Annotated in this window: 51 protein-coding genes and 1 pseudogene (1 of these 52 only partly in view); 20 read left to right on the forward strand and 32 right to left on the reverse strand. The window is 62.3% G+C overall.

Annotated elements, in window-relative coordinates; translation table 11 throughout:
* The 9 genes in view from NKH28_RS10115 to NKH28_RS10155 are tightly spaced (at most 1 nt apart) and all read left to right on the forward strand, a layout consistent with a single transcriptional unit that may run on beyond the window.
* A protein-coding gene (locus NKH28_RS10115; RefSeq protein ID WP_352978751.1) for a methanol/ethanol family PQQ-dependent dehydrogenase crosses the window boundary here: on the forward strand, positions 1-1,420 show its 3' portion. Its footprint begins 374 nt before the window's first position; 1,420 of the gene's 1,794 nt are visible here — the last part of the coding sequence; its start codon lies off the left edge, out of view; it ends in the stop codon at positions 1,418-1,420.
* Positions 1,401-2,264 carry a substrate-binding domain-containing protein gene (locus NKH28_RS10120; RefSeq protein ID WP_352978712.1) on the forward strand — a complete coding sequence of 288 codons (864 nt, stop codon included), beginning with the start codon at positions 1,401-1,403 and terminating at the stop codon, positions 2,262-2,264. The genes NKH28_RS10115 and NKH28_RS10120 overlap by 20 nt, the downstream gene beginning before the upstream one ends.
* Position 2,265: 1 nt before the next feature.
* The gene (locus NKH28_RS10125; RefSeq protein WP_352978714.1) at positions 2,266-2,799 is read left to right on the forward strand and encodes a c-type cytochrome; all 534 of its coding nucleotides are present in this window, start codon (positions 2,266-2,268) and stop codon (positions 2,797-2,799) included.
* Positions 2,796-3,812 (forward strand): cytochrome c oxidase subunit II, encoded by a 1,017-nt coding sequence (gene coxB, locus NKH28_RS10130; RefSeq protein WP_352971119.1) that lies wholly within the window; start codon positions 2,796-2,798, stop codon positions 3,810-3,812. Before NKH28_RS10125 ends, coxB begins: the two co-directional genes overlap by 4 nt.
* The gene (gene ctaD, locus NKH28_RS10135; protein ID WP_352978715.1) at positions 3,809-5,785 is read left to right on the forward strand and encodes a cytochrome c oxidase subunit I; all 1,977 of its coding nucleotides are present in this window, start codon (positions 3,809-3,811) and stop codon (positions 5,783-5,785) included. The genes coxB and ctaD overlap by 4 nt, the downstream gene beginning before the upstream one ends.
* Positions 5,782-6,387: a cytochrome c oxidase subunit 3 gene (locus NKH28_RS10140; RefSeq protein ID WP_352971123.1), complete on the forward strand. Its 606-nt coding sequence runs from the start codon at positions 5,782-5,784 to the stop codon at positions 6,385-6,387. Before ctaD ends, NKH28_RS10140 begins: the two co-directional genes overlap by 4 nt.
* 1 nt (position 6,388) lies before the next feature.
* Positions 6,389-6,730 carry a hypothetical protein gene (locus NKH28_RS10145; RefSeq protein ID WP_352971125.1) on the forward strand — a complete coding sequence of 114 codons (342 nt, stop codon included), beginning with the start codon at positions 6,389-6,391 and terminating at the stop codon, positions 6,728-6,730.
* Positions 6,727-7,611: a cytochrome c oxidase assembly protein gene (locus NKH28_RS10150; protein WP_352971128.1), complete on the forward strand. Its 885-nt coding sequence runs from the start codon at positions 6,727-6,729 to the stop codon at positions 7,609-7,611. The genes NKH28_RS10145 and NKH28_RS10150 overlap by 4 nt, the downstream gene beginning before the upstream one ends.
* Positions 7,592-8,161 (forward strand): c-type cytochrome, encoded by a 570-nt coding sequence (locus NKH28_RS10155; protein ID WP_352768260.1) that lies wholly within the window; start codon positions 7,592-7,594, stop codon positions 8,159-8,161. Before NKH28_RS10150 ends, NKH28_RS10155 begins: the two co-directional genes overlap by 20 nt.
* 39 nt (positions 8,162-8,200) lie before the next feature.
* Here the strand turns inward: NKH28_RS10155 and NKH28_RS10160 are convergent, their stop codons facing one another.
* Genes NKH28_RS10160 through NKH28_RS10185 form a run of 6 tightly spaced genes read right to left on the reverse strand, consistent with a single transcriptional unit; the run spans position 8,201 to position 12,532 of the window.
* Positions 8,201-8,674, reverse strand: a complete 474-nt coding sequence (locus NKH28_RS10160) for a DUF2269 family protein (RefSeq protein WP_352978717.1) — start codon at positions 8,672-8,674, stop codon at positions 8,201-8,203.
* Complete coding sequence (locus NKH28_RS10165; protein WP_352473425.1) at positions 8,674-9,960, reverse strand: SDR family oxidoreductase; 1,287 nt, start codon at positions 9,958-9,960, stop codon at positions 8,674-8,676. Before NKH28_RS10165 ends, NKH28_RS10160 begins: the two co-directional genes overlap by 1 nt.
* A 34-nt stretch (positions 9,961-9,994) precedes the next feature.
* Positions 9,995-10,333 (reverse strand): hypothetical protein, encoded by a 339-nt coding sequence (locus NKH28_RS10170; RefSeq protein WP_352473427.1) that lies wholly within the window; start codon positions 10,331-10,333, stop codon positions 9,995-9,997.
* Positions 10,333-10,695, reverse strand: coding sequence for a hypothetical protein (locus NKH28_RS10175; RefSeq protein WP_352473428.1), 363 nt, complete (start codon positions 10,693-10,695; stop codon positions 10,333-10,335). Before NKH28_RS10175 ends, NKH28_RS10170 begins: the two co-directional genes overlap by 1 nt.
* Positions 10,695-11,915, reverse strand: coding sequence for an NRAMP family divalent metal transporter (locus tag NKH28_RS10180; protein ID WP_352473429.1), 1,221 nt, complete (start codon positions 11,913-11,915; stop codon positions 10,695-10,697). Before NKH28_RS10180 ends, NKH28_RS10175 begins: the two co-directional genes overlap by 1 nt.
* A complete protein-coding gene (locus NKH28_RS10185) occupies positions 11,912-12,532 on the reverse strand; it encodes a hypothetical protein (protein WP_352978720.1) in 621 nt (206 codons plus the stop codon). The genes NKH28_RS10180 and NKH28_RS10185 overlap by 4 nt, the downstream gene beginning before the upstream one ends.
* Between NKH28_RS10185 and NKH28_RS10190 the strand changes: the two genes are divergently transcribed.
* The 3 genes from NKH28_RS10190 to NKH28_RS10200 are packed head-to-tail and all read left to right on the forward strand — an operon-like array spanning position 12,531 to position 13,077.
* Positions 12,531-12,746 carry a DUF2934 domain-containing protein gene (locus tag NKH28_RS10190; protein WP_023676165.1) on the forward strand — a complete coding sequence of 72 codons (216 nt, stop codon included), beginning with the start codon at positions 12,531-12,533 and terminating at the stop codon, positions 12,744-12,746. The two genes, NKH28_RS10185 and NKH28_RS10190, sit on opposite strands and share 2 nt — an antisense overlap.
* A 5-nt stretch (positions 12,747-12,751) precedes the next feature.
* Positions 12,752-12,880 (forward strand): hypothetical protein, encoded by a 129-nt coding sequence (locus NKH28_RS10195; protein WP_280952094.1) that lies wholly within the window; start codon positions 12,752-12,754, stop codon positions 12,878-12,880.
* 8 nt (positions 12,881-12,888) lie between these two features.
* Entirely contained in the window at positions 12,889-13,077 is a 189-nt protein-coding gene (locus NKH28_RS10200; protein WP_352473431.1) for a hypothetical protein, read from the forward strand.
* Here the strand turns inward: NKH28_RS10200 and NKH28_RS10205 are convergent.
* The 6 genes from NKH28_RS10205 to NKH28_RS10230 all read right to left on the reverse strand — a co-directional run bounded on the left by NKH28_RS10205 (position 13,063) and on the right by NKH28_RS10230 (position 18,810).
* Positions 13,063-13,824 (reverse strand): GntR family transcriptional regulator, encoded by a 762-nt coding sequence (locus NKH28_RS10205; RefSeq protein WP_352473432.1) that lies wholly within the window; start codon positions 13,822-13,824, stop codon positions 13,063-13,065. The genes NKH28_RS10200 and NKH28_RS10205 overlap by 15 nt on opposite strands.
* A 70-nt stretch (positions 13,825-13,894) precedes the next feature.
* On the reverse strand, positions 13,895-14,677 hold the full coding sequence (locus NKH28_RS10210; protein WP_352451506.1) for an SDR family NAD(P)-dependent oxidoreductase: 783 nt from the start codon (positions 14,675-14,677) through the stop codon (positions 13,895-13,897).
* 99 nt (positions 14,678-14,776) lie between these two features.
* Entirely contained in the window at positions 14,777-15,691 is a 915-nt protein-coding gene (locus NKH28_RS10215) for a PfkB family carbohydrate kinase (RefSeq protein WP_352473433.1), read from the reverse strand.
* The gene (uxuA, locus tag NKH28_RS10220) at positions 15,688-16,887 is read right to left on the reverse strand and encodes a mannonate dehydratase (RefSeq protein WP_352473434.1); all 1,200 of its coding nucleotides are present in this window, start codon (positions 16,885-16,887) and stop codon (positions 15,688-15,690) included. Before uxuA ends, NKH28_RS10215 begins: the two co-directional genes overlap by 4 nt.
* Positions 16,888-17,041: 154 nt before the next feature.
* Positions 17,042-17,701 carry a ThuA domain-containing protein gene (locus NKH28_RS10225; protein WP_352473436.1) on the reverse strand — a complete coding sequence of 220 codons (660 nt, stop codon included), beginning with the start codon at positions 17,699-17,701 and terminating at the stop codon, positions 17,042-17,044.
* Positions 17,702-17,712: 11 nt separating this feature from the next.
* Entirely contained in the window at positions 17,713-18,810 is a 1,098-nt protein-coding gene (locus NKH28_RS10230) for a Gfo/Idh/MocA family protein (RefSeq protein WP_352473437.1), read from the reverse strand.
* A 266-nt stretch (positions 18,811-19,076) separates the two neighbouring features.
* On the opposite strand from NKH28_RS10230, the gene NKH28_RS10235 reads away from it, so the two are divergent.
* On the forward strand, positions 19,077-19,985 hold the full coding sequence (locus NKH28_RS10235) for a dihydrodipicolinate synthase family protein (protein ID WP_352978723.1): 909 nt from the start codon (positions 19,077-19,079) through the stop codon (positions 19,983-19,985).
* On the opposite strand, the gene NKH28_RS10240 is transcribed toward NKH28_RS10235, so the two are convergent.
* The 6 genes from NKH28_RS10240 to NKH28_RS10265 all read right to left on the reverse strand — a co-directional run bounded on the left by NKH28_RS10240 (position 19,986) and on the right by NKH28_RS10265 (position 22,463).
* Entirely contained in the window at positions 19,986-20,366 is a 381-nt protein-coding gene (locus NKH28_RS10240; RefSeq protein WP_352612052.1) for a DUF1801 domain-containing protein, read from the reverse strand. It abuts the gene before it with no gap.
* Positions 20,367-20,475: 109 nt separating this feature from the next.
* Positions 20,476-20,946: a DUF1801 domain-containing protein gene (locus NKH28_RS10245; protein WP_352978725.1), complete on the reverse strand. Its 471-nt coding sequence runs from the start codon at positions 20,944-20,946 to the stop codon at positions 20,476-20,478.
* Between the two features lie 4 nt (positions 20,947-20,950).
* Entirely contained in the window at positions 20,951-21,181 is a 231-nt protein-coding gene (locus NKH28_RS10250; RefSeq protein WP_352612050.1) for a hypothetical protein, read from the reverse strand.
* An 87-nt stretch (positions 21,182-21,268) separates the two neighbouring features.
* On the reverse strand, positions 21,269-21,661 hold the full coding sequence (locus tag NKH28_RS10255) for a VOC family protein (RefSeq protein ID WP_352978727.1): 393 nt from the start codon (positions 21,659-21,661) through the stop codon (positions 21,269-21,271).
* Between the two features lie 71 nt (positions 21,662-21,732).
* Positions 21,733-22,143 carry an SRPBCC family protein gene (locus tag NKH28_RS10260; RefSeq protein WP_352473443.1) on the reverse strand — a complete coding sequence of 137 codons (411 nt, stop codon included), beginning with the start codon at positions 22,141-22,143 and terminating at the stop codon, positions 21,733-21,735.
* Entirely contained in the window at positions 22,140-22,463 is a 324-nt protein-coding gene (locus tag NKH28_RS10265) for an ArsR/SmtB family transcription factor (protein ID WP_352978729.1), read from the reverse strand. The genes NKH28_RS10260 and NKH28_RS10265 overlap by 4 nt, the downstream gene beginning before the upstream one ends.
* A 194-nt stretch (positions 22,464-22,657) precedes the next feature.
* Between NKH28_RS10265 and NKH28_RS10270 the strand changes: the two genes are divergently transcribed.
* The 4 genes from NKH28_RS10270 to NKH28_RS10285 all read left to right on the forward strand — a co-directional run bounded on the left by NKH28_RS10270 (position 22,658) and on the right by NKH28_RS10285 (position 24,060).
* Positions 22,658-22,900 (forward strand): type II toxin-antitoxin system Phd/YefM family antitoxin, encoded by a 243-nt coding sequence (locus tag NKH28_RS10270; protein ID WP_352502143.1) that lies wholly within the window; start codon positions 22,658-22,660, stop codon positions 22,898-22,900.
* Entirely contained in the window at positions 22,897-23,325 is a 429-nt protein-coding gene (locus NKH28_RS10275; protein ID WP_352612047.1) for a type II toxin-antitoxin system VapC family toxin, read from the forward strand. Before NKH28_RS10270 ends, NKH28_RS10275 begins: the two co-directional genes overlap by 4 nt.
* A 107-nt stretch (positions 23,326-23,432) precedes the next feature.
* A complete protein-coding gene (locus NKH28_RS10280; protein ID WP_352978731.1) occupies positions 23,433-23,663 on the forward strand; it encodes an AbrB/MazE/SpoVT family DNA-binding domain-containing protein in 231 nt (76 codons plus the stop codon).
* Complete coding sequence (locus NKH28_RS10285; RefSeq protein ID WP_352502141.1) at positions 23,653-24,060, forward strand: PIN domain-containing protein; 408 nt, start codon at positions 23,653-23,655, stop codon at positions 24,058-24,060. Before NKH28_RS10280 ends, NKH28_RS10285 begins: the two co-directional genes overlap by 11 nt.
* Before the next feature lie 87 nt (positions 24,061-24,147).
* On the opposite strand, the gene NKH28_RS10290 is transcribed toward NKH28_RS10285, so the two are convergent.
* The 9 genes from NKH28_RS10290 to NKH28_RS10330 all read right to left on the reverse strand — a co-directional run bounded on the left by NKH28_RS10290 (position 24,148) and on the right by NKH28_RS10330 (position 32,990).
* Positions 24,148-25,404, reverse strand: coding sequence for an RNA polymerase sigma factor (locus tag NKH28_RS10290; RefSeq protein WP_352473445.1), 1,257 nt, complete (start codon positions 25,402-25,404; stop codon positions 24,148-24,150).
* Between the two features lie 86 nt (positions 25,405-25,490).
* Positions 25,491-25,892, reverse strand: a complete 402-nt coding sequence (locus tag NKH28_RS10295; RefSeq protein WP_051406115.1) for a YciI family protein — start codon at positions 25,890-25,892, stop codon at positions 25,491-25,493.
* A 204-nt stretch (positions 25,893-26,096) separates the two neighbouring features.
* On the reverse strand, positions 26,097-26,879 hold the full coding sequence (locus NKH28_RS10300) for an ABC transporter ATP-binding protein (RefSeq protein WP_352451005.1): 783 nt from the start codon (positions 26,877-26,879) through the stop codon (positions 26,097-26,099).
* A 10-nt stretch (positions 26,880-26,889) separates the two neighbouring features.
* A complete protein-coding gene (locus tag NKH28_RS10305) occupies positions 26,890-27,687 on the reverse strand; it encodes an ABC transporter permease (protein ID WP_502906617.1) in 798 nt (265 codons plus the stop codon).
* Positions 27,688-27,784: 97 nt separating this feature from the next.
* On the reverse strand, positions 27,785-28,786 hold the full coding sequence (locus NKH28_RS10310) for an ABC transporter substrate-binding protein (RefSeq protein ID WP_502893732.1): 1,002 nt from the start codon (positions 28,784-28,786) through the stop codon (positions 27,785-27,787).
* 226 nt (positions 28,787-29,012) lie between these two features.
* On the reverse strand, positions 29,013-29,744 hold the full coding sequence (hutC, locus tag NKH28_RS10315; protein WP_352502138.1) for a histidine utilization transcriptional repressor HutC: 732 nt from the start codon (positions 29,742-29,744) through the stop codon (positions 29,013-29,015).
* 31 nt (positions 29,745-29,775) lie between these two features.
* The gene (locus tag NKH28_RS10320; RefSeq protein WP_352542053.1) at positions 29,776-30,798 is read right to left on the reverse strand and encodes a zinc-dependent alcohol dehydrogenase; all 1,023 of its coding nucleotides are present in this window, start codon (positions 30,796-30,798) and stop codon (positions 29,776-29,778) included.
* 15 nt (positions 30,799-30,813) lie between these two features.
* The gene (gene hisD / locus NKH28_RS10325) at positions 30,814-32,136 is read right to left on the reverse strand and encodes a histidinol dehydrogenase (RefSeq protein ID WP_352542044.1); all 1,323 of its coding nucleotides are present in this window, start codon (positions 32,134-32,136) and stop codon (positions 30,814-30,816) included.
* A gap of 80 nt (positions 32,137-32,216) precedes the next feature.
* On the reverse strand, positions 32,217-32,990 hold the full coding sequence (locus NKH28_RS10330) for an SDR family NAD(P)-dependent oxidoreductase (protein WP_352451001.1): 774 nt from the start codon (positions 32,988-32,990) through the stop codon (positions 32,217-32,219).
* Between the two features lie 198 nt (positions 32,991-33,188).
* On the opposite strand from NKH28_RS10330, the gene NKH28_RS10335 reads away from it, so the two are divergent.
* Positions 33,189-35,255 (forward strand): N,N-dimethylformamidase beta subunit family domain-containing protein, encoded by a 2,067-nt coding sequence (locus NKH28_RS10335; RefSeq protein WP_352542045.1) that lies wholly within the window; start codon positions 33,189-33,191, stop codon positions 35,253-35,255.
* A complete protein-coding gene (locus NKH28_RS10340) occupies positions 35,255-35,596 on the forward strand; it encodes a dihydrofolate reductase family protein (protein ID WP_352680904.1) in 342 nt (113 codons plus the stop codon). Before NKH28_RS10335 ends, NKH28_RS10340 begins: the two co-directional genes overlap by 1 nt.
* A 1,064-nt stretch (positions 35,597-36,660) precedes the next feature.
* Here the strand turns inward: NKH28_RS10340 and NKH28_RS10345 are convergent.
* Both NKH28_RS10345 and NKH28_RS10350 read right to left on the reverse strand, forming a co-directional pair.
* Complete coding sequence (locus NKH28_RS10345; RefSeq protein ID WP_352542046.1) at positions 36,661-37,554, reverse strand: NAD(P)/FAD-dependent oxidoreductase; 894 nt, start codon at positions 37,552-37,554, stop codon at positions 36,661-36,663.
* On the reverse strand, positions 37,547-37,765 hold the full coding sequence (locus tag NKH28_RS10350) for a hypothetical protein (protein WP_352772010.1): 219 nt from the start codon (positions 37,763-37,765) through the stop codon (positions 37,547-37,549). The genes NKH28_RS10345 and NKH28_RS10350 overlap by 8 nt, the downstream gene beginning before the upstream one ends.
* Positions 37,766-37,842: 77 nt before the next feature.
* Between NKH28_RS10350 and NKH28_RS10355 the strand changes: the two genes are divergently transcribed.
* Complete coding sequence (locus tag NKH28_RS10355; RefSeq protein ID WP_352542048.1) at positions 37,843-38,493, forward strand: TetR/AcrR family transcriptional regulator; 651 nt, start codon at positions 37,843-37,845, stop codon at positions 38,491-38,493.
* 649 nt (positions 38,494-39,142) lie between these two features.
* On the opposite strand, the pseudogene NKH28_RS34445 reads toward NKH28_RS10355, so the two are convergent.
* The 3 genes and pseudogenes from NKH28_RS34445 to NKH28_RS10375 all read right to left on the reverse strand — a co-directional run.
* A pseudogene (locus tag NKH28_RS34445) lies at positions 39,143-39,307 on the reverse strand (GMP synthase (glutamine-hydrolyzing)); the annotation flags it as partial.
* A gap of 96 nt (positions 39,308-39,403) precedes the next feature.
* The gene (locus tag NKH28_RS10370; RefSeq protein WP_352971165.1) at positions 39,404-40,039 is read right to left on the reverse strand and encodes an NAD(P)H-dependent oxidoreductase; all 636 of its coding nucleotides are present in this window, start codon (positions 40,037-40,039) and stop codon (positions 39,404-39,406) included.
* A gap of 475 nt (positions 40,040-40,514) precedes the next feature.
* The coding region (locus NKH28_RS10375) for a transposase (protein ID WP_352978735.1) at positions 40,515-40,831 on the reverse strand (317 nt) is incomplete at its 5' end.

The following is a 40,831-nucleotide window of genomic DNA, read 5'->3' on the forward strand; positions in this document are numbered from 1 at the left end:
GCAGGGAGTTGCCTGTTGCGACGTGGTCAACCGCGGTGCAGCCTTCTTCGAAGGGCGCATCTATTTCAACACGCTCGATGGCCATGCCATCGCCGTCGATGCGGCCACCGGCAAACCGGTCTGGAACACCCATATCGGCAACATCAATATCGGCGAGACCATCACCATGGCGCCGCTGGTGGTGAAGGGCAAAGTTCTGGTCGGCAATTCCGGCGGCGAAATGGGCGTACGCGGCTGGATCAAGGCGCTCGACGCCAGCGACGGGCACGTCGTCTGGACGGCCTACAATACCGGCCCGGACGCCGAGGTGCTGATCGGCCCCGATTTCAAGCCGCATTACGACATGGACAAGGGCAAGGATCTCGGCGTGACGTCGTGGCCGCCCGACGCCTGGAAGATCGGCGGCGGCAATGTGTGGGGCTGGATCTCCTATGACCCGGACCTAAACCTGATCTTCCATGGCACCGGAAATCCCGGTCCGTGGAATCCGGATCTGCGGCCCGGCGACAACAAATGGACCGCCGGAATCTTTGCCCGCGATCCCGACACCGGCGCAGCCAAATGGTTCTATCAATGGACCCCGCACGATTTGCACGACTACGACGGCATCAACGAACAGGTGCTGCTCGACATGACCTGGCAGGGCAAGCCCCGCAAGGTGCTGGTCCGACCGGAACGCAACGGCTACGTCTATCTGTTGGATCGCACCACAGGCGAGGTCCTGTCGGCAGTCCCCTTCGGGCCCGTCAATTCCAGCACGGGCGTCGACCTCAAGACCGGCCGGCTGATTGTAAATCCGGACAAGAAGACCGGCACCGGCAAGGTTGTGCGCGACATCTGCCCGACCGCATCGGGCCTCAAGGACTGGCAGCCTTCGGCATTCTCGCCCAAGACCGGTCTGCTCTACATCCCGCACAACAATCTCTGCATGGACGAAGAGGGCGTCGAAGTGAATTACATCGCCGGCACGCCCTATGTCGGCATGAACGTGCGCATGATCCCCGGGCCGGGCGGCAATCGCGGTGCTTTCACCGCCTGGGATGTCGCCGCCGCCAAGCCGGCGTGGAGCCTGAAGGAGAACTTTCCGGTGTGGAGCGGCGCCGTCGCCACCGCCGGCAACGTCGTGTTCTATGGCACTATGGAAGGCTGGTTCAAGGCGGTCAGCGCCAGGACCGGCGAACTGCTGTGGCAGTTCAAGACGTCGTCCGGCATCATCGGCCAGCCGATCACCTATCGCGGCCCGGATGGGCACCAATATGTCGCGATTCTTTCGGGCGTCGGCGGCTGGGCCGGCGCGATCATATCCGGCGATCTCGATCCGCGCGACGCCACCGCCGCGCTCGGCTTCGTCAACGTCATGAAGGATCTGAAGGATGTAACCACGCCGGGAGGTACGCTGTATGTGTTCCGGCTCCCTTGAGACGACCGGCCGAGTTGCGCGCGCACGGAGAAAATCTTCCCGGCGGTTTGGCGCCGCGGTCGGCGCACTGGCGCTCTCGCTCGTCGCCGCCGTTGCCGATGCGCGCGAATTGAGGATCTGCGCCGATCCCAACAACATGCCGTTCTCCAATGCCGCCAGGCAGGGCTTTGAAAACAAGATCGCCGAACTCGTCGCGACGGAGCTTGGCGCGACTGTTTCCTACACATGGTGGGCACAGCGCCGTGGCTTCGTCCGCAACACGCTGAAGGCCGGGCTATGCGATCTGGTGCCCGGCGCGCCCGCTAATCTCGAGATGCTGCGCACCACCGCGCCCTACTACCGGTCTTCCTATGTGTTCGTGACACGCAAGGATGCGCCGGAAATCACGTCCTTCAACGATCCTCGCCTGCGCGATCTGCACATCGGCGTCCAGCTGATCGGCGACGATGGCGCCAACTCGCCCCCCGTCCAGGCGCTTGGCCGTCGTGGCATCGTCGGCCATCTCATCGGTTTCCCCGTCTATGGAGACTATTCGGCGCCGAACCCGCCAGCGCGCATCATTGAGGCGGTCGCGAATGGCGACATCGATATGGCCGTCGTCTGGGGGCCGTTGGCCGGCTACTTTGCATCCAGGCAGAAGGTGGCGCTGCGGATCACGCCGGTTTCGCCGCGCGTGGACGGCCCGCAACTGCCGATGATCTACGACATCTCGATGGGCGTGCGCCGTGGCGACGATACGCTGCGCAACGAGGTGAACGCCGCCCTGACCAGACACCGCGCCGAGATCGACGCGATCCTGGCGACCTACCAGGTGCCCCGCCTCGATCCTGTCGGAGCGCCTTGAAATGAAGCGCGGTCTTCCCTTGCTGGTGTTCGCGATCCTCGCGGTTGCCGGGTGCCAGCGTGAGGAACGCGACACGCGTCCACAATCGGCGCTCGGCTCGGGCGATCAACCGGCAGCCGTGACTGCCCTCGAGCCGGGCGGCCAACGGCCGACCTCGTCCGACAGCAAGGCCGGCGTGTTCGAGGCCAACGCCTTCCACCTCAGCGAGGGCAAGCGTCTGTTCAACTGGTTCAACTGTTCCGGCTGCCATGCCAATGGCGGCGGCGGCATGGGCCCGGCGCTCATGGACCAGAAGTGGCTCTATGGCAGCTCGATCGAAAGCATCCACGCCACGATCAGGGACGGCCGGCCCAACGGCATGCCGAGCTTCCGCGACACGATCCCGGATGACCAGATCTGGGAGCTTGCCGCCTTCGTCCGGGCGCTTAGCGGCAACGCACCGTCCTCCGCCGCGCCGGGCCGCGACGACGACATGATGCCCCATCCATCCGAGAATCGCCTGCCGGACGCCACGACGCTGGGGAAGTCGCCGTGAGCCGCGGTGTCTGGACGGTGTGCGGGTGCACGGCCTGCATCCTGGTCCTCGCAGGATGCAGCGGCTGGCAATCCGCGCTCGACCCAAAGGGCCCGGCCGCGAACGAGCTCGCATGGCTGATCTGGTTCTTTACAGCACTCTGCACGGTGGTCTGGCTTCTGGTGATGGCCGTGCTGATCGTGCCATTGACCCGGCGCCCGCTGCCGGTCGGCGATCCGCTTGTCCTCGACGCTGCCGCCGAGCGCAGCAAGATGCGAATTGTCGTCGCCGCACTCGCCGCTACCGCCCTGATCCTGGTCGGCCTGACGCTGCTGAGCTACTTCGCTAACCGGACGCTCGCCGCCATTGGCTCGGATGCGGCGCTGACGATCCGGGTGACCGGGCATCAATGGTGGTGGGAGGTGCGCTACGAAAACGATCAGCCAAAGCGCATCCTGACGACCGCCAATGAAATCCACATTCCAGCGGGCGAGCCGGTGCGGCTTGTAGTGACCTCGACCGACGTCATCCATTCCTTCTGGGTGCCGAACCTCTCGGGCAAGCTGGACCTCATTCCAGGCCACGAGAACGTTCTCGATCTGAAGGCTGACAAGCCCGGCGTCTATCGCGGCCAGTGCGCCGAGTTCTGCGGCGCGCAGCATGCCAATATGAGCACCTTCATCATCGCCGAACCTCGGCCCGTCTTCGATGCCTGGCTGAACGATCAGCTGCGGCCGGCGGCCGCCCCCGTGTCGGCCGAGGCCAAAACCGGCCACGACCTGTTCCTCAAACGGCCCTGCGTGATGTGCCACAAGATCGGCGGCACCATCGCCGGCGGCACGGTCGCCCCAAACCTCACGCATATCGCAAGCCGGCAAACGCTCGCTGCCGGCACGCTGACAATGAGCCGCGGCAATCTCGCAGCCTGGATAGCCAATCCGCAGGGGATCAAGCCAGGCGCCCACATGCCGGTGGTGCGACTGGACGGGGACGAACTGAATGCGATCGTCGCCTATCTCGAGGGCCTGAAATGAGCAGCGCCGACGTGGCCCGTGAGCGTCGGCTCGCCGGCGAGCGAGCAGCGGCCGGCAAAGGAGACCTGGCCCCCGAGCGCGACGGTCCTCGCGACACCGGCCTCGACGACTCCAGCCTTGACCGCTGGCTGGCGCGGACATGGCAGACGGCGCCGGGCATCATCGGTGCGCTCTCGAGCGTCGACCACAAGATTGTCGCGCGGCGCTACCTGATTACCGCTTTCGCCTTCCTGTGCTTCGGTGGCCTCAGCGCCGTTGCCATGCGCATCCAACTGTCGGGGCCGGAGCGCGGGCTGATCGGGCCGGACCGCTACAACCAGCTGTTCACCATGCATGGCGTGACGATGATGTTCCTGTTTGCGGTGCCGATCGTTCAGGCGACCGGCATCTATCTCGTGCCGCTGATGGTCGGCACCCGCAACATCGCCTTTCCGCGCCTCAATGCATTCAGCTTCTGGATTTATCTCTCCGGTGGCCTCTTCGCCTGGGTGTCGTTTGCACTTGACATGGCGCCCGACGTCGGCTGGTTCTCCTACGTGCCGCTGTCCGGTCCTGAATTCGGGCCAGGCAAGCGTTCCGACGTGTGGGCGCAGATGATCACCTATACCGAAGTGTCGTCGTTGGCGGTCGCGGTTGCCACCATCGTCACCGTGCTGAAGCAGCGTGCGCCGGGCATGTCGCTGGACAAGATTCCGCTCTATGTCTGGGCGATGCTGGTCACCTCCTTCGTCATCGTGTTCGCCATGCCGGCGGTCATGATCACGTCGACGTTCCTGATCCTCGACCGGCTGGTCGGCACCCATATCTTCAATCCCGCCGAGGGCGGCGACGTATTGCTGTTCCAGCACCTGTTCTGGTTCTTCGGCCACCCCGAAGTCTACATCATATTCCTGCCGGCTACCGGCATGGTGTCCTCGATCATCGCCGCTTTCGCCCGGCGTCCGGTATTCGGCTATCTGGGCATGGTACTGGCCTTGATCGCAGTCGGCTTTCTGTCGTTCGGCCTGTGGGTTCACCACATGTTCGCAACCGGTCTGCCCAAGCTCGGCGCGAGCTTCTTCACCGCCTCGAGCATGCTGATCGCCATCCCGAACGGGCTGCAGATCTTCTGCTGGCTGGCGACATTGTGGGACGGACGCCCGATAATCAGGACGCCGCTGCTGTTCATGTTCGGCTTCTTCTTCACGTTCGTCGCGGGCGGCCTGACTGGGGTGATGCTGGCGTCGGTGCCATTGGACCTGCAAGTGCACGACACCTATTTCGTGGTCGCGCATTTCCATTACGTGCTGATCGGCGGGTCGGTGTTCCCGCTGCTCGGCGCGACCTATTTCTGGTTCCCCAAGATCACCGGCCGGATGATGAGCGAACGTCTCGGACGCTGGCACTTCTGGCTTGCCTTCCTGGGCTTCAATGCGGCGTTCTTTCCGATGCACATTGTCGGCCTGTGGGGCATGCCGCGGCGGGTCTACACCTATCCGGTGGAACTCGGCTGGGGCAACATCAACCTGTTCATCACAGCCGGCGCGGTCATCCTGTTCCTAAGCTTCGTTCTGTTCACTATAAACCTGGTGTACAGCGCCTCGAGGGGCGCCCCGGCCGGGGACAATCCCTGGAATGCCGGCACGCTGGAATGGGCGACGAGCTCTCCACCGCCGAGCTATAATTTCGCTCGGATCCCGGTGGTTACCCACGCCGAGCTGCTCTGGGCCGAACGTGACACGCTGCCTGTCGCGACCGGGCTTCGCGTCGACGCGCGCGAACTTGTCATTTCGACCGTGGCAGAGGCGCATCCAGATGTGCGCGAGAAGTCGGCGACGCCGTCGATCTGGCCATTGTTCGCCGCGCTCGCCGTCGGCGCCACCTTTCTCTATTCGATCTTCAGCCCGTGGGCGGTGGTCTGGGGAGCCGGGCCGATCGCCATCACTTTGATCGGTTGGTTCTGGCCGAAAGGCGATCCGGAGGATGAGGAATGAAACAGCATCCTGTCGCCGATCTTTCCAAACTCCCGACCTTCGGGATCGGACCGCGCAGCCCGACCTGGTGGGGCACTCTCGCCTTCATGGCGCTGGAGGGCACCGGCTTCGCGCTCGCCGCAGGCACCTATCTTTACCTCGCCTATCTGTCGCCCAAATGGCCATTGGGCGTGCCGCCGCCCAACCATTGGCCGGGCACCATCGTCACGCTGTTGCTGCTCGCCAGCGTGGTGCCCAATCACATACTGAACAGCTACGCCGAAGCCTGTGCCATGGTGCCCGTGCGCATCGGCCTGATCGTCATGTCGCTGCTCGGTATCGCACCGCTTGTCGTGCGTTGGTTCGAATTTCCGGCCCTCAACATTTATTGGGATACCAATGCGTACGGCTCGATGCTGTGGGTCCTGCTCGGCCTTCACACAACGCACCTGATTACCGACGTCGGCGACACGCTGGTGCTGACGGTCCTGATGTTCACGCGCCATGGCTATAGCGGCCGGCGTTTCGGGGACGTTGGCGACAACGTCTTCTACTGGGATTTCGTGGTCGCGACCTGGATTCCGATCTATCTGTTGATCTACTGGATGCCGAGGCTTGACTGAGATGCGTGCGCTTCGCTTGGGCACATCATGGGGCGGGCTGTTGTCCGGGCCTTTGGCCTGGGCGGTGTCGACGCAACTGAATTATGCGTTCGTGGAGTGGCAGTGCGCCCACGGCATTCCCGTCATACCGGTCATTGCGCTGGTGCTGACAGTGCTGGCCTTGCTCGGCGGCGTGCTTTCGTGGCGGGCGCGACAGCAAGGTGGCGCCGCCTTTAAACCGGATCGTACGCGCGGCACCGAGGATTTCGTCGCCAATATCGGCATTCTCAGCGCGGTGCTGTTTGCGCTGGTAATCGTCATGCAAGGCGCGGCTTCGCTCATTGTTGACGGCTGCCTACGATGAGCTTCGACGCGCTCTTCTCGACCTCGATCTGCTACGGTGCCGGCGCCCCGCGGGCCGGCTTGACGCTGGCGTTGCCGATCACGCTGCCGCTAACCATGGTCGCACTGCTTTACGCGGCAGGCGCCTTTCGGCTGTGGCGGCGGAGTGCCCGCAGCCGCCCGTTGCGGTTGCGGCAAGCCCTGCTGTTTGCGACCGGCTGGGCCATTTTGGCGGCAGCACTGGTCAGCCCGCTCCACGAATTCGGTGAGCGCGTTTTCACCGCCCACATGATCGAGCACGAGCTGTTGATGGCGGTGGCGGCACCCCTGCTGGTCGCCTCCCGTCCAGCGGCGGCGATGATGTGGGCATTGCCGATCAAGCTGCGGCTGGCATTTGGCGCAGCCGGGCAGGCGAAGGTGCTTCGAGCCGTTTGGGCCGCTGTCAGCCGTCCTCTAGCCGCGACCTTCCTGCACGGCGTCGCGATATGGGCGTGGCACGTTCCGGCGCTGTTCGAGGCGGCGCTTGCACAGGGTGTCCTGCATTATGCGCAACATGCCAGCTTCTTCGGTACGGGGCTGCTGTTCTGGTGGGTGCTGCTGCCGCGTTCAGGCGGCGAACAAGCCTACGGCAGCGCAGTGATGCACCTCTTTTTCACCTCGCTGCACACCGGCCTGCTCGGGGTGCTGCTGCTGGTCTCGCCAAGGCTGTGGTACCCGGTAAACGCAGCCGGCGCGGAATTGTGGGGCCTTAGCCCGCTCGAGGACCAGCAGCTCGCCGGCTTGGTGATGTGGGTTCCGGCCGGCCTGATTTATGGCGGAGCCGCGTTGCTGCTGGCCGGTCTGTGGATTCGCTCAAGTGGACAGAGAAGATGGGAGGCGTCGCATGCGCTCCAGGCTGTCTAAGCTGGTCATTGGTGCCGGGACGGCAATTGCCGTGCTGGCCGCAGCTTGGGCGGCGCTGACGTTGTGGCCGGAGCGCCTCACCAGGGTCGCGCATAAGACGGACAATGCCCCTGGCAGCATCGGCGTGCGCGCAACATCGCGCTTCACTCCGTCCGGACCCATCCTCGGCGCCGCGGCAATTGTCGTGCTTGTTGCAGCCCTGGCCGGGATCGCGTTGTACTTCGAGCAAAGCCGTCGAGTGGAGCAGAAGGCCGACAATGCAACCGGCGGTGTTGGCGCCCGCGCCATACCAATCATCATGGCCAATGGCTGTGCCGGATGCCACACGATCACCGGCGTTCCCAGCGCACAAGGGTTGGTTGGTCCACGCCTCGACGCCAGCTTGGCCACCCGGATCTATATCGGCGGCGTATTGTCCAACAACCCGCGAAATATGGTCCGTTGGATACGCGCCGCAAGGGAGGTCAATCCGCACACGGCAATGCCTTCGACCAGAATTTCCGAGCAGGAGGCGCGGGATATTGCGGCCTATCTCTATTCGCTGAAATGAATGTCATCGCTCATCCCGGCAGCTGCACGCGGCCTGTCTTCACCAGTCGATCGCAGGCCGCGCGATCATCAGCCAGAAAATCCCGAGTACGGCAGCGAAGGCGGGGAAGCCGAAGGCGAACCACAGCCAGAAGAGCCGATGATAGCGCGGCGGCAACGGCGCGCCTGCAGCGGCGGCTTGCGATGCCAGCTTGCGCATCTCCATTTGCATCCAGACGACCGGGAGCCAGAACATTCCGGTGAAGATATAGAGCGCGATCGAAAGTACGATCCAGCCCTCCGACAGCGAGTAGCCGGCCTGCCAGGCGAGCGCGGCTCCGGTCAAAGGTTGCGCGACCACGGCCGTCGCGGTGAAAAGGAAGTCGGCGACGACGACGACACGCGCCACCGCCGCAACCGTCGCGGCATTGCCGGTCCTGTGGGCGAGCAACATGAAGAAAGCGATACCGGCGCCGGTACCAAGCAGCACGGATGCGCCGATGACATGCAGAAATTTCAGCAGGAAATAGAGCATCAACGCTCCTCCAGCACTGCCAAGGCCACAAAGTGCAGCACCAGGATCGGCAACACCTTGAGGAACGGCCCAAGCGGGTCGTTCCACAGCTCGGGGCTCAGAAAGCTTCCGACGACCAGGTAGAAGAGCGAGAGCGCGATGCCGCCATAGAGGCCTTTTCGCGCCGCCGGCCGCCAGGCTAGGAGCGCGCCGACGGCGATGTCGGCAAGAGCACCGGCTATCACGATCGGCGGCGACAAGATGCCCGCCCCCGTGCCTTGCATCAGATCGACGCCGCTGCGGTAGCCGGTGGTCAGCGACACAATTCCCGTCACGATCCACAAGAAGGGCAGGACGACGAAGATCGCAGGCTTGATGAAATACAGCCGGGCAAACCATTTTTCCTGCACCGTTGCCGGATTGAGCGCGAGGAAGCCCGCCAGGGTTTGCGGGCGTATGCCGGTCGTGGCGGTCCAGTCCGAGGGATCTCCAACCGCTCCTCGGGCAATCTCTCTGGCCGCGTTGGTGCGCATCGGTGGACGCCAGCCGAACATCGCGGCAAGGTCGCCGAGGCGGTAGAGAAGCCTTGCAACAGCCGCCGGCAAGACAAACCTGGCTGCAGGAGCCCAGCCGAGCCATCGGCGATAGCTGCCGACGACCTCGTCCATGCTCAGCTGTTCGGGACCGACAAGTTCCAGCACGATGCGAGACGGACTGGCGGGATCGAGAAGGAAGACGACGGTTGAGACCACGTCGTCGAGCTGCACCACTTGGAGCGGGCCGGTGCCGGGCATGGACGGCAGCACCGGCAGCGAGGCGAGACCCCTAAACAATGCGCTGGCCCCAAACACCGGCCGGCCGAGCACCACGGACGGGCGCAGGATCACCCAATCCAGATCAAGCGCCATAAGCGCTTGGTCGCCAGCCAGCTTCGTCGCCGAGAATGCCGAAGGCTGCGCCCGATCGACGCCGATTGCCGAGAAGTGGATCACCCGGGCAACCCCTGCCCGCGCACAGGCGAGGAAGAGTGCTGCCGCCGCCTCGCGATGGACTTCGCGCGTCTTTTCACGAGGGCTATCCTGCAGAACGCCGGCACAATTGACGACGGCGTCTATGCCCCTGAGATGCGGTAGCCAGTCTTCGGGCTGCAGCGCCACCGCCATGTCCAGCACCAGCAATTGATAATTGCCGGTCCGGTTTGCGCCGGGGCTGCGGACCAATCCGATCACCTCATGTCCTTCGGAAAGAAGGCGTGCCACGACGGAGGCACCGATTAGGCCGGTGGCGCCGGTAACCAGGACTTTCACTGGACCCCATTCTCCGACGGCGGGAAAGTATCGTTCATTCCGGTTTATCGCCCTCGATACTCCCCTTCATACCGGAAAGTTCTTCCGTCGTGCATAACAACCGCGGCCGCGCCGGATCGGAGATGTCGAGCTTGTCCCAAGGGATGCGGTACATGCTGTCGCGACTGCGCAGTCGAAAGACATTGAGGACCGCAATGCCGATGGCCGAAGCGGACAGACGCTCGAAGGCCGCGTAGATGCCGACATGGTACTCGGCAATCACCAGGTCGTCGCCATCCGATTCTGCGCGTATCTCCTCGATATGACCGATGCTTTTGCCGCGCTGCGAAAGCACATTCCTGCCAGCCAATTGCTCGAGATTGATAGTAGCCATCATCCAGCTCCCGGGATACGCCCAATGACATGATCGCGCAGCCAGTCCTGCCAGTCGAAAATCGCCGTTTCGCGGACGTCGATATCGAACTCGATGTCGACGCCGATGTCGCGCACCTTGTTCCAGGCGATGCGGTGCGGCTCGGCATGGCGCTTGCCGCCGAGCCTTGCCGCAAGCCGCGCCATCCAGCGCCCGGGCCGCTGGCCAAGCCGGCGCGCCAGCGTGATCGAGCCGAGCTCGACCGCAATGATTTTTGGCGGCTTGCCTGGCCTGAGTTCGGCCACCAGCCCGTCAACCTTGCCGATCTTGACCTGCTCGCGGTCGACCACTTGCTTGTCCAGGATGTCACGCAGCAAATCCATCACGTGCCTCCGAACATCTGCAAAGGAATGGTCACGATCGCGAGCAAGAAACCGAGCGCGATGATGAAGATAACCGCGGCATTCGCGATGATGCCATTGCGGTGCTCGCCGATATAACGCTCGTCGTTCAGCAGGAAGAGGAACGGCACCACGGTTAGCGGCAGGCTGGCGGCCGTCAGCGCCATGGAGAAGATGGTGAGCTTCAGCGGATCGAGACCCAGTGCGATCGGAATGGCGGCGAGAAACAGCGAGACCGTATACACGGTGCTGAAACCCGGGTCGTCGCGCGGTTTCAGGTTCTCGCCCCAGGTCCAGCCGAAACCCTGCGCCACAAGGTAGGCTTGCTGCAGGCCGATTTCGAGCGCGGCGCCGAAGCAGGCAATGCCTAGTGACGCAACGAACAGGACGAACCCCCAGAAACCGAAGATCTGAATCAGCATCAGCGGCAGTTGGTGGTAGTCGTCGACCTGCACTATGCCGTGTGCTGCCAGAACGAGCGCCGCCACAATCAGCACACCCATAGCGATTGTGCCGCCAAAACTCATGCCCAGGCCGGCAATCGCCCGATTGGCTCCGAGATAGCTCTTGTCCCACTCGTCCTCGATCGCTCCCGACGAATAGAACATGAACAGATAGGGCGAGATCGACGCACCAAGAATGCTGACTGCCATGAACCAGTAGTTGGCCGCGTCGTGATCCGGCAGTGTTGGCACGGCCCCGGCCGCGACCTGCCCCCAATCGGGCTTCAGCATGACGGCGCCAACCACGAAGCACAGCGTGACCAGCCCGAGGATCGCGACGCCTTTTTCGATGAATCCGAACGTGCCTTTCCAAAGGAACAGCCATGCCAGAAAAGCGACCGGCAGCGCCCACCACTGAAAGCCGATGCCGGTGGCGAGCTCGAGCGCAATCGCAACACCGCCGATTTCGGCTGCCATGACCAGGAAGTTAACCAGCAAAGTGGCGAGCAACGGCCACAGAAAGGCGTTGAAGCCAAACCGTTCCCGGATCCCGTCGGCGATGGTGTGATGACTAACTGCGGCGAAGCGTCCGGCCATTTCGACCAGGAAGATGATGCAGATCGTGCCCAGGACGACGGCCCATATCAGCTGAAACCTGAACGCGGCGCCGGCCTGAGCGGCGGTCGCCATTGATCCGACCTCAAGAAAGCCGCCAACGCTGGTGACGACGCCGAGCGATATTTCGAGCAGCTTCTTCATGATTTCGGCGCGAAATATTTCGCGTAGGACGTGCTCAGGTCGGCGGCGGCGGCCCGCAGATCCTGCTGCGCGTGTTCCACTTCCGAGCGGTTGCCGTTCTGCACGGCCGTCGCCGCGCGAATTACCGCTGCCGAAAGCCGTCCAACCGCCAGCTTCAGACCGGCTTGCCCGCTGGACTCAGGCGACTTGCCGGACTGGATTTGCGCACCGGCATCGGCGAGCGCCTTGCCGGCCGATTGCAAAGTGCGCGACGTGTATTCCGACGGGGCTTCCCCAGCGATCCAGCTCTCCAGGACCAGCGATGCGGTCTGTGTGGCGGAAGCCGCGGTTTTCGACTGCTGCTCGACCTGGCCGGAAGGCGAGCATGCCGTCACTACAAATATTATCAGCAGCAAGCGCAGGCGGTCTGGTCGAGAACCGACGGCTGTAACGGCATTTACAATACGTGCTTGTAGCGTTGCTGCCACACGATTGTTCTCCCCGGCACCAGGCGACTTCGGCGCGAAGTTTGATCTAGAGCGCTGGGTGATCAGGTCAACTGAATCGCGATGAACTGCGCTGGCACCGCGGAACAAACCAGCGATCGCCGGATTAGGGGATGACGAGGCAAAGGCCATGGACAGGGAAGAGCGTATCAGGCAGCGAGCCCATGAGATCTGGGAGCGCGAAGGCCGTCCGCAAGGACGCGAGCGCGAGCATTGGGATCAGGCCGTGCAGGAGATCGAAGCTGAGGGTTCCGAGGCCGAACGCGGCCCGGTCGTGCCCGATCCAACGGTCGAGGCCGGCTCCGATCCGGAGGCACGCGGCAGCAAGCGGCGGCGAGGGACATGAGGCCGATGCCTCGTTTCGTCGCCTGGATCGTGGTCGTACTGGTCGTGCTGTTCGCCGCCTGGCTGATGATCGGGCGCGACAGAACCGGCGGCGGAGGTCAGCCCACGCCGCACGCAATTGATCAAAATGGATAGGAACCGACATGACGGGAACCGATACTCATCCTGAACAAGACCCGGCGGAAGGATCGCGATCGATAGTGGAAAAGCAGCTCCGCAACGAGCAAGGCGGTGAGGGTCAAAATCGCAAAGCCGAGCCAGCTTCCGACACATCCGGCAGCAAGACCAAGACACCTTCGGAAGCGCGCAAGAAAGGCTCAGGCTTGGATTGAGCCGGCCGAAAGCGGGCTCACACTGCCGTTTGCCTCGAAATAATAGGGATAGCGCTCCTGGACGATTTCGAGCACCTCGAAGATGCGGCGAAGATGCGTTCGCATCGCCTCTTCCGCCGCAAGCGCGTCGGCCTGCTCGAGCGTATCGACAATCCGCCGATGTTGGCCGAGAACCACCGACATGCTGTCGAGGCGCGGGAAAGACAGGAAACGGAAGCGGTCCATGTGCAGCTTCGCCGCGCTGATGTCGGCCCAGATTCCGGGGAAGCCGGCATGGCTGGCGATGTGCTGGTGGAACAGCTCGTCCGACTTGAAAAAGCGCCTGTCGTCCGCGATGGAGGCGAACGTCTCCTGGACCGCCAGTTCGCCTTTGAGCATGGCGAGCAGTTCGGCGCGACGCGGGCTCTCGACCGCGCGCTTGATCAGGCCGACTTCGAGCGCTTCGCGCAGAAACTGCGATTTCTCGAGATCGGCAATCCGGAGCGGCGCCACCATGCTGCCGCGCTGCGGATAAATGTCGATCAAGCCAAGACCGGCCAGCCGGGCGAGCGCCTCCCTGACCGGCGTGCGGCTCACGCCGAGGGCTTCCGACATCGCCTTTTCAGAAATCAGCTCGTGCGGCTTCAGGCGGAAGGTCAGGATCTGGTCGAGCAAAACCTCGAACGTCCTAGCCGCGACTGAAGCGCCGGGGGCGGTTTCGTCGAGCCGCCCCTCGGTGATGGTCCGCGTTCCCAAAAGCCGTGCCATCGGCGACCCCTTATAGGCTCTGCAGCTTCAAGCCGTTCATGAAATGCCTGCGCAAGCAGCAGCGCCGACGTTATTCCTTGCGCGGAGAACCGCCGATGCGCGCCAGCAGGCCGCCATCGACGCGTACGACCTCGCCGGTGACGAAGGAGGCATCGTCGGACAGCAGGAAGGCGACGACTGCGGCAATCTCTTGCGGCTGGGCGGTACGGCCGAGCGGATGCATGTTGTCGAGGATGCGCAGGATCTCGTCGGGCTTATCGTTGAGCTTGACCGCATCCCGCAGCATCGGCGTGTCGACGGCGCCCGGAGCGACGGCATTGACGCGCACACCGAGTGGCGCATAATCGACGGCCATCGATTTGACCAGCCCGATCAGGCCGTGCTTGGCCGTGCTGTAGGCCAGAACCCCTTCCTGGCTGGCCAGACCCTGCACCGAGCTCATATGGACGATGGCGCCGCGGCTTTGCCGCAGCAGCGGCATCGCCGCGCGGGAGAGCAGGTAGGCAGCCTTGAGGTTGACGTTCATCACCTCGTCCCAAAGCGCCTCGTCCGTGGTCTCCACCGTTCCGTAACGCTGGATGCCGGCATTGTGGGAGAGCATGTCGAGCCCGCCGAACGCGGATCGGGCAAGCTCGACGGCGCGGCCACAGGCTTCAGTGTCGGCGGTCGAGCCAAGCACGGTGTGCACGGTCACGCCGCGCGCCGAAAGCTGCGCCGCGACGTCATCCAGCTGATCGCCCGCCCGGTCGAACAGAATCAGGTCGACGCCTTGCCCGGCCAGCCTTTCGGCGACAGCACGGCCGATGCCCATGGCCGCCCCCGTGACCAGTGCGCGTTTTTTGAACTCAGCCATTTATTCTCCCTCGAACAGTTGCGCAGCGACTGCCATGGTAGTCGATCGGCGCCACTTGACGTGCCCTTCTTTGCCGAACCGGCCCAACCGTGTTCGGCGTCATGTCGATCCTTGCATGAAAGCCAGCGTTTCCGCGCGCGTCGGTGCGCCAAGACGTCCGCCAAAGCGCAGGCACTTTAGCGCGGCGGCGGCGCTGGCCACTGCTACCGCCCGCTCTTCGTCCCAACCTTCGGCCAGACCGAGAGCGAAGGTGCCGTGAAACACGTCGCCTGCCGCCAGGGTGTCGACGGCTTCGACCCGCGGCGACGGCAGATGACGGACATCATTGCCGCCCGGGTGCCGGAACGCGGTGCCGTTCGCCCCATCGGTGACCGCCACGAAGGCGCCGGTCCGTTCGCCGAGAATGGCGACGGCGGAACCGGCGGAAACCTCTGGACCGCAAAGGATGCGTGCCGCCGGCAGCGAAGCAACGACATGCGAGGCGAGCGGCAGTAGCCGGTCGAGCACCGGTCGCGACGCGACATCGGCGTCAAGGATCGCCGGGATGCCGCACTCGCGAGCCTTCGCCAGCGCCAGGGCCGCGGCTCCGGGCCAGCGGACATCAACCAGCACGGCGTCGAAGCGGGAAAAATCCGCGGGCGGAAGACGGTCAGGATCGGCTTGCGTGATTGCATCGTAGAAGGGCACAATCATACGCTCGCCGGCGGCATCGACCAGGATCGTGGCAATGGCCGAGCGACCGCCTTCAACCCTGCGCACCAGCGAACAGTCGACCCGCTCCGCCTCCATCTGGCCGATGACATCGCGGCCGACAGCATCGTCGCCGACGCTTGCCCATAGCCAGACCTGCCCGCCCTGGCGGCTGGCTGACGCGGCGGCGCTTGCCGCCATCCCGGCCGCGATCTGCACGGCCTCGCTCGGCAGGAACTTGCCGGCGCCGGAGGGCAGGACATCGAGGCGCAAGATCGTGTCGTAGGTGAGCGCGCCGACGCAGAGCAGGCGGGGCGCCGTCATTGCAGCCGGTAGCCGCGCTGATGGGCAATCGCTGTCATCACGCCTCTCAATTCGGCAAGGCCGCGAAGACGGCCGATCACGGGGTAGCCGGGATGGGTGTGCCGCGCGGCGTCATCAATCAGCTCGTGGCCATGATCCGGGCGAAACGGCAGCAGCGCCGCCGGTTCACCGGCATCGCGGCGGCGTTGCTGCTCGTCGAGCAAGATCGAGACCACCGAGACCATGTCGACATCGCCGCTCAGATGCTCGGATTCCATGAACGAGCCGTCCGGGTCCATGCTGACATTGCGCAGATGCACGAAGTTTATCTTGTGCGCAAAGCGCCTGGCGATGGCGGGCACGTCATTGGCCGGGTTGGCGCCCAGCGACCCGGTGCACAAGGTGAGGCCGCTATGGGCCGATGGCACGGCGTCCAGGATAAGGGCGATGTCGTCGGCGTTCTTGACGATCCGGCACAGGCCGACGAGATCGCGCGGCGGATCGTCCGGGTGGATCGCCAACGTGACGCCCGCCTCTTCGGCCGCCGGCAGCACGTTTTCGAGAAAACGGACGAGGTTCTCGCGCAGCCGGTCGTGCGACAGGCCCGACTGCTCGGCCACCACTTCGCGCAATTCTGCTATGTCGTAGCGTTTGAAGGCGCCCGGCAGGCCGGCCATGATGTTGGCGAGCAGACGCTCTTTTGACGTATCCGGCGTCGTCTCGAACCATTCGCTCGCCCGCTGGAGAACATCGGACGCATAGTCGCGCTCCGATCCCTTGCGCTGCAGCATGTAGCAATCGAACGCGGCAAGCTCGTGCATGTTCATGCGGAGCGCCCGTCCGCCGCCCGGCAGCGGCGCAGCCAGGTCGGTCCGGGTCCAGTCGAGGATCAGCATGAAGTTGTAGCAGACCGTGCGCACACCGCAGGCGCCGAGATTGCGTAAGGTCTGCCTGAAATTGTCGTAGAGCCGGTCGAGATCGCCGCGGCCCAGCTTGATGTCCTCGTGCACGGGCACACTCTCGACGACGCTCCATTTCAGGCCCATCGCCGGATCCGCTTCGATAAGCGCCTGGCGCTGCCTGATGGCGTCGATCGGCCAGACTTCGCCGTAAGGGATGTCGTGCAGTGCCGTCACGATGCCGGTCGCGCCGGCCTGCCTGGCATGGGCAAGCGTTGCTGCGTCGCTCGGCCCAAACCATCGCCACGTCTGCTCCATTCGACCTCCAGCTGCGGAATTTCTCGATGAGGACCGCTGATGTATTGGATACTACCATGGCAGTCAATTGCTTGCCGCAGCCCAGTGCCTGTGTCTGCGTTCGGGCCGCCCCCTATGAGAGATTACAACGGTACGTGGCGTTCAGATTGAACGGCTATGCAAGGTCCGAGTTTCGGCTGGCCCAAATCGCGCCGCGTTCGAACATCGTGCGCATTTGCGGCACGGCGAACTCGTCGGCGGTGTGGCCGAGCGCGCTGTAGAAGACGCGGCCCTTGCCGTAGCGGCGCTTCCAGACGACCGGCATGACGACGCCGGCGATGAAATCGAGATGCTCGCCGGTGAAAGTAGTCGTCGCCAGCACCTCGTTGGTCGGATCGACATGCATGTAATACTGCTCTGAACGGTAGGCGAAGCCGTCGATGCCCTGCATGACCGGATCGTCTGGCCTGGTGATGTCGACGTGATAGTCGATGATGTTGCCGGGATGGGCGACCCACTGGCCGCCGGTCATGAACTGGTATTCCGGCTCGTTGCGGAAGCTGTCGCACATGGTGCCGTGAAAGCCCGCAAGGCCGGTGCCGGCCCTGACGGCGCTGGTCAGGTTTTGCAGCTCCGGCTTTTCGATCGTCGACATGGTGATCACCGGGACAATGAGATCGAGCATGCCCAGCTGCGGATCGGCAAGCGCCGAAGTCCCCTGCTCCAGCTGCACGTCGAAGCCGTTGCCGGCCAGCATCTCCTTGACGATTTCGGCGCTCCGGGCCGGGGTGTGACCTTCCCAGCCGCCCCAGAAAATCAGTGCCGTCTTGCTCATCGCATTATTCCCTATTCCAGAATTCCGAAAGGCAGGTCGGCCTGCATCGGCGCCGGCCGGGCGCAGCCATATCTCAGGTCGATACGCTGGCCTATCTCTGCTGAAGAGATGATCGATTCCATGATTTCCAGGACATGGAGGGAAAGATCGAGACTGGCGCGGTGTTGCCTGCCCGAGACGATCGCCTGCGCCATGTCGGCAAGGCCGAGGCCCCGGTAATTGCCGTCGCCATAGGAATGGATCTGATCGGCCACCGTCCAGTCGCCCTTGCACTGGCTGGTCCTGATGTCGCCCTGGAACTGGTTGGGATCGGAGACGATCATCGAGCCCGTGGTTCCGTAAAGTTCGATGTGATTGTGTTCATGCTTCCAGACGTCGAAGCTGGTGGTGATCGAGACCGCGGCGCCATTCTCGAATGCGAGCAGGCCGGAAATATGGGTCGGCACCTCGACCCGGATGGTCTCGCCCTGGCGCGGTCCAGAACCGATGGTGCGGGTGGCGTAGGATGACTTCGCCTGCCCGGTCACGGATTTTACCGGACCCAGGAGATTGACCAGGCAGGTCAGGTAGTACGGTCCCATGTCGAGCATCGGCCCGCCGCCGGGCTGATAGTAGAAATCCGGATTGGGATGCCAGAGCTCGTGGCCGGGCACCTGCATGAAGGCAGAGCCGGCGACAATGGTCCCGACCGTATCCTTATCGACCAGCCGCCGCGCCGTTTGGTGGGAGCCGCCAAGAAAGGTGTCGGGTGCACAGCCGACGCGCACGCCCTTTTCGCGCGCGGCCGCGACCAGCCGCTCGGCGTCGCTGAGCGTCGTTGCCAGCGGCTTCTCGGAATAGACGTGCTTGCCTTGCCCGACAGCCTGCAGGCCGACCGGCACATGATGCTGCGGCGTCGTCAGGTTGAGCACGATCTCGACGCGCGGATCGGCCAACAGCGCGTCGACCGGCATGGCAGCCAGGGCGTAGGTCGCTGCCTTGGCCTCGGCCGCCGTCCGGTTGACGTCGGCGACGCCGACAATGTCGAGCACCGGGAATTGTGGCGATGCCTTCAGATAGGCATCCGAAATGTTGCCGCAGCCGATAATGCCGACGCCGATGCTGCGCATGGGCTTCTCCTCAAAAGGCGGCATTGATGAAACAGCAGAACTCGTTTGTCACCCCCCTTTCGGCCGGACGAGGTTATCCCGTGACAAGGATATACCTCGAGAGCCTCAGAACCGCCGCCCGATCACAATCGCGCGCCTATGCGCGAGCGGCTTGATTTCGAGGTCGAACGGCCGGTACTCAGCAACACTGCCTCATGTAGCTTGCTCGACATTTCTGATGCCCGGCTTTGAGCACAGCACAGATTTTCACCCGTAGAAGGACGCACATGATCCGCCCACAAGGAACCATCGCACCGATCCTGACGCCGTTCGAAAACGACGGCCGCATTGCCCGCGACCTCTGGATATCACACGCCAAGTGGGTGCTGGATCAGGGAGCGCATTTCCTGTCGCCGTTCGGCACCACGGGCGAGGCGTTGTCCGTCTCGTTGCGCGAGCGCATGCAAGCGCTGGAGTGGCTGGTCGAGGCCGGCATTTCGCCAAGCCATCTGATGCCCGGCACCGGTGTCACAGCACTTGCCGAGACCGTCGAGCTGACGGCGCATGCCGTCGGGCTCGGCTGTGCCGGGGTGATGGTGCTGCCGTCGTTCTTCTATACGGCCGCCGGCGACAACGGACAGGCCCGCTACTATGGCGAGCTGATCGAACGGGTGGCGAACCCGGCGATGAGGATGATCCTCTACCACATCCCGCAGAATTCCGGCGTACCGGTGAGCCCGGCGCTGACCGCCCGCTTGAGCCAAGCGTTTCCGGATGTCGTGGTGGCTTACAAGGACAGCGCCGGCGATTGGAACAACACCGCGGCGGTCATTGCGGCAGCTCCAGGGGTCGCGGTGTTCCCGAGTTCGGAAGCACAGCTGACGAAAGGCCTCGCCAACGGTGCTGCGGGCTGCATCTCGGCGACGGTCAATCTGAATGCCGCAGCGATCCGGGCCCTCTACGACGCAGCGCTGGCGGGAGAGGACATTACTGACGCGGATGCCGCCATCAAGGCGTTCCGCAAAATCATCCAGGACGCCGGCCTCATCTCCGCGATGAAGGCAGTGCTGGCGGTACGGTCCGGCGACAGACGCTGGCTGAACCTGCGCGCGCCGCATGAGAACGCGACGCAAGCCACCGGCGAAGCTTTGCTCGCCGCTCTCGGCCCGCTAGCCGACCATATCGGCCGGAGCTGACTATCGGGCCGTGTTCAGGGCGGCAGCAGCGCGTATCAGCGCCTTGAACGCATTCTCATCTATGTCTTCGCCCTCACGGATATCGATGGCGCGCCTGGTGTTGCCTTCGAGGCTGGAGTTGAACAGGCCTGAAGGATCCTGCAGGGCGGCGCCCTTTGCGAAGGTCACCTTCACGACGTTCTTGTAGGTCTCGCCGGTGCAGATTATTCCGGCGTGCGACCACACCGGAACGCCTCGCCACTTCCACTCCTCGACCACTTCCGGGTCAGCCTGCTTGACGAGAGCGCGGACATGGGAAAGCGTCTTGCCTCGCCAATCGCCCAGCTCACTGATCCTCGCATCTATCAGCTGCGAGGGGGAGCTCTCTGCATTTCCTTCCATAGAGCCACTCTTCATCACCATTGTCGCTTTCCCTAGGGTTGTTGCCGCTCGCCCGTCACATGAATACCGCTAGTCGGCACCGGATTTGCGGGAATGACTGGCATTCCACTCACATTCGCTCGCCAGGCAACTGGCTGGCTTGCTTTACCCAGTCGGTGAGTTGAGCTTCGTCGAGCTGGTCGTCCTCGCGGATGTCGAGGTAGCGCACGTCCTTGTGCTTGGACTCGCCTGGAGGGAAAGGATGCAGCGACGTGCCGCGGAAGAAAGCCAGCTTGATGTACTTTGTGAAGCAATGGAAGTTGAGGAACCAGCCTTGACCCTCTACGCCATAGAAGGGCGAGTTCCATTTGACGGCCTTGCGCAGGTTGGGAACGTTGCGCTCGATGAGTGCGTCGAGGCGGCGGCCGACGTCGCGTTTCCAGCCCGGCATGGCCGCGATGTAGGCCTGCACAGGAGCGTCACCATCACCCTTCGGGATCTGCGGGTTGCCGCCTGCGAGGAGGACCGGCTTGGCGGCTGCAGGCTTGGGGGCGGGCTTCTTCGCGACCGCCGCTGACTTGATGGACGTCTTGTTGGCCATGCGGTCACTCCAATGCGCCGGTGCCCCCTGCGTTGCGCCACTTGGGAGCGTAAGGCAGCACGAACATGTACAGTCCGGTAAGCAGGAGCAAGCAGAGTGGAAACAGCGGCAAGAGGTATACCCAGTAGGCGGGTTCCTTGCCTACTCCCAGGCTGATGAAGATGGCGGCGACGACCGCCGCAAAGATGATCGACAGCCAGCGGTGGATCTGCCGAACCCATTTGTTCCAATCCATTGAGACCTCCTCTGAAGACGAACCGAAGCGGATCGGGCAGCCCGTTTGGCGACTCCCGCCGGGCAGCCACGCCACTGAACGCATGCTTTACCAGCGCGCCAGTTGGGTGATTTGAACGAGATTGCCGCAGTTGTCGTTCAGCTGGGCGATGGTCGAGCCGGTTACTTCGGTCGGCGGCATCGTGAACTCGGCGCCGCGCGCTTTGATGCGCTCGTAGTCGCCCTTGACGTTATCGGTGAAGAACATGACCGCGGGCTGGCCCTGCTGGAAAATGGCTTGCTGGTAGGTCTTTGCAGCGGGGTTGTCATTGAGCGCGAGTTGCAGCTCGGTACTGTCCGGCTCGTCGGGTGATGCGACGGTCAGCCAGCGAAACGGCCCATTGCTGAAATCGGCCTTCTTGGTAAAGCCGAGCGTTTCGGTGTAAAAGCCCAGTGCCTTTTCCTGGTCGTCCACGTATACTTTGGCCAACTTGATCTTCATTGGCTTGCCTCCATTATCGCCTCGTGATGTCGCTCTGTAACAGAGCCCTTGCCTGGATAGCCCAGCGGATCTCAGTCCGTCCGCGCCAGAACCTGCTCCAGATCGTCAAAGAACCTCGGCCAGCCGACTTTGGCACCCCGGAAGTAAGGCTGCTGATCCGGCCGGAAGCCCGACTGTTCCATGCGCAAGCGGGCTCCGGTGCTCGTGGGGGTGAGGGTCCAGGAGACGACACTCTTGAGATCCTTGGTATCCCACGTGTAAGTCAGTGTTCTGTTCGGCTCGACCGTCTGCACCTGACATTCGACAGCGCCCCAGTCTGCGTGAAGATTGAAACGGTGGTCCGCGACAGGTTTGAAGTCATTTTTCATGAGCCACTCCTCGATCAAGTGTGGTTGCGTGAGCGCGCGCCAGATCTTCTCGGGCGGATAAGCGATTTCCCGTTCGACAACGACGGAGAGCGTTTCGGTCGACGTTCGGTTCACTGGTCCATCCTTTTGAGCAGGTCTTCGAGGTCGTCGAACCGGCTCTGCCAGAACCCAGTCATCTGGCTTGTCCAGTCGATCAGGGAGGCAAGCGCAGCAAGCTGCGCGCTATAATGGGTCTGTCGCCCTGCATGGCGGTCGCGCACGAGCCCGGCCTGCCTCAAAACGCCGAGATGTTTTGACACGGCCGGTTGCGAAATTCCGGCCTGAGCCGTCAGAGCCCCGACCGTCTGCTCTCCTTCGCGACACAGCCGCTCAAAAATAGCGCGCCGAGTCGGATCGGCAAGCGTTCTGAAGAGTACATCGTGAGCGTTTGGCATTGGGATCGATAACTCTTCGGCTATTGATCGATGTATAACCGCCGGGATATGTGTGAGTCAAGCGGGAAGCGGCATAATTCTCGTTGCAGGTCACCTGCTTCGCTCACGCAGCCAGTTGCTTATTCGCCGTGCTCTGCACTGGAATTGTCACGCGTTATGCGCTACATGACCATCTACATGGTCAGGAGCGTGACATGGATGCAGTCAATCTGGCGGACGCCAAGGCACATCTGAGTGAGCTCGTCGACCGGGTTGAAGCTGGAGACTCGATCGACATAACCCGGCGTGGCAAGCCGGTCGCCAGGCTCACGGCCGTGGCCCGCCCTCGCAAACGGATCGACGCCGTCCTGCTCCAATCCCTGACCGCAACCATGTCTCTGCAGGCTCAGGCTGCCACCGATCTGGTGCGATCGATGCGAGATGGCGATCGCTATTGACGTCCTATCTCGATACTTCGCTGATCATCGCGGCGCTATCCAACGAAGCCGTGACCGCGCGCGTTCAGGGCTGGCTGGCGGAGCAGGACCCTGCGCAACTTGTGATCAGCGACTGGACCATCACCGAGATGTCCTCCGCCATGGCGGTCAAGCTTCGGACCGGACAGATCGACCTGGATCAACGCGCGGCAGCGCTCGCGATGTTCAATAAGCTTGTCGCTGAGAGCTTCACCGTGCTGCCGGTGACGGGCGGGCATTTTCGGGTCGCCGCGAAATTCGCCGATCAGCATATCCTCGGGCTTCGTGCTGGCGACGCCCTGCACCTCGCGACGGCATCGGAGCATGGCGCCACGGTGTGGACCCTCGACCAGCGGCTCGCCGAGGCAGGACCGATTCTCGGCGTGCCGACGCAGTTGATGGCATGATCGAGGCCCTCTCCTCCAAAATGAACACACTATTGGCTGCAATTCTTGACCCTTGACGACTTGTGGATATACATTTCTCCCAGCGTATATCTAAGAGAGGAAGTGGCATGCAGGTCGCCAGATGGGGAAACGGTCTTGCGGTCCGCCTTCCCGCCGCTGTGGTCGAAGCGCTTGAACTCAGGGAAGGCGATGAGATCGAAATCCATGTCGCTGACGCCCGCCAGCTTGGCGTCGCGCGGAAGCCCGGGCGTGAGGAGTTGCTGAAGCGTCTCCGCGCCTTCCGCGGTCGGCTTCCCGCTGACTTCAAATTCGATCGGGACGAGGCAAATGCCCGCTAGTTTTTTCGATACCAATGTCCTTCTTTATATCGCGTCAGACGACACGGCGAAGGCGGATCGGGCCGAGGCGGTCATCGCCGATGGCGGGGCGATCAGCGTGCAGGTTCTCAATGAACTCACCAATGTCGCGCGTCGGAAGATGCAAATGTCATGGGACGACACGCATGCGCTGCTGACCACGCTGCGCGGCCTGTTGACGGTTCATCCGCTCACGCACGAGACCCACGAAACAGGATTGAGGCTCGCCGAGCGGTACGGCCTTTCCACCTATGAAGCGATGATCGCCTCCGCGGCGGTTCACGCTGGCTGCGATACACTCTGGTCAGAGGACATGCAGCACGGAATGGCGCTCGACGAAGGCTTGCGCATCGTTAATCCCTTTCGCGTTGCGAGCTGATCACGCTCATTGAAGGGGGCTGGCCGGGAGCGAACTGGCGGCTTTCGATGTTGCCGAGCGGCGCGTCGGGCACGGAGAGCGATGCTGTCAACCACAAGCGTCTGCGCGGGCGAGGAGAAAGGCCGCTTCGCGCACGTTGCGGGTGAGCTTGGCCGCAGCCTCGAATTCGGCGCGGGCCTCGGCCAGCCGGCCGGCCCGAAACAGAAAATCGCCTCTCGCCGCCGGCAATGGCGCATAATTGCGCAAGGCGGCGGCGTCGGCAATCTCGTCTACCAGCCGCAGGCCCGCTTCGGGCCCGAAGGCCATGCTGTGGGCGACCGCTCGATTGAGATCGACCACCGGCGAGGGCATCACTGCACGCAGCCGGTCGTAGAGCGCTGCGATGCGGGGCCAGTCGGTGTCGGCCGGACTGCGCGCCCGCGCGTGACAGGCTGCAAGCGCGGCCTGCAACACATAGGGGCCATCGCCCCCGAGGGCTTCGGCACGGGCCAGCGCGTCAAGGCCTCGGCGGATCAGCAGCTGGTCCCAGCGCGCGCGGTTTTGCTCGGTCAGGGTCAAGAGGGCGCCGTCCGGCCCGATGCGTGCCGGCAGGCGCGATGCCTGGATTTCCATCAGAGCCAGCAGGCCGAACACCTCGGCATCCTCGGCCATCAACCCCGCCAGCATGCGGCCGAGCCGTTGTGCCTCCAGGCACAGGCTCGGCCGGACAAGGTCGTCGCCTGCCGTGGCGGCATAGCCTTCATTGAAGATGAGATAGATGACCTCCAGCACCGAGGACAGACGCGCTGCACGCTCGGCGCCGCGCGGCACCTCGAAGCTGAGCCTGGCCTTTCCGATCGTCCGCTTTGCGCGGACGATGCGCTGGGCGATCGTCACCTCGCTCGACAGGAAAGCACGGGCGATCTCGTCCGTCGTCAGGCCGCCGATGACACGCAGCGTGAGGGCCGCGCGGGCGTCGGCCGAAAGTATGGGGTGGCAGGCTGTGAAGATGAGGCCCAGCAGTTCGTCGCCAAGATCGTTGTTCATGGCCATTTCGTTTCCCTCGGCCGTACCGTCGCACTCGCCGTCCAGCTCCCGCGCGATCTCCTCATGCTTGCGCTCGCGCATCTTGTCGCGACGGATCGCATCGATGGCGCGGTGTTTGGCGACTGTCATCAGCCAAGCGCCAGGATTGGCCGGAACGCCGGTCCTGGACCATTCGGATAGGGCTATGACGAGGGCGTCCTGCACCAGTTCCTCTGCAAGATCGACATTGCGCACGAGGCGGGCCAGGCCCGCGATGAGCCGGGCCCGTTCAATGCGAAAAATCGCCTCGATCGCCTGCTGCGTCTCGCCTGCCGTCATGCTGCCTTATCGGCCAAAGCCATAACGAAGGCAAAGCAGGTTGCGGCCGACAGGTTCAGTTGCCGCTGAGCTTCTCGCGCGTCCGGTCATGGATTTCCGTGACCTCCGGCGTCAGATTCCCATTGCCAATCAGCCATCTCGTACAGCGGCCGGATTTCAATCTCGCTCGGTCCCGGCATGGGATTGGGGCAGCGCTTCACCCAGGCGACCGCCTCGTCCATGTCCTTGACTTCCCAGAGCCAAAAGCCGGCGACCAGTTCGCGGGTCTCGGCGAAAGGGCCGTCGATGACCGTCCGGCGGGGGCCATCGAAGGCAACGCGCTTGCCCTGCGAGGAGGGCTTGAGGCCATCGGCGTCGAGCAAGATGCCGGCATTGCGCAGCTCGTCGTTAAACCTGCCCATCGCCTCCATCGCCTCCTTCGCCTCGGGCGTGGGGACAAAGCCCTTTTCGCTGTCCTCGGTAGCCTTCACGAGCACCATCACACGCATCGTCTGTCTCCTTGTTGAGCCGGACTCACCGGCCCGGCATCGAAACGACGAACGGAGTTTAGGAAATCGACATTGTCCTGCAAATTTTTTTCGAGGTTGAGGAGAAGCCGCCGATCGCGGCTCCCCTGGTCAGGAATCGCGATGGCGCGATATCGAGATTGGGCGCAACGCTGGTCGCCGATTGTAAGTAATTGAGTGGCCCGCCTAAACCATTTCGGGACGTTTTGAGGCCTCGCGGATCGCCTTGTGCACGCTGCGCTGCAAATCCATGAAGGCCGGGGTTTCCATGACCTCTTCCCGGCGCGGGCGCTCGATGTCGACATTGAAGGTCTGCATGATGCGTCCTGGGCCGATCCCCATCACGACGATGCGGTCCGACAGGTAGACGGCTTCTTCCACATCATGGGTGACGAAGAGCACGGTGAGCCTGTGCTCCTCCCAGATCTGCGTCAGGAGTTCCTGCATCTGATGCCTGGTCAAGGCATCGAGCGCGCCAAAGGGCTCGTCCATCAGAAGCATTTTGGGTCGATAGGAAAGAGCACGCGCTATGGCCACCCGTTGCTTCATGCCGCCCGAAAGCTCAGACGGATAACGATTGGCGCTGTGAGGGAGCTTGACCAGATCGAGATGCTCGCGTGCTATCCTGCGGCAGGTCGCGCGATCATGACCCGCGGCCTTGAGGGCGAACTCGATGTTCTGCTGCGCCGTCAGCCAGGGAAGCAGGGTGTAGGACTGGAAGACGACGCCGCGGTCGAGGCCCGGCTGCAGGATCGGCGCGCCATCGATGGCAAGATCTCCCGCGTCGAAATCCTGCAGTCCGGCAACGATCGACAGCAGAGTGCTCTTGCCGCAACCCGACGTGCCCACCAGCGAGACGAACTCGTTGTCGGCAAGATCGAGATTGATATCGCGCAGCACTTCCGTGCGCCGCGCGCCCGTGCCGAAGCTCTTGTGGAGACCCTCGATCCGCAATTTGGGCAAACTCATCGGCCCGGCCTCATTGCACGTGGCCCTCCTGCCGGAACAGCACTTTTCCCAGTGCCTTCATGACCTGGTCGGTGATGAGGCCAAGCACGCCCAGCAGCAAGATGTAGCCGATGATGGTGTTTGTCTGGAAATAACGCTGGGACACGGTGATGCGGTAGCCGAGCCCTGATGTCGCCGCGACAAGTTCCGCCAACACCAGCCAGGTCCATGCCCAGCCGAGACTGATGCGCAACGTATCCCAGATGCCTGGCAAGGCGCTGGGAACCACGATGCGCGTCAGGATCCTGCGATCCGGCAGGCCGAGCGTCCTGCCAAGGCCGATGAAATCAGCGGGAACCCGCTTCACATTGTCCATGATCATCAGCACCTGCTGGAAGAAGGTGCCGATGAAGATGATCAGGAACTTCTGGGCATCGCCGGTCCCCGACCACAGGATGGAGAGGGGCACGAAAGCGACCACCGGCATGTAGCGGATGAAATCCACAAGCGGCTCGATCGCCGCTTCCCAAGTCCTGAAGCTGCCGATCAGCACGCCAATCGGAATCGCCAATGCCGAGGCGATGAGGAAGCCAACAGAAATACGGTATATTGAGGTCCTGAGATCCAGCCACAGCGTGCCGTCACCCGAGAGCTTGCCGAGCTGGGTCACCACGCTCCCCGGCGAGGGCAGGAAAATCGGCTTTACCAGCCCCAACCCCGTTGCCGCCCACCAGGCGAGGCCAAGGCCGGCAAAAACCGCCACTGCTATCATCAGGAAGCGCGAGCGTGCGATGGGCGCGCCGATCCCGGAGGTTCGGCGACGGCGCATCGGCTGTTTGATCACCTGCCCCGGCGCTGCGTGAGACGGGCTTGGCTTGGTCGCACGCTGCTCGGACATTTGCGTCACCACCGCGAGCCGGCCCTCGTCATTTCGCGGCCTTGACGAATGACGGGTCGATCATCTGCTCCGGCGTCACGTCCGCCTGAAGCAGCCCGGCGTTCTTGGCGGCTGCCTCGACATCGGCGAATGTCTTGGTGGAAAATTCGCCCGTCAGCGCATCCTTGTTTTCGGCGAGAGTATAGTAACGCACGCCATCAAAGGCGGTGTTGAGGTCTTCGACGCTCGAACCAACCGCCTTGGAGATGATCGCCCGGCCGTCGGGCGTGTCGGCATTGTAAGCCTTCAGGGCCGCATCCCAGGTTTTGATCATGGCAAGCACCTGGCCGGGACGCGACTTGATCACCTCATCGCGCACCACCAACACGTCACTGATCAGGCCGGGATCTTCGCCTGCGGTGAAGAGCAGCTTGACGTCCTTGTTCTGTGCCCTGGCCGCGGTGAGATAGGGCTCATAGGTAACCGCGACCGGGACCTGGCCGGCGATCAACGCACTGCCGGCATCCGCCGCCGGCATTGGAACCGGCTGGACATCGGCGATGGACATGCCGTTCTTGGCGAGCGCGTATTTGAGCAGGATGTCGCTCGTCGTGCCTTCCTCGAAAGCCACCTGTTTGCCCTTGAGGTCGGCGACGGAGGCGATGTCCTTGCCGGCGATCATGGCGTCCGCCGTCATGCTGACGTCGAGCAGAAGCACGATCTTCACCGGCAGGCCGGCCGCAACCATGCCCATAGCCGTGTGGGTCGCGATGTTGGCGGCATCGAGCTGGCCGCTCGCCAGGGCGGCGTTGATGTCCTTGTCCTCGGCGAAGTTCACGATCTGCACGTCGGACAGCCCGTTTGCCTTGAACAGACCCTTGGCTTCGGCGACGTGCCACTGGCCGTAGCCAAGCCATGGCTCGATGCCTATCTTGAATGTTCCTGCCTCAGGCGTCGCCGGAATTGTCGTGTCGGCCGCGTAGACCGCCGGGGCAAACCCGACGGCAGCAGCCATAACGAGTGCCCGAAATTGTCCTGCTAGGTTACGCATCATCTTGTTCCCCTTGATGATCAGGCCGCTTTTTTGAACCAAACATCCGGCCTGGTGAGAATGCGGGCTTCTGCTCTTGCGGCACCGTGCCTCGGCATCTTAGCTGTCCGTTCAACGAAAGTGCGACGACACTTCAACGTCAGCAACAGCGGATGTCAAGGCTAAATACATACATGCATATACAAGTTAGCCCCCCTCCTTCCGACTCTGATTCGCTTCACTGCGATCAGGTTTTTTTGGATGGAGAATATCGACTGCCAAGCGAGTAGCGGCTGCCAACGTAAGTCAGCTTGCTGATCGTGGCAACGACGGCGCCCGTCCATGTCCGGCGATGCAGAAACAGGCAGCAGCTGCCGACGTCGATGCCCAGATACCGCGCCGTCTCGGCATCGGCAGGGGTCGCCGAGATGATGTGCTCGACCTCCGTCACGGGGGTTTTCTGCATGAGGTAGTCGTAGGTCGCTGTCTTGGAAAAATCCTGCTTGTCATAGTCGGGTATCAGGCCCGGGTTGACGAAGCGCTCTTCCAGTTGCACAGGCAGGTCGTTCTCGAAGTTGACGACGATGGAATGATAGACCGACACGCGCTTTGCAAACTCAAACGAAAGCGCGAGCTCCTTTGTCGGCGTGATCTTTTCGAGGACGATAACCTCAGAGCGATGCCTGTTTCCCCGCGCGACAATTTCCGCCGCGATGTTGTTGATCTCGATCAGTGCGGATTGCGGTCGAGGCGGCGCGATGAATGTGCCGACGCCCTGGAGCCGGATCAGAAAACCCGCAGAGGTCAACTCCCGCAAGGCACGATGGACCGTCATCCGAGACACGCCGAGTGTCGCCACGAATTCATTTTCGGACGGCAGCTTGCGGTCCTTGCTCCATCGCCCCGTTCCGATATTCGTCAGGATGTAGTCCTTGACCTTCTCGTAAAGAGGGCTGGCGGTGTCGGGCAAAGTGATCATTACAAAAATCCTTTCCGGCAAGGTTCGGAAATCACACGCGCCCGGCAGACCGCATCCGGATGATTGTTTTCAAGCCATCGCCCTGTCCCGCCAACAACCGCTTATAGGCTGCGGGAACATCATCCAGGCCGATCTCCCGGTCGATCAGTTCGACCATGGGCTCGGTCAATTCGCCGAGCATCCGGATGGCGTCGGGAAGCTCATCGGCAAAGGCGTGGCATCCCAGCAATGCGATTTCGCGTTCAACCAGGATGTTGGGATCGATATCGAGGCGGCCGTGGAATATGCCGACCATCGCAACGGTGCCGCCGGCGTCGAGAACGCCGAGCAACTGGCCGAGTGCTGCGATGCTGCCGGTCGCTTCGACGGCAGCGAGCAAGGGGGCATCCGCGGTGGCGGCGGCGATGGCGTTCCGGTTCAAATCGACGATGCTGGCGCCGGTGACCCGCGCCACGCGGGCGCAGCGGCCCTGATTGCGGTCGGCGACGAGCACGGTACCTGCGAATGTCCGGGAAAGCAGCAGTGCGGCAAGCCCGCCAATGGTCCCGCAGCCGACGACAAGAACGGAACCGGCCGTTTTCGGCAGACGCCGCACTGCGTGCAACGCTACAGCCAGCGGCTCGGCCATCGCCGCGACCCGTTCGTCAAGCACGGCATTGACGATGTGCAGGAGGCGTGCGGGCAGGACCGCCTGTTCGGCAAATCCGCCGTCGCATATCTCGCCGACAAAGCCCAGCGACGTGCAAAGATGCCGCTTGCCTGCATGGCATTGCGCGCATTCTCCGCACCAGAAACGGGAATCGGCGACCACTCGGTCGCCAACACCGACGGTATCCACGCCCTCGCCGATGGCAATCACCGTGCCTGTCAGCTCATGGCCGGCCGTGGAAGGCGATCGGCTTATCCATTGGCCCGTGCGGAAGTTGTGGAGATCGGAACCGCAAATGCCTGCGGCATCGACCCTCAGCTTCACCCAGCCTGGCTCGGGAGCGCCTGGCGCGGCGATATCCTCGACGCGCAGGTCGCCGGGTCCATGGAGCCGCGCCGCCCTCATCGTCATCGTTTCCGCTCAGCCGGCGAGATAGCGATCGCGGATCTCCGAAACCGCGTTCTCATGCGAGCTGAATCCTTCGTAGCGGGCGAGCCTGCGGGCATGCAGGGCGAGTTCCGGATAGGCCGCCGAGGTCACATAGCCGACCGACGATCTCTTGACGAAATCCGTCACGGAAAGCGGTCCAAAGGTTCGCGCCCACCGGCTGGTCGGCAGCACCGCATTGGGTCCCAGGACGAAGTTGGCGAGGGTCACCGGCGTATGCGGACCCATGAGGATCTCGGCAGCTTCCGTGATACGTCCGAGATGCGCAAATGGCTCCGTTGACAGAATCTCGAGATGCTCCGGCGCATAATCGTTGATGAAGCGGTAGCTGTCCTCCAGCGACTCGGTCAGCACGATGCCGCCGCGCCTTCCAGTCAGCACCGCGCGCGAGAACTCCACACGCTGTTCGCTCATCCGGGACCAATGTTCCGGTATCGCAATCAATGCGGCTTCGGCGACCTTGCGGCTGTGCGTCACCAGGTAGGCCGAGGAATCCGGCCCGTGCTCGGCCTCGATCAACAGGTCAAGAGCAGCCAGGCCGCCGTCGACGCTGTGATCGGCAAAAATGATCGCTTCGGAAGGACCGGCGGGGAGACCTGTGTTGATGATCGGGGACAACACGCTCTTTGCCGCCACCACCCAGGGGCTCCCCGGCCCGACGATCTTGACGGCAGGCTTCACGGTCTCGGTCCCATAGGCGACGGCGGCGACCGCATGGGCGCCGCCGCACTTGTACACGGTCTCCACGCCGGCGATGCGGGCAGCAACCAGCGTCGCGGCGTCGACGGAACCATCCGAAGTCGCAGGCGTCACGATCGCGATCTGGGGAACCCCGGCAATCACCGCCGGAACCGAAGTCATCATCGTCACCGAGGGAAAGGCGCCTTTGCCGCGCGGCACATAAAGCGCAACGGAAGCAATCGGTGTGTATCGGTCGCCCGCATAGGCGCCCGGCCGAACTTCCTTGAGCCACATCGTTTCCGGGCGCTGCTCCTCGTGGAAATGCCGGATGTTCTCAATGCCGAACCGGATACTCTCCACGACATCCTTTTCGACCTTGTCGAATGCCGCGTCGAACTCCGCTTCCGAAACTTTCAGTCCACCGTCGGCAACATCGGCTTTGTCGAGTTCGCGTGCAAACCGGAGCAGTGCCGCGTCACCTTCATCCTTGACGGCCTGAATGATTGGACGGACCTTTTCGATGAAGGAAGACAGATCTCCTTCGGCGCGTTTCAGTAAACTGGCCCGCTGATCGACGCTGAGGGATGACAGGCGGTGGAAGCTGACGTCAGACATGGCGGCTCCTTTTGTTAGAACGCAATTACGATTAGCGCTTGTCGATCACTTCTGGGACACGTCTCCGGCCCCTGAAGCCTTCAAATCGATGCGAGAAAGCCTCCATCCACGGGAATGGACTGGCCGGTTATGTAGGCTGCCGCATCCGAAGCGAGGAACACCGCGATTCCGTGCAGGTCCGAGAGATCACCAAAACGGCGCTGCGGAATCTTGGCGAGCATCGATTGCTGCCACGCCTCGTTGCTGTAGAACACGTCTGTCATCGCTGTTCTGAAATAGCCAGGCGCAATGGCGTTGACCCGGATCCCGAGATCGGCCCACTCTGCAGCAAGCGCCCGCGTCATGCCGAGGAGGCCTGATTTCGACGAGCCGTACGGCACCGCCGTGGGAACCCCAACCTCGGAGGTCAGCGAGCAGAGATTGATAATGACGCCGGGCCGTCCGGCGTCTCTCATCTGCCGCGCGGCGGCTTGGGCGCAGAAGAAGGCGCCTTTGAGATTCGTATCGACAATCCGGTCCCACAAGGCCTCGTCGACATCGAGTGAAGGCCGGACCTCTTCCACCCCCGCATTGTTGACGAGAATATCGAGACCTCCGAGCAGGCTGCCGGCCTCGGCTGTCGCCGCCCGGCAGCGGTCGACATCGGTGACATCCAGGGCGATGGCATGCGCGACCCCGCCGGCGGTGCGGATGGCGGCCATCGTCTTCTCGAGCGAGGCCACGCTGCGCGCTGTGACCGCGACGTCGGCGCCGGCCGCGCTGAGCGCCTCGGCGATGCTGCGCCCGATGCCACGGCTTGCGCCGGTTACAAGCGCCTTCCTGCCTGACAGATCGAAGAGAGATGCGTTGCGCATGTCATCGTCCTTGGTAATGTCGCGCTTGGACCGATCGCGTCGAGACTATCCGAATGCAGCTTATCTATACAAGCATGTACATCATGGCCGTAGTGCGCCATGCGGAACTCTGCTTGTCAGAGCGGCAGCGCATTGGCCGACATCGGACCGGTCTACGCGGTTCGCCCCAGCCCATCTGGAGTTCATCGGGAGGGATAGATGAAGCGCGCAGTAAACCACGACGCGATGAGCGTGGTCGGCTATACAACCCCCTGGAGTGCCAAAGCAGGCCAGCGGATCACCCTCAGCCTGTCATGCGACCGGCCGATAAAGGCCACACGAATTTGCCGGCTCGACAAGCCGGTTCCGGAATTTCTCGCCTGGCCCATCGAAACGGTAGGTGAAGCACGGCGTCGGCATTTCGACCAAGGGTCGTTCCTGTTCGTGCGAGCCGGCGAACTGGCCAAAGTACAAGCCGTCCACGACATACGTTTCGAGCTGTTCCTCACGCGCAACGAAGGTGCGCGCACGATCCTGGAAGCAGGCGCCCTCGGGCTGCGCCTCCGCGACGGCGCATTTGTCGTGGAAATCGGCGGCGAAACCCTTGTCGAGAAGAAGGCGCCAACTGGTGTGTGGCTCACTGTCGAGTTGGACCTGCGGCAGGAGCAGTTGCGCCTGCGCATCAAATCCCATGACCGTCTCGCGCCTTACGAACTCCATGAAGGTTTTGCCGGCCCTGAGCGGACCCTCCAGGCGCACGACATCCATTTCGGCGCAAGCGCCACCAACCACGAACCTACCCTCAACGCGAAATTTGCTGCGATCCGGCTCGACACCCCACAGGGGACTGTTGCCTGGGATTTCCCGACGCTGTTACCAACGCAGGCGATCCTGACGTCGGGCGGAGCAGATCCGTTGCTCCTCGACGTGATCAATCAGCCAGCCTTCTGCGTGACTTCGGCACGCTGGGACGGATCGAGCTTCGAGCCTCGCTTGGTGCCGTCGCACTACGACGCTATCCATTGCCACGACGACGACATCGGCCCGCTTGAGTGGCCGGTCTCGCACCGCGTGACGATCCCCGAAAACGCACACCCAGGCGTCTACGCGTTCCAGGCCGAATGGGAGGGTGGCTACGAACGCGTGGTGTTCTTCGTCACCTCTTCACAGGTTTCGTCGCCGCTGTTGTATCTCGTGCCGACGGCCACCTATCTCGCTTATGCGGACGAATATCTCCCGGATCATCTTTATGAATGGAAAGGCGACGACCGGGGACATCGCTTCGCGATCGCCAACAATCTGAAATCCCTTTACGACTACCATTCCGACCTTAGCGGTGTTTCCATCTGCTCCTACAAAAAGCCGAAAGTGACGCTCAGGGACGATTACGATTATCCGCTCTGCGGCTGCCCACACAATTTGCCGGTCGATCTGCATTTCCTCCGATTCTGCCACGACAATGGAATCGTGTTTGACGTCATGACCGATCACGATTTGCACGAATGCGGCATAGACGGTTTGCGTCGACATCAAGCCGTCGTCACCGGCAGTCATCCCGAATATATGTCGATCGAGATGGAGCAGGCGCTGCGGCAGTTTGTAGCCGAAGGCGGCAGCATCGCCTATCTCGGCGGAAACGGCTTTGCTGCCACTGTGGCTTTCAAGGACGACCTGATGGAGTTGCGGCGCTCGCCGCTGGAGGCCGGCCGCACCTGGGACGGCCCTGTCGCCGAACAGGCGCTGTCGATCACCAACGAACCAGGCGGCTATCTCCGCTGCCGCGGCCGAGGCGAATTCTCGCTGATCGGCGGTGCAATCTCATTGATGGGTTTCGATGGCGCACGCCCCTTCACGCGCACTGAGGAAAGCCATGAAGCAGGATGCGCATGGCTGTTCGAAGGCGTTGAAAATGCGACCTTCGGCACCGACGGCATGGTGCTGGGCGGTGCCGCGGGCTACGAAGTGGATGCGACGTATCCAGCCCTCGGCACTTCCGCTGACACCGTCGTGATCGCGCGGGCGACGGGATTTCCCGACAGCTTCTTCCAGGATCCGACGCGCTGGTATGAGGGCGGGGATAAGCAACGCATCGCCCGCCGCTGCGCCGAAATGACCCTGCGAAAGCTCGCAGCAGGCGGCTTGATCTTTTCCGCAAGCTCGGTTGCCTGGTGCGGCGCGCTGCCAGCCGCAGGCGCCATGAACGATGTCGGCAGGATCACGCTCAATCTGCTTACCCGCCTCGGTGCGACGAAAGGAGAACCAGGCCGAGAAAAATCGATAAGCTGATGGGCGCCGTTACGGAAAGACCCGTATCCGGTCTTGGGAAATCAAATCAGTCGGCGTGCACCGGCTGTTGCCTCAGCCGCAACCAGCCGGCGAAATTGCAGCCCGGTGGTGAAAGTTGGGCGGAGGCCTATGTGGCGAGCGGTGACTTGGCGGAGGAAGTCGCCAAGTTGAAAGCCCAAGAGGGCAAGCCGATCATCGCCCACGGCGGAGTGAGCTTCGCCCGCAGTCTCGTCGCCCAAGGACTGGTCGACCAGCTCGCCCTGATGGTGGCCCCGTGGCGCTGGGCAAAGGCCTGCCGCTGTTCTCCGAACTCGCCGCGCCGATGTCTCTCAAGCTGGTGAGCTCGAAAGCCTTTCCGGGGGCCGCGGTGGCGCAGATTTACCGGCCAACGTGAACAGGTCAGAGAATGTGTGCAGCCAACGAACCGACGAAGTAAGGGCGAGGTATAAATGAATGCGATCCCTTCGGATCGTCGTCGATCGATAGGAGCCTGTGCATGGCGAAGCTTGTGTTCGGAATGATGCAGTCGCTCGACGGCTATGTCGCTGGCGCCGAGGGCGGGCCCGGGCTGCCGATGCCGGGCGAGGCGCTCCATCGCCACTTCAACGCTGCGTCTCGTGGCCAGCGACCGGGTTGGCGAGGACGCGATCAGAGTGACGTACGTTCCCCGCCTGATCACAACCCACCCGACACCCTAACGTCCGTCGGACCGAATTTGAGCTCATTCCCACTCGATTGTTCTAAATCTAGTTAGGCCATTGATATAGCTAGGTTTTTTATTCGTTGCCGCGCAAGAAGCCGACCCATGGGCCGTCAAAACGTTACAGTCTTGATTTCAAATGGAAAAATAGCACGAAAATTTTTTGTGCGGTTTTGGCATCTATCGAAGTCGATCGCCTTTCCCGACCCACTTTGGGCAACTCAGGTGGGTTTCACAGCGAACCAAGAAAGTACCGTCACTAACTTTCATAGCACAGCGCGCCACAACGCGACCCGCCGCGGCAGCGTCATCCAAGCGCCATCCCTCTCCGTTTGTAGGTGAACTGGATACCGCTGGCAGTGCAAACTGGACACTCCCGGCAGCATAAACTGGACACCTCAAGACCCACCCGCTCCGAGGACGCGACAGCACGGTTCAAGGTGCAATGTCGCGCCCTCCACTTGCTGAACTTCTTCCCGGAGGGGGCCGGGGGAGGTTGAATAACCTGTGGAAAGCCTGTGGGTCTTTTTGGGACCGTTTGCGGACCGGCCTGAGCCTAGGAATCGTTTTGCTCAACTGCCCCTTCGAGACGGCTGACCGGCCAAAGACGTCCCTCAGGGGAGAGGGGCCCCGCGTTCCGTGGCACCGGCCCGCAACCTTCAGAATATGATAGCCCGCGGCAACCGGAGAAGGGAATCTGTGCTCTCAAACCAGCATCGACTGCTGGGCGGAGATACCCGCCGTCGCGCCATGCGATGTTGCCAGGGTGACCGAGGCCATGAGGGGGTTGGCGAGGTCGCCGGCGGCGTAGATGCCGGGAATGCTAGTTTCGCGGCGCTCGTCGACCTTGAGGGCGATGCCGAGGGGCGTATCGACCGTGGCGAGGCCCAGTGATTCATGCAGGCTTGCGGACGGCTTGTTGCGCGGATGGGCGAACAGGATGTCGACCGCGACATTGCGGCCGGTATCGAGATTGACGGTGGCGATATGGCCCCCGTGATGGGCGATCTCGGTGATCCGGCCATCGACGACAGGTATGTTGCGGCGCGCCAGATCGGCCCGGATATCGGGTGGAATGTCGTGACCATCGGCGAAGAGCGTCAACGTGTCGGTCCAATCGTGGTACAGCCTGACATAATTGTGCGACTGCGGGCCGGACCAGACGAGGCCCCAATGCTGGCCGGCGGCTTCAAAGCCGTCGCAATAGGGGCAGGGTACGATGGACGTGCCCCAGCTTTCGGCAAAGCCCGGAACATCAGGCATCTGGTCGGCGACGCCATAGCTCAGGATCAGGCGCCGCGCCCCAAGGCTTTCGCCATCGCCAGTGAGGACGGAGAAATCGTCGATGGCGCCGGAGACGCTGCCGGCCCGGGCACTGACCAGCCTGATCGTGGGATAACGCGCCAGCTGCTGCCGCGCCTCGGCCAGGATGTCCAGCGGTGGCTTGTGATCGTGACCGAGCAGGCCATGCGAGTGGCCGGCGAAGCGATTGCGCGGCAGGCCGGTATCGAGAACTGTGACCTTGCGGCGGGCACGGCCGAGCTGCAGGGCGCCGGCGAGACCGGCAAAGCTGCCGCCGATGATGATGACGTCATCCATGGTGATGGGCTCCGTGTTGTTGATGGAGGGGAGTGGGCTGGGCCTGGCGCGAAATATCGTCCAGCGATACGCGCTCGAGACGGGCAGCGAGCAGGGCTTCGGCATCGGCGAGAAAGTCGCCCATCACTGTGTTGGCCGGCCGGACAATGCCGCATTCGATATCGCCGGGCGGCCCGGGGAAACTTGATTTGGAGGACAGGTTGAAATCCACCCGCTAGCTTGCACATTTCGGAAACTACATGGTATCGTAATTCAAGAATTAGGATACTGTCAAGGACTGGAATTGTCGTGACCGAAAACAGCCAGGGCCGGCGCGGCCGGCCCGCCAACGAGGCGCTTGGCCAAACGATACTCGACGCCGCTTGCGAACTCTTTGTGGAATTGGGTTTTCAAGCGACGACATTGGACAAGGTCGCCCAGCGGGCGAAGATATCCAAGCTCAGCATCTATCGGCACTTCGAGAACAAGGAGGCGCTGTTCAGCGCGGCCATCGCGGCCGGCTGCCATCAGTTGTTTGCACCACAGGCCCTTCTTGAAGGCGTCGACGGTTCGGTCGACGATCAGCTCATGGCGGTGGGATCATCACTGCTTCGTACGCTGTTGAGATCAGACGTCCGCAGTGTCGAAGCCATGGTCATGGCCGACAAGACGAATCAAAAGTCGTTAAGCAAGCTCCATTACGAAGCCGGCCCCGCCCATGTCATCGCCCAAATCGAGGCCCTGTTGCGCCAGCTGCACGCGAAGGCGGTTCTGAACGTGCCCGATCCTCTCCGGTCCGCCCGCTTGTTTGCCGCGCTTTTCAAAGGATCCGATCTCCTGATTATCGCACGCTTCGATCAGGCGAGAGCAGAAGACGACAACGAAATCGAATCCTATTGCCGGTCGGCCGTCGCCATGTTCATCGCCGCGCACGGTGGCAACGACCACGCGGGCGGATAAGCATTTGATTGCTCCGGGCAGCTTGGCCGGGACCGTATCCAGGCGCTTCGTCATATTGGGCCGGCGCGCGCGGCCGAGCTTGCACAGATCGCGGCACCTCATCTTTCTCCCAACGATAAAAAGACGCTCGCATCTACCGCGGTCCAAGCTCCCGCCTGGATGCGGTCGACGCTTCTCTCCATCGCAGATCCGGCAGCAGTCGGGACAACATTTGATAGGTGATGCGACGGTGCCATCCGACCATATGCTATCGGGTCCGGAACATCGATCGGTACCGCAGCCAAAGCTGAAACTATGTATGTCGATAACTAAAGTACCGTCAGCGCAGAAATGTCATGCTACGGGCAATTTTCGTTATATTTCAAAGCGTTGACGCACAGAAAAGTACCGTCAAATCCCAAAAACGAATGACGGTACTTTTTAGAATGCTCTGTCGGATACGAAAAGTACCGTCAAAAGTACCGTCAGAGTGATCTGCTACAAGCTGGGAGCCGCGCCAGGCGCTCCGATAAACTTAACGATTTCAAACGACTTGATAGGTTTGTCAATTCCATTGATAAGGTGCCCTGGCTAGCAGTCTGCCCTGCCCGCAAATCATTGTATTTTCTGCGAAATTCTACGCTAGAGCCGCCTATCATCGCCGTTTCCCTCACTCCCACTCGATTGTGCCTGGCGGTTTGCTCGTCACGTCATAGACGACGCGGTTGATGCCGCGCACCTCGTTGATGATGCCGGTGGCGGCTGCGCCCAGGAATGCCATGTCGTGACGGTAGATATCCGCGGTGCTGCCATCTACCGATGGTGATGCGCGTACATACCGATAAGGGCAGCGGTCACGAGCCGCGCTGTCCCCACGGGCATTGCTCTACGTGCGCCCTTCAAGGAAAAGGAGCATTGTGACGGGGCTTAGCTATAGACGCTGTAGCGTTGATCTAATGCGATTTATCGCAGCATCGACGCCTTGCCTAGGCAGACTTTCAACCTTGTAAAATGAAAGGAACGTAAGCGAGGCTTGAGGAGCACAGGTATTCAGAATAGCTGTCTTGAGAACACGCCGCACTGGCCGCCTGAGGATCAGCCAATCGACCCACCAAGGTGAGCCCAAAGTTGTTATTGCAACCACCTTCCTTAACTGGCGAAGTCGCGGTTGTATGGCACCAAGATCGGCTGCGTGATCGTATGCAATACCAGGCACCCATACCCTGTCGAACCAGCCCTTCAATATAGCTGGAGGTCCGAACCACCACGTGGGAAAAATCAAGACGATAGTCTCGGCCCAGAGAAGATCCTCAATCTCTTTAGCTACCTCTGTGGTCTCGAATCCGGAATAGTAGCTCGCACGCTCCGCCGGTGTAAGAGCCGGGAAGAAGCCAGATCGATACAGATCAACATGTCGGCACTGGTGCTTCGCATCCACCAGGGTGTCGATAGCTGCGTTCGAAAGCGTTTGGCAAAGGCTTGGATTGAGTGGATGAGCCGTGACAATCAAACATCGCATACTAATATTTTGAATCCTCCCCAATTTGGTTGCGCTGCGCGTCATCATTCGTGCGGCGCGGTGCTCGGGCAAAGCTTCTCATAGCAATCATGGGATTTCGAAATAGCTGTACGCGCCACAGTCTTCAAAGAGCAATTGCTTTTCAACGCCGAGAATGGCCCTTCTCGTCGCCTTGAGGGACTAGAGGCCACCATGCAAGGACAATCGCCTACATCTGCCGGGGTATTATCGCTTCCGCCACTCTGCTCTCGGCAGCTCGCTAAGACTCCCCCTCATTCCCACTCGATGGTTCATAGCTATGGTAACTCGCTGATTTGGCTATCGCAAATCCTTTGCGCATGACGAAGAACCCTCTTGCGATCCGTCAGAAATTTGCGCTCTTGATTTCAAACACCAATTTCGACGGTCCACGATTTGCTCGTTTCGGCGACTATCGGTAGATAGTGTTGAAGAAGTCGGCGATGAAGCCGTGGATCCACTCGCACCGAAGCGTCTTGATTAAGGTCGACGCGACCTCCTCGCCTTAAGTGGCTCGGACGTTTGTTCCGAGGGTGCAAATCTTGGCCAATTTCCTGAGGTTCTGGGCGATGGCTGCAAGGTGGAACTCATCGCGGGCACCACAGGGGCCGCGCAATCGCAATCGATCGAGCTTCAGGATGCGCTTGAGGTGCGCGAACAGCATCTCCACCTTCTTCCGCTGATAGCGTGAGGTCTGGTAGGCGTCTGTCTTTGCGATGTCGCGGGCCATGTCGCGCGCGCCCTCATAGATCGAGCGCAGCACCTTGCGCGCCGGCTCCTTCGGGCAACAGCTGGGCTTCAGGGCACAGGCGTCGCAATCCA

The organism is Mesorhizobium sp. M1227 (assembly GCF_040318315.1).
Classification (GTDB): domain Bacteria; phylum Pseudomonadota; class Alphaproteobacteria; order Rhizobiales; family Rhizobiaceae; genus Mesorhizobium.

Excerpts from the sequence above, each read along its gene's own strand:
- NKH28_RS10120 (WP_352978712.1), top strand. The coding sequence starts at position 1,401 with ATGTGTTCCGGCTCCCTTGAGACGACCGGCCGAGTTGCGCGCGCACGG.
- NKH28_RS10125 (WP_352978714.1), top strand. The coding sequence starts at position 2,266 with ATGAAGCGCGGTCTTCCCTTGCTGGTGTTCGCGATCCTCGCGGTTGCC.
- ctaD (WP_352978715.1), top strand. The coding sequence starts at position 3,809 with ATGAGCAGCGCCGACGTGGCCCGTGAGCGTCGGCTCGCCGGCGAGCGA.
- NKH28_RS10140 (WP_352971123.1), top strand. The coding sequence starts at position 5,782 with ATGAAACAGCATCCTGTCGCCGATCTTTCCAAACTCCCGACCTTCGGG.
- NKH28_RS10145 (WP_352971125.1), top strand. The coding sequence starts at position 6,389 with ATGCGTGCGCTTCGCTTGGGCACATCATGGGGCGGGCTGTTGTCCGGG.
- NKH28_RS10150 (WP_352971128.1), top strand. The coding sequence starts at position 6,727 with ATGAGCTTCGACGCGCTCTTCTCGACCTCGATCTGCTACGGTGCCGGC.
- NKH28_RS10155 (WP_352768260.1), top strand. The coding sequence starts at position 7,592 with ATGCGCTCCAGGCTGTCTAAGCTGGTCATTGGTGCCGGGACGGCAATT.
- NKH28_RS10160 (WP_352978717.1), bottom strand. The coding sequence starts at position 8,674 with ATGCTCTATTTCCTGCTGAAATTTCTGCATGTCATCGGCGCATCCGTG.
- NKH28_RS10170 (WP_352473427.1), bottom strand. The coding sequence starts at position 10,333 with ATGGCTACTATCAATCTCGAGCAATTGGCTGGCAGGAATGTGCTTTCG.
- NKH28_RS10175 (WP_352473428.1), bottom strand. The coding sequence starts at position 10,695 with ATGGATTTGCTGCGTGACATCCTGGACAAGCAAGTGGTCGACCGCGAG.
- NKH28_RS10180 (WP_352473429.1), bottom strand. The coding sequence starts at position 11,915 with ATGAAGAAGCTGCTCGAAATATCGCTCGGCGTCGTCACCAGCGTTGGC.
- NKH28_RS10190 (WP_023676165.1), top strand. The coding sequence starts at position 12,531 with ATGGACAGGGAAGAGCGTATCAGGCAGCGAGCCCATGAGATCTGGGAG.
- NKH28_RS10185 (WP_352978720.1), bottom strand. The coding sequence starts at position 12,532 with ATGGCCTTTGCCTCGTCATCCCCTAATCCGGCGATCGCTGGTTTGTTC.
- NKH28_RS10195 (WP_280952094.1), top strand. The coding sequence starts at position 12,752 with ATGCCTCGTTTCGTCGCCTGGATCGTGGTCGTACTGGTCGTGCTGTTC.
- NKH28_RS10200 (WP_352473431.1), top strand. The coding sequence starts at position 12,889 with ATGACGGGAACCGATACTCATCCTGAACAAGACCCGGCGGAAGGATCG.
- NKH28_RS10205 (WP_352473432.1), bottom strand. The coding sequence starts at position 13,824 with ATGGCACGGCTTTTGGGAACGCGGACCATCACCGAGGGGCGGCTCGAC.
- NKH28_RS10210 (WP_352451506.1), bottom strand. The coding sequence starts at position 14,677 with ATGGCTGAGTTCAAAAAACGCGCACTGGTCACGGGGGCGGCCATGGGC.
- NKH28_RS10215 (WP_352473433.1), bottom strand. The coding sequence starts at position 15,691 with ATGACGGCGCCCCGCCTGCTCTGCGTCGGCGCGCTCACCTACGACACG.
- uxuA (WP_352473434.1), bottom strand. The coding sequence starts at position 16,887 with ATGGAGCAGACGTGGCGATGGTTTGGGCCGAGCGACGCAGCAACGCTT.
- NKH28_RS10225 (WP_352473436.1), bottom strand. The coding sequence starts at position 17,701 with ATGAGCAAGACGGCACTGATTTTCTGGGGCGGCTGGGAAGGTCACACC.
- NKH28_RS10230 (WP_352473437.1), bottom strand. The coding sequence starts at position 18,810 with ATGCGCAGCATCGGCGTCGGCATTATCGGCTGCGGCAACATTTCGGAT.
- NKH28_RS10235 (WP_352978723.1), top strand. The coding sequence starts at position 19,077 with ATGATCCGCCCACAAGGAACCATCGCACCGATCCTGACGCCGTTCGAA.
- NKH28_RS10240 (WP_352612052.1), bottom strand. The coding sequence starts at position 20,366 with ATGGAAGGAAATGCAGAGAGCTCCCCCTCGCAGCTGATAGATGCGAGG.
- NKH28_RS10245 (WP_352978725.1), bottom strand. The coding sequence starts at position 20,946 with ATGGCCAACAAGACGTCCATCAAGTCAGCGGCGGTCGCGAAGAAGCCC.
- NKH28_RS10250 (WP_352612050.1), bottom strand. The coding sequence starts at position 21,181 with ATGGATTGGAACAAATGGGTTCGGCAGATCCACCGCTGGCTGTCGATC.
- NKH28_RS10255 (WP_352978727.1), bottom strand. The coding sequence starts at position 21,661 with ATGAAGATCAAGTTGGCCAAAGTATACGTGGACGACCAGGAAAAGGCA.
- NKH28_RS10265 (WP_352978729.1), bottom strand. The coding sequence starts at position 22,463 with ATGCCAAACGCTCACGATGTACTCTTCAGAACGCTTGCCGATCCGACT.
- NKH28_RS10270 (WP_352502143.1), top strand. The coding sequence starts at position 22,658 with ATGGATGCAGTCAATCTGGCGGACGCCAAGGCACATCTGAGTGAGCTC.
- NKH28_RS10280 (WP_352978731.1), top strand. The coding sequence starts at position 23,433 with ATGCAGGTCGCCAGATGGGGAAACGGTCTTGCGGTCCGCCTTCCCGCC.
- NKH28_RS10285 (WP_352502141.1), top strand. The coding sequence starts at position 23,653 with ATGCCCGCTAGTTTTTTCGATACCAATGTCCTTCTTTATATCGCGTCA.
- NKH28_RS10290 (WP_352473445.1), bottom strand. The coding sequence starts at position 25,404 with ATGACGGCAGGCGAGACGCAGCAGGCGATCGAGGCGATTTTTCGCATT.
- NKH28_RS10295 (WP_051406115.1), bottom strand. The coding sequence starts at position 25,892 with ATGCGTGTGATGGTGCTCGTGAAGGCTACCGAGGACAGCGAAAAGGGC.
- NKH28_RS10300 (WP_352451005.1), bottom strand. The coding sequence starts at position 26,879 with ATGAGTTTGCCCAAATTGCGGATCGAGGGTCTCCACAAGAGCTTCGGC.
- NKH28_RS10305 (WP_502906617.1), bottom strand. The coding sequence starts at position 27,687 with ATGCGCCGTCGCCGAACCTCCGGGATCGGCGCGCCCATCGCACGCTCG.
- NKH28_RS10310 (WP_502893732.1), bottom strand. The coding sequence starts at position 28,786 with ATGCGTAACCTAGCAGGACAATTTCGGGCACTCGTTATGGCTGCTGCC.
- hutC (WP_352502138.1), bottom strand. The coding sequence starts at position 29,744 with ATGATCACTTTGCCCGACACCGCCAGCCCTCTTTACGAGAAGGTCAAG.
- NKH28_RS10320 (WP_352542053.1), bottom strand. The coding sequence starts at position 30,798 with ATGAGGGCGGCGCGGCTCCATGGACCCGGCGACCTGCGCGTCGAGGAT.
- hisD (WP_352542044.1), bottom strand. The coding sequence starts at position 32,136 with ATGTCTGACGTCAGCTTCCACCGCCTGTCATCCCTCAGCGTCGATCAG.
- NKH28_RS10330 (WP_352451001.1), bottom strand. The coding sequence starts at position 32,990 with ATGCGCAACGCATCTCTCTTCGATCTGTCAGGCAGGAAGGCGCTTGTA.
- NKH28_RS10335 (WP_352542045.1), top strand. The coding sequence starts at position 33,189 with ATGAAGCGCGCAGTAAACCACGACGCGATGAGCGTGGTCGGCTATACA.
- NKH28_RS10340 (WP_352680904.1), top strand. The coding sequence starts at position 35,255 with ATGGGCGCCGTTACGGAAAGACCCGTATCCGGTCTTGGGAAATCAAAT.
- NKH28_RS10345 (WP_352542046.1), bottom strand. The coding sequence starts at position 37,554 with ATGGATGACGTCATCATCATCGGCGGCAGCTTTGCCGGTCTCGCCGGC.
- NKH28_RS10370 (WP_352971165.1), bottom strand. The coding sequence starts at position 40,039 with ATGATGACGCGCAGCGCAACCAAATTGGGGAGGATTCAAAATATTAGT.